Origin of the sequence: Mesorhizobium sp. M0152, assembly GCF_040322415.1 — a bacterium.
Taxonomy (GTDB): Bacteria; Pseudomonadota; Alphaproteobacteria; order Rhizobiales; family Rhizobiaceae; genus Mesorhizobium.
Map to the genome: position 1 here is coordinate 115,344 of NZ_JAMYTH010000012.1, position 52,222 is coordinate 167,565.

Genomic DNA, 52,222 nt, shown 5'->3' on the forward strand with positions numbered 1-52,222 from the left:
GACGCTCCAAGGCCGCGGCGATGGATGCAAATTCGGTGCCGGTGCCGGTGGCTACCGCAAGCACGGTTGCGGTGCCACTGCGGACCGATGTGCCGGTGAAGACCGCGTTGGTGCGCTGTGCGAGGGAAGCCTCTGGCAATGCCCGTCCAGGTGCCTTCACGACGGGAAAGGTTTCGCCTGTCAGCACGGCCTCGCTGACATTGAAATCGCGTGCGTCCAGGATGATGCCGTCCGCAGGAATGAGGTTTCCGGCGGAAAGCCGGATCACATCGCCCGGCACGATATCTTCGGCAGCAACCGAGCACTCGACACCATCGCGCAACACGACAGCCTTGCGCGAAATGCGCCGTTTCAGCGCTTCCGTAGCACGCGACGCGCCGTACTCCTGGGTGAAGCTGAGGATACAGCTTGCCAGCACGATCGCACCGATGATTGCAGCCTCCTGCCCCTCGCCGACGAAAGCCGACACGGTGGCCGCGAAAATAAGGATCAGGACCAGTGGGCTGCGGAATTGCCGGACAAGGACGGTCAACGCCGTCGTGCCGGGCCGTGAGGCCGGAGTGTTTCGGCCGAATTCTGCAAGCCTGGATACGGCCTCGGAAGTGGCAAGTCCCAAGGCAGACGTATCGAGGCGTCGCAGGAGGTCATTGGTCTCGATCGACCAATAGGCACCGCCGTCGGGGACGGATTGCTGGTCAACTTCGCCGGGTACGATACGGGAGATCATCAATACGACATGAAGCGGTTGATGCTGCTCCCGTCGATCAGCGTGCGGGTGACGCCGCCGAATGCCCATTCCCGCAGACGGCTGTGCCCATAAGCGCCTGAGACGATCAGGTCGGCATGGATCGACCGCGCAAATGTCAGCAACCGATCGCCGTCAGCCTCGCCGACGATCAGTTCCGTTCGGGCCTTGATGCCATGGTGTTCAAGAAAGACCGCGACATCGGCGAGGCTGTCACGAACGCTCTCGTCGCGGTCCGTATCGATTGTGGCGACGACAACCTCCTTGGCTGTGGCCAGGAAAGGCAACGCATCTGCTATGGCCCGCCGCGCTTCCCTGGTGTCTTTCCAGGCAACCAGCACGGTTTTCGCCATGACGTGTTCGACATTGCTGGCGGCGATCAGGACCGGACGGCCGGCGCCGAGTGCCAGACTGCCGATATCGACGGTGCGAAACACATTGTCTCCTGCCTCACCGGTAACGATGAGATCGGCCGCTCGGGCCGAAACGCTCAGGAAGCGGGTTGGACTGCAAACAGCTTGCCCCCATTCGCCAGAGATCGAAGCAGGAACCAGCCTCTCGAATTCGGCTCGCAGTTCGGCAAGCCGCTTTTCGATTTCCGTGCGCTGGATCTGCATGATCTCGCCTTCGTAGGCCATGCCGTCGCCAGTCGCGACCAAGGGTGGGACATCCGCTGCCGCCAGACCGATAAGACGGGCGCCAAACCGCTCCGCAAGCTCGATCCCCAATTTCACCATGGCCGTCGGAGGTGCATCCACGGCAAGGTTCACGATGATCGACTTGTAGGACATAGCCGGCGCCTTTCGATGATGCGGTCGAATGGTCGATGAAGTGCACCTGCTGGCGCTCGACGCCTTGATGCCGGTCAAACATGCGCCGATTGCGGGCCGCCTTCGAGAGGGCTCGCATCCTGTTTGCTCTTTGATCGTGATCAAGGATCGCCGTGGCGACGGGAATATCGTTCGACCGCATAGGGGAATTGCGATGCAGTCTATCAACGTCGACGAAGCGCCATGGGCGTCCAGCATGTTGCCTGAGGGCAGCACGTCATGAGCCAGATGTCCCATACCTCCTTTGCCGGCTTCACCCACGCTGCCCAGCAGGCGCAGCAGTGGGTCAACGAGCTTGCCAAGGATCTTTGCTGGAGCGAACCGAGCGCGTGCCGCCTCCTGAGGTCAGTTTTGCATACGGTGCGAGACTGGCTATCGATTGCGGAAACGGCCGATCTCTCGGCGCAACTGCCTGTTTTGATTCGTGGCATCTACTTCGAAGGCTGGAATCCATCAGTGCCTGCGTGCGAGCGCAAGAAAAGTGATTTTGTCCTCAGCGTCAGAACCAGTTTCGGCTACGATGACGACGTCGATTTCGATATCGCGATCAACGCGGTGTTCAAGCTTCTCGACCGTCATATTTCGCATGGCGAAATTGTGCAGGTCAGAAACTCGATGAAGAAGTCGCTTCGAAAATTGTGGCCAGTGGATTGACCCATGTTTCGCGAGCGGGAAGAGGACAACCGCGAGAAATAGGAGGTCACGTCATGCTGATCCGCACGCTTTCTGCCCTGGAGTGCACCAGGATGCTGACAGCCAATCGTGTTGGCCGCCTGGCCTGCGCGAAAGACGGGCATCCCTACGTCGTGCCCTTCTACTACGCCCATGCGGATGCTCATCTTTACGGGTTTTCCATGCCTGGCAAGAAGATCGAATGGATGCGCGCCAATCCACTGGTGTCCGTCCAGGTCGACGAACATGACCAAGGGCGAGGATGGAGAAGCGTCGTCGTCGACGGCCGGTACGAAGAGCTGCCTGATCGGATCGGCCACAAGCTTCAGCGGGATCATGCCTGGTCGGTGTTGAGCAAGCACGCGGACTGGTGGGAACCGGGTGCACTCAAGCCGGCCGTTCCTCCAACGGCCGACAGTGCACCGCATGTCTTCTTCCGGATACTCATCGAGCAGGTGTCCGGACGAGAAGCAAGCGAGTAGGTCGATCGACCAATCGATTGGTGTGAGCAGTGGTCCTGAAAGTCAGGCAACTCCTCATTCGAGTGATGGTTCAGTCGTGATCTCAGTCATTAGCGAGGGCGCCTAGTGCGTTCATTGCGCTTAGTCAAACACCGTGACTGCGACGGCATTTGATCCGCATCAACGTGCGCGCAAGCCAAGGCTGTAGGTTCAGTCGATCAATCGGGAAAACGCAGATGAAAGTCCTGATCGCGGTGGCTCTGGCAGGACTGGCTTTTGACGCGGCCAGCGCCCAGGAACTCAGCGGCGGCAAGGCGGAGTACATGAACTCGTGTGTCGTCTGCCATGGTCCTGAAGGCAAGGGCGATGGACCGTTGGGCGACGAGCTGTTGAAGCGGCCGAGCGACCTGACGCGCCTTTCCAGGCGCAATGGCGGCGAATTCCCCTATTGGCGCGTCTTTGCCGTGATCGACGGCCGCGCCATGGTGCCGGAGCATGGCGATCGCGACATGCCGGTCTGGGGCCGGCAATTCCTTCCCGGTGACGTGAAGAAGTATGGCCCGAACGCCGGGGAAATCGTCACCAAGGAACGGATCCATGATCTGGCTGGTTATGTCGAGACGTTGCAGCAATGAATGCAGATGGCGGAAACACTCTCCGCAAGACACAGGTATCGAGGAGGCCGGCCATGGCTGTTGACGACCAGCAAGCCGTTACCGCGTTCCTGCTTGATCCTGCCTCCTATGGCGCCACCAGACCGGTCGAGGTGATCGAAACCCATATCTCGCGTATCTTTCTGACGGGCGAACGCGCCTACAAGATGAAACGCGCGGTCAAGTTGCCCTATGTCGATTTCTCGGCGCCGGCGCTCAGGCTGGCCGCTTGCGAGAAGGAGGTGGACCTGAATTCGAAAACGGCGCCCGGACTTTATCTGGGGGTGCGCCGCATAACGCGCGAAGCCGACGGCAAGCTGGCTTTCGATGGCATGGGGCAAATGGCCGACGCCGCCATCGAGATGGTCCGCTTCGATCAGTCGAGACTCCTCGACCGGATGGCAACCGCCGGAGAATTGACACCGGCGCTGATAACCGCGGTTGCGCGCATGGTCGTGAGCTATCACCGTGCCGCGCCAACAATTCACAATGGCAGCGGGTCGTCCAATATGGCTGGCGTGCTCGACATCAACGAGGCCGGCTTTGCCACCAGCCATGTTTTCACAAAAGCGGAGGTCACGAGCTTTGCCGAGGCCTTCCGCACCGCTCTCGCCCGGCACTCAGAATTGCTCGACCGCCGGGAAGCCGCCGGCAAGGTCCGCCGCTGCCATGGCGATCTGCACCTGCGCAACATCTGTCTCTTCGACGGCGAACCGCGGCTCTTCGACTGTATCGAATTCAACGACCAGATCGCCAGTATCGACGTTCTGTACGATCTTGCCTTCCTGCTGATGGACCTTTGGCACCGGGGTTTTCCGGAACTCGCCAATCTTGTGATGAACCGCTATCTCGACGAAGCCGACGATGAGGACGGTTTCATCCTGCTGCCCTTCTTCATGGCGGTACGAGCTGCTGTTCGTGCGCATGTCACCGCAACGCAGGTCGCGGAAGGCAGTGCCGATTCCGACAAGTTGATTGCCGAGGCGAGATCCTATTTCGAACTTGCTCGAACATTTCTCCAGGAAACACCGCCCCGGCTCGTCGCCATCGGCGGCCTCAGTGGCTCCGGCAAGACGACCGTTGCAGAGGCGCTGGCCGCCCATGTCGGTGCGCCGCCCGGCGCCCGCATCGTCGAAAGCGACCGCATCCGCAAAGCCATGCATGGAGTGCCAGCAGAGACCAGGCTGCCAGACCGAGCCTACCGGCCGGAGGTCTCTGACCGGGTCTACCACGAAATGGCATGGCGCGCCGGCCTGATCCTTTCCGAGGGCGGCTCGGTCGTCGCCGATGCCGTTTTCGACAGACCGGCCGATCGTGAGCGGATCGAGAAAGCGGCGCGCGGCCGGGCTATCACATTCTCCGGATTTTGGTTGGAAGCGGACCCGCTCGTTCTTTGGCAGCGGGTCAGTGAACGCAAGGGCGGTCCGTCAGACGCCACGATAGATATCCTCTCGCGGCAATTGCAGCGAAATGCCACCCAGTCTAGCTGGCAAAAGATCAACGCCGATCGAAAGCTCGCCGACACTGTCGCGGAATTGAGAAGAAGGTTTTCCGAGGGCGATACTTCCAAGGCCCTGCGCACAGCCTCCTGACCGGCGCGGCAGGGCGATCGGCCTCAACGGAGTTCGAGGGTTGCCTCGACAAGGCCGGTTTCACTTGGAGGACGCCTTATCGAGAAGCCGAGAAAGCCTTGGCACCGACGATGATGGCCGGCGACGGCATCAACGATGCCCCCGGCGCTGGTCGCGGCGGCCATGGGGCAGATTACCCCGTTGCCGGCGCGCTGCTTCAGGAGGGGATCGACGTAGCGGTTATCCTGAACGCGCGCCTTGGCGATCGACATTTCGGGCGCGCATAGTGGATGACAGCAAAATCGGTGAGTGGCCATGGCACAGCAGAATCTGGTGGTTTGCAGCGAATGTGGTGGGGTCAACCGCCTGCCGCCGGCCCGCAATGCCATGGAGGCGAAATGTGGAAAGTGCGGGAACCGGCTGTTTTCGGGGCATCCTGAAGATGTCGACGCCCGGGTTTTCGATTGTCAGATCGCGCGCAGCAGCTTGCCCGTTGTCGTCGATATCTGGGCACCTTGGTGCGGCCCCTGCAAGATGATGGCGCCGGCGTATGAGGCTGCGGCCAACGAGCTGGAGCCGCATGTTCGTCTGATCAAACTCAATTCGGACAATGAGCAGGCAGTCGCGGCAAGGCTCGACATTCGCGGCATCCCGACCATGATCCTCTTTCACGGTGGGCGCGAAATCGCGCGCACATCAGGCGCAATGACGGCAAGTCAGATCGTCAGGTGGGTTCGCGACCGCCTGCCGACGGTCGCCGCCTGAAGTCGCCGCGCCAATGGATCCGCTCATCGCCCGCCTTGGACTGGCGCTCGCAATAGGTCTTCTCGTCGGCTTGGAACGCGGCTGGCAAGAGCGGGATGCACCTGATCGCAGCCGCACGGCCGGCATTCGCACCTTCGGCATATCCGGCCTCCTCGGCGGCATTCTGGCCGCACTCGCCGAAGCGCTCGATGCGGTATCGGTGCTGGTCGGCGGATTCATCGCTTTTGCCGCTGTCTTCGCCTGGTACAAGGCGCGCGAGGCTGCCCATGACGAGGATTTCAGCGTTACAGGCGTGATCGCTGGCCTCGGCGCTTTCGCACTTGGCGCGCTTTCCGTCGCCGGTGATTATCGAGCGGCGGCTGCCGGTGGGGCGGCATTGGCGGCAATCCTGGCCAGCCGCGAGGTCCTGCACGGTCTTCTGAAGCGACTGACCTGGGTCGAACTTCGTTCCGCGCTGATCCTGGCAGTGATGACGGCGATCGTCTTGCCCTTGCTGCCAAACCGGACGATGGACCCGTGGGGCGGTTTCAATCCCTGGGAAGTCTGGTTACTGACGGTGCTGATGGCCTCTATATCGTTCGCCGGCTATGTCGCCGTTCGCGTGCTGGGGACCACGCGTGGTCTGCTGGTCAGTTCGCTCTCCGGTGCGATCGTTTCTTCCACCGCCGTAACCATGGCTCTTGCCCGCAACGCCATGTCGGCAAGCAACCCCCTGCCGCTTGCCGGGGCGGCTTCGCTGGCTGCCATGGTTTCGGTGCTCCGCATCTGCGCCGTGATTCTGATCATCGAGCCAAGCGTATTCGCTTCGGCCGGCATTCCGGCGATTGCCGCGGCGCTCGCCTTCGCTGTCTGCGGAGCATTGCTGCTCGCTCGCGACAGCGGAAATGGTGAAGGTAGCGCTATAGCGCGCAATCCATTCGAATTGGGTCCACTGCTGCTGTTCGCCCTGCTTTTCGCGGTTGTGGCGACCGCGAGCGCTGCACTGGCAGCTCAATTCGGCGGCCGCGGCTTGCTGGCGACCTCGGCGCTGGCGGGCACGTTCGATGTCGACGTCTCGGTGCTCAGTGCCTTGCGGCTGGTCAAGCATTCGGTCCCTGTCGAGACCATCGGTCAGGCGGTGCTGGCGGCGCTTGCGGCAAATGCGATCGGCCGCCTGTCACTGGCGGTATTTGCCGGTCCGATCAGGTTCTGGGCGCCGCTGGCCGGCGCAACCCTGGCCGCTGCGACCGCCGGCTACGGCGCCATGTTGTTGCTTGGTCCGGGATAAAAGCGCGGTTCTTGAGCCACTTTGATGCGGATCAAGGGACAGGCCCAGCTGCGGCTCTATGGACTCCTCAAAAGGAGTTCACGATGACCAATTTGAAGGACCTCACTCCAAAATTCCGCCATGTCCGATTGCTGCTCGCCCGCGAAAAAGGCCATCCGGAAGGTGATCGCGAAGAGGGCTATGACCTGCTGGCTCCATTGACCGGCGAAGCCCGGATCGATGCGGAAGAGTGGAAATCGCACAGGGCCTCTTGCCGTGTTCGCCGCTTTCGCACCGGCGAGGAAGACCTGATCGGCCGGCTGAGGCGCAAGCCAGGCGGACAGTGGTATTTCGACTATGCCGAAGGCGATCGCGACGATGAGATCGGCTTTCATCTTGGCGACGAACGGTTCGTGACCGGCGAATATGTGTCGATCGAGCGCAACGGCGCCATGCACACCTATCAGGTGGCACGGGTCGAACGGCCTTGATGCTTCGAGGCCGGGCTCGGTGGGAGTAGACCATGTCCCGACGCATCCTCATTGTGGTCGGTCATCCCGACCCGTCCCCGGATCGGCTCTGCCGCGGTCTTGCCAACGCCTATGGTGAGGGTGCGGAAAAGGCAGGGCACGCCGTCCGCCGGGTCGATCTGGCAGCACTTGATTTTCCGATGCTGCGCACGATGCGGGAGTTCGAGCATGGTGCGGTTCCCGACGAGCTGAAGGATGCAGCTGAAGCGATCGTCTGGGCTGAGCATATCGTCTTTGTCTTTCCGCTCTGGCTCGGAACCATGCCAGCCATGCTCAAGGCATTTCTGGAACAGGTGATGCGGCCGGGGACGGCTTTCGCCTACCCGGACAAGGGCGGCGGTTTCACCAAGACATTGCTTCGCGGTCGTTCTGCGCGCGTCGTGGTGACGATGGGCATGCCCTCAGTTCTCTACCGCCTATGGTTCCTCGGACACGGCATCGCCGGCATGCGGCGAAACATCCTGCATTTTGTCGGCATCAGTCCGGTGCGCGAGACCTTGTTCGGCATGGTCGCCGGTGCCAGCGATGCGACCCGCAAGAAGTGGATCAGCCGGATGAGCAAACTCGGCCAGCGAGCGCTTTAGGTGAATATTGCCGTTCGGCTCCTCTGCCGGAACGAGCACGTTGCGCCGCTGGCGGTCATCCGCCGATGTGCCAGCCGCCAGATATGAATGCACAACCTTGCCGGCAGATTTGGCGGCCTCGCTCATAGCCCAAAGCTTGTCTTGGCAAGGAGAGCGCTCAGCAGGTGACCAGATCGGTGTGGCCAAATCCCTTGGAATAGTCGAGCACGGAGATGACTGTAGGCATCACGCGGAATATGCGGACCTGCTCCGGAGTCGGCATCGGGCCTGGGAGCAAGACTTGCTCCGAATACTTCAGCGGCAGCATCCGCAGGATCTTTTCCGCTTCGGCCCGGTCTACCACCGGCTGCGTGTGCGCGGCCATGGAAAGTCCGGTGATTTCCATCACCTGAGGCATGTCGTGATCGATGGTCAAGGACACGCGATTATCTCGCGCTAGATTCGCCGCCTTCTGGCTATCCAGACCACAGAGGAAGTAAAGGGTAAGGTCTTCGTTCACGTAGCCGACGGTCGTCGCCTGTGGCCAGCCGTCCTGCCTCAGCGTTGCAATTGTCATGATCCGGTGCTGATCCAACAGCGTCAGGATCTTATTTCTGACCTCTTCGTCCATCGGTTGTCTCCAAACTCATTGCTGACCATGACGATAGTAGGACCTTAGTCGCCTGGCATTGACCCACATCAACGCAAATAGCCGGCAAACGCGTCTCGGCCGCAATGGCTGGTCCGGGCCAGATCGCGTCATCCGACGCGCGCTACCGAACGATCGCAAAGGCTCGAACTCGGTCATTCGGAACAATTGGATTCGGACTCACCATTCGCTGCTCCGTAAATGGATTTGACCCGCATCAAAGCTGCCGGTCCCCTTTTCCTGTTCATTGCTCCCATCAGAGCCTGCAATTCTTGGGAGAGCATCATGACTACGGCTGGTTTCAACATCCCTGTTCCGAAGGTCGCGACCGCGGCGCCAACAAAACTTCGACTGGGTTCCCTGACCGCATTGGTGATCGGTTCGATGGTCGGCTCCGGCGTGTTCAGCCTGCCGCAGAACATGGCGGCAGGTGCTGGTCCCCTCGCAATCCTGATTGGCTGGGCGATCACCGCGGTCGGCATGCTGGCGCTGGTCTTCGTCTACCAATCACTTGCAACCCTCAAACCCGAGCTCGATGCCGGGCCATACGCTTACGCCAAGGCCGGCTTCGGTCCCTTCATCGGCTTCAACAGCGCCTGGGGCTACTGGATCAGTGCCTGGGTTGGCAACGTCTCCTACGCGGTGATCGTATTCAGCGCCCTGTCCTATTTCTTTCCGGCGTTCGGCGACGGAAACACCTGGCAGGCGGTGCTCGGCGCATCGATCCTGCTGTGGCTGATCCACGTCCTGGTTCTCGCCGGCATCCGGCAGGCCGCTGTCGTGAACCTCATCGTCACGGTGGCCAAGATCGCTCCGATTGTCCTGTTCGTCGGGGTTGTTGCCGTCGCCTTCAAACTGCAAGTCTGGTCACTCGATTTCACTGGTCTGGGCAACGCCAGTCTCGGCTCGATCACCGCACAGGTGAAGAGCACGATGTTGGTAACGCTTTGGGTGTTCATCGGCATCGAAGGCGCCAGCGTATTTTCCGGCCGGGCCGAGCGCCGCAAAGACATAGCTACGGCGACCGTGCTCGGCTTCTTCACCTGCCTCGCGCTCTACGCCCTGGTGTCGCTGCTGTCGCTCGGCATTCTCAGCCAGCCTGAGCTCGCCGCGCTGAAGAACCCCTCCATGGCGGGGGTGCTGGAGGCGGTTGTCGGCCCCTGGGGCGCCATCCTGATCAACATCGCGCTTGTCGTGTCCGTGATCGGCGCCTTCCTCAGCTGGACGCTGCTTGCGGCCGAAATTCCACATGTCGCCGCCAAGGACGGCACGATGCCGAAATTCTTCGGCTGGGAAAGCGACCGCGGTGTGCCCTCGATCTCGCTTCTGATCACCAATCTGCTCGTCCAGGCATTCCTGGTGATCACGCTCTTCGCCCAAAGCACCTATCAGGCGCTGTTCTACATCGCGTCGGCCGCGATCCTGGTGCCTTACATCTTTTCCGGAGCCTACGCGGCAAAGCTCGCGCTGACCGGAGAAAGTTATGGCGGCGACGAGCAACGCGCCGGCCCTCTTTTCGCAGGACTGCTGGCGACGGTCTACGGACTGTGGCTCGTCTACGCGGCCGGGCCCGCATACCTGTTCATGTGCGCGATCCTCTATGCGCCCGGCATCTTTTTCTACATCTGGGCCCGCCGTGAAACCAATCAGCGCATTTTCCATCCTGCGGAAGCGGCGCTCGCCGCAGCCCTTGTCGCCGTCGCCATCCTCGCCGTCTACGAGATGTGGACCGGCGCCGTCAGCCCGCTTTGAGGGGATCGAGATGACAAGCCTGGGTGCTCATTCCGAAGTCGGCCGTCTGCGCGAGGTGATGGTCCACCGTCCGGGTCTCAGCCTGCGCAGGCTGACGCCGGAGAATTGCAAGGCGCTGCTTTTCGACGACGTGCTGTGGGTCAAGCGCGCGCGCCAGGAGCACGATGTCTTCGTCGACGCGCTGCGCGAGCGCGGCGTGCTGGTGCATTCCTTCGGCGAACTCCTGGCCGAGACGATGAGCCTGAGCAAGGCCCGCGACTGGCTTCTCGACCGGCGGGTACATCCCGGCGTCGTCGGGCTGGACATGGTCGACGAGATGCGAGGATGGCTCAACGAGATGCCGTCGGAGCCGCTGGCATCTTGCCTTGTCGGCGGCATTGCCCGGGCGGAGCTTCCGTTCGAGCCCAAAGGCCTGACCGGAAGGGCGCTCGCCCCCCAGGATTTCGTGCTGCCGCCGCTGCCGAACCAGCTTTTCACTCGCGACAGTTCCTGCTGGATCTACGGTTCGGTCTCGGTCAATTCCATGTACTGGCCTGCCAGGCGCCCGGAGGCGGCCAATGTCGAAGCCGTCTACCGTTTCCATCCCCGCTTTCGCGACAGCGGTATTCCCTTCGTGTCGCCGGATTTGGGAACAGGCACCAGCCTGGAAGGCGGCGACGTCATGCCGATCGGAGGCGGAACAGTTCTCGTCGGCATGGGGGAGCGCACCACGCCGCAAGCCGTTGGCGGCCTTGCGCGCAGCCTGTTCGCGGCCGGCGAGGCGACGCGGGTGATTGCCGCCCTAATGCCACGGGATCGCAGCTTCATGCATCTCGACACCGTCTTCACCTTCTGCGACCGCGACCTCGTAACCATGTATCCGCCAGTGGTCGACCGGTTGCGCACCTTCTCGCTGCGACCGGGCGATGGCGCGGCGGCGATCGAGGTCACCGATGAGGCAAAGCCGTTCACGGCTGTTGTTGCCGAAGCCCTTGGACTGAAATCGCTGCGGATCATCGCCACCGGTGGCGACCGCTACGAGGCCGAGCGCGAGCAATGGGATGACGGCAACAACGTTGTTGCGGTCGAGCCAGGTGTGGTCATCGGCTACGACCGCAACGTCTATACAAACACCCTCCTGCGCCGTGCAGGAATTGAAGTGATCACGGTCGAAGGCGCCGAGCTTAGCCGCGGGCGCGGCGGCGGGCACTGCATGACCTGTCCAATTGCCCGCGACCCGATTTGATCCGAAAGGAAATCTCTATGTCGATCAATCTTCACGGCCGCTCCGTCCTGACCCTGGACGATCTAACGGCCGGCGAGATCCGCTTTCTTCTCAAACTGGCCGCCGACCTCAAGGCAGCCAAGCTCGCCGGTCACGAGATACCGCGTCTCGTCAGAAAGAACATCGCGCTGATCTTTGAGAAGGATTCGACCCGCACCCGAACCGGGTTCGAGGTGGCGGCCTATGACCAGGGCGCCCACGTCACCTATTTCGGTCCCACCGGCAGCCATATCGGCCACAAGGAATCCATGAAGGATACGGCGCGCGTGCTCGGCCGCATGTACGACGCCATCGAGTATCGCGGCTTTGGCCAGCACCAGGCCGAATTGCTTGCCACGCATGCCGGCGTACCCGTCTACAACGGTCTTACCGACGAGGCGCACCCGACGCAGATCCTTGCCGACCTCATGACTATGCGCGAATTCACGCACAAGCATCTTTCGGACATGACCGTCGCCTTCGTCGGTGAGGGTCGGGACAATGTCGCGCTGTCGCTGGCACTTGGGGCAGCCAAGGTCGGCATCGACATGCGCATCGCCTCGCCGAAGGAACTCTGGCCGGACGAGGAATTCTGCGCCCATGTCAGAGACCTAGCGCAACGCAGCGGTGGCCGTTTCCGGCTCGATGAAGACGTGGCGGGCTGCGTCCAGGGGGCCGACTTTGTCTATACCGACGTGTGGATGTCGATGGGCGAGGACAAATCCGGCTGGGCCGAGCGTATTCGCCTTTTGACGCCCTACCGCGTCACCAGCGAAGTGATGGCTGCTGCAGGCAATCCCCACGTGAAATTCATGCATTGCCTGCCGGCATTCCACAACACGGAAACCGAGATCGGCGCCTTCATTGCGAAGGAATACGGTATCGACTGCATGGAGGTCACCGACGAGGTGTTCGAGTCGGCAGCGTCGATCGTCTTCGACCAGGCCGAGAACCGGATGCACACGATCAAAGCCCTGCTCGTCGCCACGATCGGTAACTGAGATGCTTATCGTCGTCGCGTTGGGCGGAAACGCACTGCTACGCCGTGGCGAACCGATGACGGCGGAGAACCAGCGCGCCAACATCAAACGCGCCGCATCCGTGCTCGCGGAACTCATCGGCGAAGGACACTCGGTTGTAGTTACGCACGGCAACGGCCCGCAAGTGGGCCTGCTCGCGCTCCAGGCCGCTGCCAGCCCGGGCGCCGGGGCGTTTCCACTCGACGTGCTCGGGGCCGAGAGCGCCGGCATGATCGGATATGTGATCGAGCAGGAACTCGGCAACCTCCTCAAGCGGAGGCTGTTCGCAACCCTGCTGACGCAGGTGACGGTGGACCCGCGCGATCCGGCCTTCGCTCACCCGACGAAGCCGATCGGCCCGGTCTACGATGAGGCAACCGCACGCAAGCTTGCCACCGAACGCGGCTGGCAAATCGCGCCCGATGGCGACAAATGGCGACGCGTCGTGCCTTCGCCCAAGCCGCTGGCAATCCTGGAAGCTTCGGTGATCTCGTTCCTGGTCGAGCGCGGCGTAATCGTCATCTGCACCGGCGGCGGTGGGGTTCCGGTGATAGCCCGGGATGACGGCAGTCTTTGCGGCGTGGAAGCCGTCATCGACAAGGACCTGGCAAGCTCGCTTCTCGCTCGCGAGTTGAAGGCGGACATGCTGCTTATGCTGACGGATGTCGACGCCGTCTATGTCGACTACGGAACAGCGGCCGCTCGGGCGCTCCGGCGCGTGAGCCCCAGGGAGCTATCGGGCAGGACTTTTCCGGCCGGCTCCATGGGACCGAAGGTCAGCGCTGCAATCGAATTCATTGAAGCCACTGGCAAGCCTGCTGCAATCGGCAAGCTCGACGATGCCGTCGAAATTGTCGGAGGGGAACTCGGCACCTGGTTCGAAGCCAGCGCCCTGCCCTCGCCCATCGAGCTTGCGAGATCCTAGGTTGCTGCCACGACACCGATGACATAGTTCTTGCCATAGGCTTTCGCGCATTTCGGGCAGGTCGTGTAGAAGAAATACACATCACCCGGCTCTGTGTTTCGATCGCGCGCAATCTGCCGCATTTCACTATCCCAGGTCCTCGCCTGGCTGTACGGCCCCTCGAACAATTTGGTCACATAGTCGCCGCTCAGCGTGGTCATCTCCTCGTTGGCGACAGGTTTCGAGACCGCAAACAGATGTTCGCTGGTCCAGGGCGAGACATCCTTACTGAGAACGATAAACTGATCGAGATCGTCGGAAGCACCGGCGTCTTTCAAGTGCCTGTTAACGCGTGCGAACACGCTGCCCATGTTCATTGGGATATGCATGACGCTGTGGGTTGTGGCTTTGACGAACCGCTTGTCCTTGAAGTGCAGTTCCTGGCTGTCCCAACCCTCGGGATTGAATTTGGGGCAGCAGCCGGTTGTGTTGACACTCGCGTCGTATCGAGGCGTTTCATTCGTCTTCATGGCTGTTCCTTATTTGAGCAGCCATCTGACGGGCAACGAGCCCACCCATCCTTGATCCTTGTCAAGACGCCCCTGAATCCTGATCGAAGCGCATCAAAGCGGCCGCCGCCCTTGTTCCTCGACTGCCTTTAATCGGACCACTGAAACGGAGCAAAGGACTTGTGCCACGACCTTGGTCGAGACACTGCCGAGATGGCGGCGGATTGCCGATGATGCCCGGGCTCCAACGACGATGTGCCCGACGTCATTGTGCTCGGCATAGTTGAGGATGGCATCGGCGGGGCTGACGGCTTGTTGCGCGTGCGGTAATTCGCTCCAGCCCGAGCAGCAGGACCAGCGTCGCCACCACGAGGACCATGGTGAGTGCCGCACCGGCAAAGATATCGCCACGGTCGGTGAGGCTGACGATCGACACCGGCAGCAGCGATGATCGTTCGCGCCTCTGGCGTGATGGAGGACTGCTAGTAGAGCATGCAACCTGCTTGGGCTTGAGCATCCACATCGGTGATCAGCATATGGCCCGGAGACACTGTGATCGAGATCGCGAGTTCGGCGCGCGCAACAGCGTCTTGCGCGGTTAGGCTGCTGGCCCAGAATACGGGGACCTCGTCCTCCACGATTTCCACTGCATCGCCCCAGTCGGGAGCCATCAAGTCGCTTATTCCGATGATCCCGGGTTCTCCGACATGGATGGGAGAGCCGTGGGCATGAGGGAAGCGTGCGGTGAGGGCGCGAACCCTGTCGACATCGCACAATCTGATCGGGCGCATCGAGACGACGATTTCGCCACCGAATGGTCCGACGCGGCAGGTGTCGATTCTGGTCCGGAACTTGGGGAAGGTTTTTCCGAAGCCGACGCGTCGGAGTTTCACGCCCTTTTCGGCAAGTGCTGCCTCGACGGTGAGTGAACTGCCGAGCGCGAAAGCGGCAAAGTCATCTCGCCACAGGTCGATGATGTCGGTCTTCCGACGGATCATCTCGCCAAAGCAATAGATGTTGTACTGGGGTGCATCGGTGCGAATATCGATATCACCCAGGGCTGGGAGCAATGAGCTGCCGGCGCGGCTCACGCCCACCAATGGACAGGGCTTCGGGTTGCGGACGCAGAATTGATGGAAGTCGCCGGCAACGCTGCGGGGCACAATCACAACATTGGCCTGCAGCTTGCCGCGCGCTAGCCCTCCTGTATGCCCTTCATAGGCCCCCCTTCTAACCAGTCTGCGCAATCCGTCTGCATCGACCAGTCGCAAATTGTCATGGAACAATGAAGAGGTCTGGCGGGCCATGGCATCCGAGGCATATGTATGTTTCAGAGACACGTCGAGAGCGCGTAAGATCATCGACGGATCACCCGCTTGTCAAATCACCAGAATCTTTCCTAGTCGATAAATTGTGTTTATTGGTCGGCGAAGGAGACTTCATTTTTATTAGCCACCACTCATAGAGCTTTTGTTGTCATTGACAGCTGCGGCAGCCGATTGCTTCTATCTGTCGGGTTGCTTCGTGCAGGAAGCCGAGATCCCGGTTCATGTAGAAGAGCAGGAAAGCCGCATAGAGGACAAGGACAAGGCTGAACACCAGCGTCTTGACGACCAGCGAGAGGGCAAAGACATTCAGGTGCGGCGAGGCGCGCGCCAGGAAAGCCAGCACAATGTCGGACAAGAGCATGCTGATGACGACCGGGAACACAAGGGTCAGTGCCATCACCAGGATGCGGTTGAGCAGATCGAGAAATATTCTGGCGGCATCCTTGCTGAACACAGGCAGAAGCTGGTCGATTGGCCAGAGGCCGTAGCTGTCGTAGAGGCTGCTCAGGGAAAGCTGCAGGCCGCCGGCCGCCAAATAGATCGTGACCATGATGACGGCAAGCAAAGTGCCGGTGGCACTCGTCTCATGGGTCATCATCGGATCGATCAGGGTCCCCATCGTGGAACCGCGCTGCAGGTCCAGGATGTCACCCGCGGCCTCCGCCGCCCAGAACGGTATGCCCATTGCCAGCCCGAGCGTCACCCCGACAACGACCTCCTTGAGCATGTACAGGACGATCATCGTCGTCGTGATATCGGTGTTCGTCAGTTTGGTCACGATCATCGGAAAGACCGGAACCGCGAGCGCCAGGGCCACGCCGTTGCGCAGAAGCCCGGTTAGCGGCACACGCGAAAAGAGCGGCATCAGGAGCATGAAACCGGTCAGGCGTGCGAGCGCGAAAGCGCCTGCCAGAAGATAGAACTGCAGTTCCTTGACAGATGCGAAGATTGGTTCGACCGGCATCCGCCAGCCTCAGCGCGTGACGACGGGGAATTCGTCCAGCGCCGTCGAGGCCTGCTCCGCGATCTGCTGGCCAAGCAGCGGACCGAAGACCATGATGACCAGCAGGATCACGACGAGCTTGATCGTCTGCGGCAGCGACTGGTCCTGAATCTGCGTCAGCGCCTGGGCAAGGCCGACAAGGATGCCGACGGCAAGCGCCGCGATGATCGCCGGACTGGACGCGAGCAGCACCGTCAGAAGCGCGCTCTGGATCTTCGCCAGGATGAAGTCATTGTTCATGCACAATCCCCCAGCGGCGTCAGCCGTAACTCAGAATGAGGCCATGCATCAGCCGCGACCAGCCATCAATGGCGACGAAAAGGAACAGTTTCAGCGGGATCGAGATGAGAACCGGCGACACCATGATCATGCCGAGCGTCATCAGGACATTCGCAACAACGATATCGATAATGAGGAAAGGGAGATAAAGCAGGAAGCCGATCTCGAAGGCACGGGTAAGCTCGGATGCGACAAAGGCCGGAACAAGGATCGAGAGATCGTCGTCCTTGAGGTTCTGCCGCGCTTGTTCCGGCCACAGGCGAGTGGTGCCGTCGAGAAAGAACTGCCGCTCTTGCGGCTGGGTGAATTTCATAAGATGCCGCTGCAATGGTTCCCTGACCAGTTGCGCCGCCCTGGCGAGGTCGTCCGTCGTCTGGAACTGAACTTGCCCTTCCTGAAGCCGGCCCGACATCTCGCTCAGCATCGGCGTGGTGACGTAGACCGTGAGCACGAGCGCTATGCCGTAAAGCACCAGATTGGGCGGCATCTGTTGGACGCCAAGCGCGTTGCGGATGAGAAACAGCACGACCGAAATTTTCAGGAAGCCCGTCATCGTGACGACTGCCAGCGGCAGCAATCCGACGAAGCCGACAGCGATCAGAATCCCAAGCAGGTTGGGCGAATTCTCAAGCATTGTCGAACATACGGACGATCCGCACGCCCAGGTTTTCCCCAATCCGCACGATCTCGCCACGACCGACACGCTTGCCGTTGGCGATGATGTCGACGGTCTCCTCCGTTACGTCGGTGAGTGCAACGATAGCGCCGGGCGCAAGCTGTCTTACGTCCCCAAGAGGCATTGCCGTGCGGCCGATCTCGAAGGCAAGCGCGACCGGCAACTCGTCCAGAGTCGACTCTTCCAATGTCTGGCCGGCTGGCGGCGGCGTGTTCTGGTTCATGGTCCACTCCCAATTCGATCCGGCGATTGCAGTCGGCGCGGCAAGCAATTGCGGCCCATCGGCAGTCAAGGTCACCGGCGCATAAAGGCGCTCGGCAATGATGAGTGCCGCCATGCGTTCTTCCTCCGCATCCCTGAAGAGCACCACATCGCCAGGCTGCAGGCTTTGAAGCTCGCCAAGGGTGATCGTCAGCGCGCCACGCCGAAGACAGACCGACAGCGGGAATTCGGCCGGAATCGGCAGCCTCGTCTCGCCGATCTCGTCTAGAAGGCGGCCGATCCGAACCGCCAGGCCGGCGTCCGCCGTGTTCAGCACGCAGTCTATCGTGTCGTCGTTGCTGGCCATGGCGAAAGCGAGCGAGATTTGCTCCGAGACCGTATCTCTTCGTTCGACCGAGGTGAGCGCGATCCTCTCACCCAGCTTGCCCTCGATCCTTTCGAGGTCTTTTTCGAATGCGGATTCCAGCAGCAGTGCGGCGTGGGTGGGCGCCAATCGTTTCATGTCGACCAGCTCGTCAGCCTTGGCGAGGGTTTGTTCGACGACAGAAAGCGGCAGGCGCAATTTGGCGACCTTGCCTGCGACGGTGAACGCAATCGTGCACAGCCGCTGGTCCGCGGGGCTCGCCGTCGGCCAGACCGCAGCAATCGTCATTGCCTTCCCCGCGATGGTGATCTGCGCGGGAGCGCGACGGCGGTAGAAGGCGTTCAAGGCCCCGACGTCCACGGCGGCGACGGATTCCAGCGTCAGCCGTTCGCCGACTCCGGGCAGGCCGGCCGTGCGTTTCACCGGTTTTCCGCGCGCTTTCGTCTTTGCCGACGCCAGGGCCTGAGGCATTACACTTCCATATCACGGTCACCGATGGGCTATCGTTCTGCAGGCAAGCGCGGCGAACCGCGTTCCTCTTCCTCGACAAGCTCGGAAAGAGCCAGGCGACGACGCGCGCTGCGTTTGGTCAGATGCTCCAGCAGTCGATCCAGCTTCGCCACCGCCTTCATGCTCGCATGATGATCGTTGCGGGCTGCCGACAACTCCATTTTCCGTCGCTCCTCGGCGACGCCGGCCATCTTCTCGTTTTCACGCAGCTTCTCGGTTTTTCTGGCGGCGATTTCGAATCGTCCCTGGAGCCGATGTAGACTGGCGGCCTTTACCGGTTGTCCGACAAGCGAACCGAACGCCGCATCTTCGGCGTCGACCGTGCGCTGGAGGTGTTGCGTGACGGCGGTGGCCGCCTCTTGAGCTTCCCTGGTGGCCCGGTGCGCGGCGGCGTGCCTTCTGATCACGACTTCCTTCGCGCGTTCTTCCCGGCGGCGTCTGAGGTGGCGCAATCGAGCGATCATGTCACGGTCTTTCATCGACGATTTCCCGCATGACTTGGCGTGTCTTCTCGATACTCTCGTGTGTGGCGGACGCCTGACGCAGAAAGGCATTGATGGCATCGATCTTCGCCACCGCCTCGTCCGCCAAGGCGTCGCTGCCCTTTTCGTATTCACCGACCCGCAGGAGAAGTTCGATATCGGCGTAGCGGGCAAGCAGCTCACGCAGGCGGCTGGCGTCTGACCGATGTACCGGCGACACAACCGCGTCCATAAGGCGGCTTCGGCTGCGCAAGACGTCGATGGCCGGGAAATGGTTCCGCTGAGCGAGTTCGTTCGACAGGAAGACGTGGCCATCGAGCAGCGCCTGGATTTCCTCGGCGACCGGATCCAGCGTGCCGTCTCCTTCCAGGAGAACGCTGTAGAGGCCCGTGATGGAGCCGACGCGGCCGGGGCCCGATCGTTCGAGCAGGCGCGGCAAGACCGCGAACAGCGAAGACGGAAAACCGCGACGCGTCGGTGGCTCGCCCGAGGCCAGGCCAATCTCGCGCTGCGCACGGGCAAACCTCGTTATGTTGTCCATCGCAAGCAGCACATGCTTGCCCTGGTCACGAAAATATTCGGCAATGCTGGTCGCCACATAGGCGGCCTTGACGCGCTCGATGGCGGGCCGGTCCGATGTCGCGACGACGACGATTGCCCGCTGCCGCCCTTCCGGTCCAAGCTGATGTTCGACGAATTCGCGCACCTCGCGGCCGCGCTCGCCGACAAGGGCGACCACGGCAACATCGGCATCGGTGCCGCTGACAATATCGGAAAGCAGGATCGACTTGCCGACGCCAGGTTCACCGAAGATGCCGACGCGCTGCCCACGCGCGCAGGTGAGCAGCCCGTCGAGGGCCCGGATTCCGAGCTGGATCGGCTCGGAAATCAAACTGCGTTCCAGCGGAGATGGCGGATAGGCGTTGACCGGATAGCTGCTGGTAATGCCATCCGGCAAAAGCGGTTTGCCGTCCAAGGGCTCGCCGAGCGCGCTGATCACCCGGCCGAGAAGCCCGGGACCGACGGGTACTCGCTGGTCCTTTCCGGTCGCAACCACCTCGGTCAGGCTTGAAAGACCGTTCAGGTCGCCAAGCGGAACAAGGATCGCCATTTCGTCCATGAGGCCGACGACTTCCGCCCTGGTCGTCTTGCCGGTCCTGGGGTCGACCAGTTCGCATATCTCGCCGATCCGGGCCTCCTCCACGGTCGCATGGATAACCGTGCCGGTGACCCGCTTAACACGCCCCTTACTCGGCCGGCTCGCATCGTCGCGGAGGGCGGAACGCAGGGTCGGAATGATGGACGCCAGACGGCTTTCGATATCAACGGCGCGCGCTGTCATGGAACCTCCGCCTTTGACGCAATCGCGGCAGCTATGGCCTGGAGCTGCGCGTCGATGCTCGCATCGACGACGGCAAAGTCAGAAGAAATGATACAGGCGCCGGCCGCCAGCGCGCTATCCGCGTCGATCTCCACCGTCATGCCCAGATCGCTCTCGCGCAAGACCGCGTCCAACTCATCACGAACCCTGTCGACGGAACCGGGATGAACCCGGACATTCAGATATTTGGCGCGGCGAACTTCAGTCACAGCCTGCCTTGCGGCCTTGGCGACAAGCGTGCTGACGTCGAATTCTCCAAGCATTCGCCGCACGACATCGAGGGCCAGGCTGATGACTTCGGCTTCCAGCCCGCCAAGATAGCGATCCACCTTGACCGCTGTCTCGCTTATCAAGCGCGCGACATCCGCATCGCCGTGCGCCTTGCCGTCTTCGTAACCCTGCGCATATTCAGCCGCATAGGCTCGCCGGGCAGCGTCGCGCAACTGCTGCGCATCGCGCTTTGCTTCATCGAGAAAGGCATGCCCGTCCTGCAGCGCGCGCACCTCGGCGGCGCGCAGGATCCGGGCGAAAGGGCGCCTCGGCACAGCATCGGTCGCTTTGCCCGGTTCGACCATCCGCCTAGCTCATCGCTCGTCGAACAATCGCGGGACCAGCCTCGGCAAAGGGGCCGGTTGCCGTCTGGTCGACAAGCTCGTGCGGCACCAGCTTGAGGCGCACCCGCATGCTCGTATCGGCAGGCATCGCCTGACACCAGGCGCCAAGGCAACCCAGGCCGTCGGCATAGACACGACTGTAAATATCTTCCGGGGGCTCCAATCGCTGCATCGGACCGGCCAGATCGCGATTGGCGACCGCGAAAGCGCAGAGATCCGCGCCAAGCGCCGCTTGCCAAGCTGCCGCTTCGCGTCCAACAATGACAGCGGCCAGACTGCCGGCCCAGTAGATCGCGCCGGCGCGAAGCGCGAGTTCCTCCAACTCCTCGCCGGAAGACAGAGCAATCGCTCGATCGATCTCGTCGGCCGGCTCTTCAACTGCTGAAGACAGCCTGTGACGCTCGACCAGAAACTGCGACAATCGTTGATGCAGGCGTTGCGACTGCAGCATGCGCTCGCAAGCAGCCTCGCCGATCGTGCCGTCAAAGCATTCCGCGAGCCTTGCCGCATCCACATAGGATGCGGGGTTGGACACGAATGCCTGCCACTCCGGGCTGGCGGTTTGCGTCGAGCGGGTCCCCGTCATGTCTTCTTCACAGGCATCGCCGAAGCATCGAGCGCATAGACGCCTGGCTGTCGGTACCACTGCACGTAAGCCAGCCGGGCAGCCAGCGCGAGTATGGCTGCCGCCATGCCGTAAAACAGCCCCATCGCGGCGGCGACGCTGCCGGGATGCAGCCAGAGGCCGAGGAAGCTCGTAAAGCCCGCCTCGCCGGTTCCCTGTTCGGGGGCTGTCGCGGTCACCGGAATGAGGGTGACGGAAACATTGTCATAAGTCAGTCCGGCGACACCCTTGGCCACCAGCATCTTGACCTGCGGGATCAGCTCATTCATCGGAACGGATGCGCGATGCCGGATGAAGACGGAGGCGGACGACGGCACCAGTTGCTGTCTCAGCGGATCGTTTTCGGGCAGGACGAGATGAACGCGCGCGGAAAGCACGCCGTCGATATCCGAGATGGTCTGCGACAGCTCCTGGCTCAGGCCATAGATCATCGTCGCCCGCTCTTCCGCCGGCGAGGATACAATCCCACCTCTCTTGAACACCTCGCCGAGCGTCTGGAATTCCTGTTTGGGCAAGCCACTTTCGTCGAGAATCGCCATGGCTTCGGCAAAGCGGCCCTTCTCTACGGAAACCGTCATCTTGCCGTCTTTGCCGGTCTCGCGTTGCGCCGGAATCCCGTGGCGCACCAGCGTAGCCACGATCTCGTTGGCTTGCCGCTGGCTGAGGTTGGAATAGAGTTCCACAGAGCACGCCTGCAGCACGAGCATACCCATGACAACGAGGGCGACGCGCCACCGGGCGCCGTATCGGTTCAATAGCGTTGACCGCCACGGCAAGGTTAGCGTCGGCACGAAACACTCCGCGGCATTTACTGCTGTTTGATCAGCGTGCTGGTGGACGACGTGACAGCCGTCACGCTGCTCGTCACCACCTCGAGATTGGCGGCTGCCCACATCACCGAAATGGACCGTTCGAGAAGTTGCTCGGCATTCTTTGCCGGGGAATTTTCGGCTTCCTTGCCTGACGTAGCGGTCTTGCCACCGGCATCCTGTACCGTGGCTGCATCGGCGCTCACGGGGGCGTTCGCCTGGCCAAGGGCTTTCTGGACCTGTTGCATGGTTCCTTCCAATGACCGGACGGCGGAACCGAACAGTGCCGACGGATCCGTGAACGCCCCGCCCCCCGCCTTCTCGGCCTCGGCCAGATAGTCGAAGAGTTGGCGTTCGACGATCGGCCCTGTCCTTTCCGGTTTGGAGGGTTGTCCAGCCATTGCCTGATTGGCGCCGGACGATGCCTGTGCCGCCTGCTGACCTGCCCGTGTGGCGACATCACCACGCTCAGGCGTGTTGACTTTCGCGGCGTCGTGCTTCTCCTGCTTGGCACCAACCATTCGATTGCCAGGCTGGGCTGCGAAGCCAGCGGTGATCTGCTGTTGCGAGCTTATACTGGTGGTCAAGTTTGCAAGCGTAGCCTCCAGGGCTCCAATCGGCGCGATCTGCATGAACCAGCCCTCCTGTTCCTTATTCCTCAGTTCTTCCTGGCGGAGGGGACATCCTGCGCCTCCGCCTGCTTTCCGCGGAAAACGCGGACCGAGACAACTTTGCCCGGCTCCTGCTTCGTGCCCGTAGCCGCAGGAACTCCGAGCGTTTTCCTGACCAGTTCGATGTAGGAGGGTGGCCCTGATACCGAGACGACATCATCTTGCTTAGAAAGCTTGATCGGAAACCTCGGATCAATGACGCCCAGCCGTGACAACCGATCTTCCGCGCCGGCAGCCATGTTGGCATCAAGCGGGATCATTTCCGTCTGGATTTCGGCTTCGGTCGCGACGTTCATGACGATGCCGTCGAAATGCCAGACCAGCCCGTATCGATTGCAAATCTCTTCCAGAAACTCGCGGGCCGTTCCCACCGGCATGCCGGCGCTCAGGCGCCCCTTTACAAGCTTGCTGACGCGCATCGGCACCCGCATGTTGCGGCCAAGCTCGATGAGCGCGTCTGTCACGGACTGGTCGACCGTGATGTATTTGTAAGGCCCAGGAGGCCATCGCGGTTCGGCGGCGTATGCGTGCGGCGAGCCAAGGCCGAGCGCCAGGACGGCAAGGCCGCAGGCGACAAAGGCGGCCCTGGCTCCCGACAACCGATCCGCATGGCAAATACCGCGTCCCGTCAACTTTGGTCCTATTGCAAGCGATCCACGAGTGGTGCCCCGCGTCGCTCGCTTCATGGTTTGCCCGCTGGTTTTCACTCTATCGCGCACACGGGAAAAATGGAAGTCCAATTGGACTACGCATTAACTTCCCGTGCCAAATGTTGCGAACGATCCGCAAAGCGATATGGTGCGCGCTGGAATCAATCACCGGTTCGTGATCGCCGGTTCAATGCTTCACAGAAAGGGATCGGTCTCGGTGGCGGCAAACAAGATCTCGCTCGCGAAGCTGGATGGTCCCCCAAGCGTTCCTGGACGCAAGATTCCGATCAGTCCTCGTCCCTTCCAGAGATTGGGTGCGTCGGCTCTGCTCGCCATGTTGACTGCCGCCATGGCGCCGTCGCAGGCCCAATCGAACAGCGGTTATGACCCCAGAAGTTGGGCTTACGATCCGGCAAGAAACGTGTTGGTCTCCCCTTCCGGTCGTGACCGGACTTCGGGCGAAGAAATTCAGCCCGGGTGGTCGGCAATCCCAAGGGAGATCGTGGCTTTCAGCGAAGCTCAACCGAAGGGATCGATCGTGATCAACACCACGGAGCGGCGCCTGTACTACATCCTGGGAGACGGCAAGGCGCTGCGATATGCAGTGGGAGTCGGCAAGGAAGGCCTGGAGTGGTCCGGCCGCGACACGATTTCGAGCAAGAAAGACTGGCCAGATTGGCGGCCGCCGGCCGAAATGCGATCCAGGGAAGCCTCAAAAGGCCGCTTGCTGCCCGCCCACGTCGTGGGAGGGCCGAACAACCCGTTGGGCGCCCGCGCCTTGTATATCGGAAACACGCTTTATCGCGTCCATGGCACCAATCAGCCGTGGACCGTCGGACAGGCGAATTCGTCCGGCTGCATCCGCATGACCAATGAAGACGTTATTGACCTTTATGATCGAGTAAAGATCGGCGCCCAGATTATTGTCCGGCATTGAATCGTGATTCCGTTCAACATCAAGCAGCTTGAAACGTTTCTCCTGGTGGCGACTTTCGGAAGCTTTCGAAAGGCAGCGGAACGCCTGAACACGACGCAGCCGGCCGTGTCCACGCGAATTGCCGGCCTGGAGGAAGCGCTGGGTGCCAAGCTGTTCGAGCGGCAGAGCAGCACCGTCAGGCTGACCGCCGAGGGGCAAAGGCTGCTGCCACCTGCTCAACGGGTCCTGCGCGTAGCAGAGCGGCTGCAACTGGCGGCCAGCTCTCTTTCGGAGACGGCAGGGGTGCTTCGGCTCGGAGTCGCCGAATCCATCGTGCACACATGGCTTCCGGATTTTCTCAGGGAACTGCAGGCAAACTACCCGCTTGTCGACACGGATATTGTCGTCGATGCGACGACCACCCTTCGCAATGAACTCATGTCCCACCGGCTCGACCTTGCGGTGCTGATGGGCCCGATACTGGAATACAGCATCGAGAATATAGAGCTGCCATCCTTTCCACTGATCTGGGTCTGCTCGCCGCAATTGAAGTTGCCCAACCGACGCAAGCTGACGCTGAAAGACCTGATGCAATTTCCAATCATCAGCTATGCGCGCAGCACGAGGCCCTACAGCGAGCTATACCGCAAGCTCACCGGCGAGCTGGAGGAGACGCCGCGCATCTTTCCGGCCAATTCCCTAGCCGCTTCCATCAAGATGACACTCAACGGTATCGGCATAGCCACCCTGCCAGAGGACGTCGTCCAAGAGTATACCGAAAGCGGTAAACTGCGCATCGTCGACTGTGAATGGCACCCGTCCGACCTGCAGTTTACCGCCTCCTACTCTTCCGAACCATCCAATCCGATAGCGGAGCGAGCGGCAAAGCTGGCCGCCTGTGTCGCCCACGCATATGCCGCGAGAACCGGCCAGGCGCAGCATGCCGGCGGGCGCAAAAAACGCGACGCGCTTCAGGATCCCGCCGTTCGTTTCCCAGCCGGCCGATGTTCTCAGCCGACCGATGTGCCAGGCAGATAGATGCGATCGCCGGAGAAGATCATGTCCGGGCTCAGGATGTGATCCATGTTGAGCACCACCGTCTCCGCCACGTCCGCCGAGTGGGTCCTGGCGATCAGGCGAATAGAGTCGCCGTTCTTGACCTCGACCCACTGATAGCCGTCCTTCTCCAGCGTTGGATTCGTCCGGCCCTCGGAATTGCTGCTGCCCTCGGGATGCACCTCTACATAGTCGCCGGAAACCCAGCCGGCATGCATTTCGCCGTCCGGTCCAAAACCTTCGACGGGTATCCAGGCTTCTCCAGACGGATCGGTCGAAGGCTTCGCGGTCTGCTCGACGAACGTGCCGGGTTGCAGAACCGTCGCCACCGTTGAATTCCCGTCAGGCTGGGTCCGCAAATTCAGGCCGTCATCCGATTGCACGACGAGCTGCGGGAAGGTCTCTGGCGGGGTTTGCGGCCCATCTGGAACATCCGAAGGATCATCGGGGCGCTGGGACGAGGCATCGCCATCCGCTTTCTTCGGATCGGGCGTAGAGGTCGGCTTCGCGCCGTCCCAAGGCTCCGCGAGCAGGGAGTCCAGCGAGAAGAGAAGCATTCCAACACCGAAGGTGATGCCCAGGGTCCACCGATCCCATGCAGCCCATTTTTTGTCGGACTTTTGCGCCGCCGCGATATCGGCGTCGGTTCGCGGCACCGAACGGCTATTCATCCGGTCCGTCCTTATGGCCGACGCCCAGAATTCCGCGCAGCCGAACGTGAACATGGTGCCGGCGACTGTTGCGATCGGCGCCGGCCAGGAGTGCAGCGTATAGACGGCGCAGCCAAGCACATAGCCGGGACCAGCCAAATATTCGGCCAGGTTTCGGATCACCGGTCTGCCGCTGAACGACTGCAGCATCGACTTCGTGCCATAGACGATGTTGCCGAGCGTGAACGTGCTGTTGACGACAAGATCCTTACCCTGGATCATCCCGGTCGCGGCACCTGGCGCCGCGGCAATGAATGTGGCTCCGCCGAGTGCGTTGAGGAATCGCCCGAACGGCTTGTGACCTGCGGTTGCGTTGGGGAAGAGCGCTTGCGCGCCGAAAACGAACCCTCGCGCGCCAAATGCCACCGCTCCGGCGGTGGCGGTCCAGGTTGGCGGCAACGAACTCCACAGGATGTAGGAGGTGGTCGACATACCGCCAAAGGTAGCGAGTGCCTGAGCGTTTTCCCGCATCCTGGCATGGCTGAGGGCCAGATCCACGCTGGTGGCCTGATCCGGCGTCATCGCCTTTTTATGGGTCGCCCGATAGGTCGTCAGTTGCAGCACGGAAAGCGCATTCGTCTGATCCGTCGACATCCAGGCAAACTGCGTGGGTGTGAACTTACGCAACTGGCCGGGGCTCAACTCCGCAAGCTGCTTCGGCGTCAGAGCCGCTGTCTGCCGCTTCGTCAGCGCCTCGATCTGATGAATGGTCAGAGTACCCAGCTGCTCACGCGCTAGCGCCGAGATGTGGTCCGGCGACAGCTTTGCCGTTGTCACGGGATCGCGTGTCGCGACAAGGTCGGGATTCAACGCCGCGAACTGCGTCGCGTCGAGATGGCCGAACTGGGCAGGTCTCATGGCGGCGAACTGTTCTGACGTAAAGGCGTTGCGCTGCTCATCGCTGAGTTTGGCGATCTGCTCCGGCGTCAGCTTGCGCACCTGCTCGATGGTCAACGCAGCAAGCTGCTCGGGTGAGAACGCAGCGACCTGATCCGGTCGCAAGCCGCTGATGCGGCCAGGGGCAACGGCCTGCAATCTGCTTGGCCTGATCGCCTGGAGCTGTTCGGGGCTGAGCGCCCGCAACTGCTTCGGCCGAAGCGCCGCAAGTTGATCAAGTGTCAGCTGCCCGACCTGCTCGGGGCTCAGTGCGGCAACCTGCTCTGGCGTCAGCTTGGCGATGTGCTCCGGCTTGATGGCGCGCAACTGCGCGCTGGTCAGCTTCGAAATCTGGTCGGTGGAGAGCGCCCCGACTTCCGGCCCCGGGCTTCCCGGCACGTGGCCGTCGGAAGCACCGCGTATCCACGGCAGCACGACGGCCTCGCCGGTGTCGGGGTCGAACACCAGTATGTGCGTCTTGTCCGCCAGCTCCGGTGCATCGGCTGGCGCGCGAGGGCCGTCGGAAGGCGGCACATAAACCTGTTCCGGCCCCCTCGGCTCGGTGCCCAACATTGCCGCGGTGATCACCTTGCCGCTCTCGTCCTCGAGCCGCAGGGTTCGGCCCGGACTGGTTTTGGTCGTCGTGGATTGGGGTTGTGGTGCTGCCGAGACTGGTTTGTTGTGTCCGAAGATGTTGCCGACAATCCCCGCATCGTCGAGCGCCCGCTGCAAGTCCGCGGAAGGCGGCGCATCGAGGAAAACCCAGCGCGGCTGATAAGCCGGGTTCTCGTTCCGCAGCGCCACATCCTTGTTGATCTGCTCCTGCAGTTTCGGCGTGAGCGGCACTTCGCGCATCTGCGCGACACCGTTGATCGTCGTCCAGCGATGATAGGTCTTGACCTCGATCGCCTCGATCACGTCGTCGCTCTTGAAGACGGGCGAATCCACATATCGCCCACCCACGCCTGAGACAGGGTGAGGCCCACCCGGGCTGGCATCGACCGGGAAATGCGCTTCTCCAAGCGACCCATTGAGTTCGCGCGTATAAATCTCGCCGGCCCGCCATTTCTCGGGCTGGCGCATGTTGCGAACCTGTTGCAGCGAATAGGTCGTTGGAGGCGCCGCCTCGATTGCCTTCCTGGCTGGCGCCGCCGCCGGCGGCACGCTTTCGCCCTCCGGCCGCCCCTGACTGCCCGGCACATGGTCCTCGGAGGCGCCGCGCATCCATGGCAGGACGTATGCTTCGCCGGTCTCGGGATCGCGGAACAGAATATGCGACTTGTGCATCAGCTCCGGCTCGTCGCCGCGTGCTGGCGGTCCGTCGGCGGGCGGCACATAGACATTCTCCGCGCTCTTTGGCAGTGGTCCATAACGGGTGGCCGTCACGGATTGCCCGTGCTCGTCCCTTATCTGGATCGGGCCGTTTCGGCGGCCGCCCACCTGCGAGGAAAGGAAGGTCAGCACACCATCGGCAACGTTCTGGCGCATGAAGCCGCCATCGAGGATCGAAGGGCCGAATTCCGTCCGAAATTGCTCGATCGCGGCGCGCTGGTCAGGTCTTGCGTTCTTTTCCAGTTCGCCGAGGAGCTGCTCCATGGAGGCCTTGCCGCCCTTCGGGATGCTTCTCGCCGCGCCGTTGCGCGAGGTTTCCACGGCGTGGGCGAGCCAGGCGGGAATCGTCAATTCCTCGTTTTGCCCGTCGGCACGATCGAAGGTCAGTGTCGCGGTTTCGTTTTTGGCGATCGAAGGCGCGATGCTGGCCGCCTTGGACTTGTACTGGATTCTCACTTCGGCGCTGAAGGTCAACGCACCTGCGGGCAGCGGATGCGTCGACAGTGAAAGCGTGTAGCGCGTGGCCGGGGTGCCATGCGAACCGTAGAGGTTCTTATAAATGTTGCCCGCGCTCGGCATGTAGCGGGACTGCGGTGGTCCGTCGGGTTGGAAGCCCGCCGGAAGCCATGATTGTACTGTCGATTTCACCTTGTAGGTCGCGGACGTGACCATCCGGTCGGGATTGAAACCCAGTACGCCAGGCAGCCTGTTGTGATCGTTGAAGATGACGTCGACCAGCATCGCCTCGGGGTTTACAATTCGAGCCTTCTCGCCGGTTAGCAAAACGATCTCTGCCGTGGGCGCCTTGCCCGGTACGGCCGAAAGGCGCAACCCGCTCAGCGTCGGTTCGTCAACCAGAGAAACAATGTTCGACGGATCGATTTGGCCGGCCTTGACGAGGTCACGTATCGTGCGGATGCCATCGCCCTGGCCGATGGCTGCGATGAGTTCGGACGCCTTCGCCGGATCCTTGACCGCGAACTGGATCTTCAGGCTTGTCGAGCCGAGAGCGGACTGGATCTGGTCGTATGCCTGGGTCGACACGATGTCGCCCGGCTGGAGCGTGTCTTTGACGGACAGTTCTGGGCGCTTCTCGAAGCCGACGCGCGGCATCTGGTCCACCGCGGCGACATGATTGGCGACGATCGGCAGGCGTATGCCTGCCTTGGTCTCGGTCATGACACGGTCGAACGGAAGCGCGCCTTGCAGCTGGACGTGCCCCAAACTGTTTTCCGCTGGCACGCCAAAGAAGTCATGCTGGCCAGGTGCGAGCGTGACCTCCTCGCCCTTGAGCAAAGGCGTGTAGGTCATCTCGATCACGGTGCCTTCGCCATCCGGTGTCATCCCGACAATGGCAGCGTCCAGCGGCTTGGCGTCGTAGCCGGTCGCATCGCCGAATATCGCCTTGCTCGCCGCCGCCGACAGATCGCTGCTGCGAACCGGGAGGGCCGTCTGGTTGGACACCGGCCAGACACCGGCCTGGAGGCTTGTGATGTTCCTGTATTCGCGTGCCCTGTAGGATACGACGCCCTGGGTGCCGAGCGCGTCCTTGAACGGCGTCAGGCTGCGTTGGCTGACGCTGTCGACGATCGACCACCCGATCATGCCGAAATCGGTCTTGGTTCCGACACCGAAACCAACGGCCGCAATTGTCGGCGAGCCGATTCCGAAGGCGTCGCCGGTGTTCAACCGGACCCGGAAGGTGACGCCGACACGGAAGTCCGGCAATATGTCGCGAAGCGGCGTACGCGGAATCTGGAGACCGTCCGGGCCGTAACGCTCGGCCATTTCGCGGCTGGAATAATAGCCCTTCTCCTGCTCATAGCGGGTCACAAGCTGTTCGACTGTCAAGCCATCGAGATAGGCCGAGGGCGTTTTTGGATCCTTGCCGCTGGTGTAGACATACCCGCTCGTGTCGCGTTCCGGCCTGCCGGCAAAGCTGCGTGTCTCCGGGTCCCAGACGAGGCGCACCGTTCCGTCTTGTCCTGTCGGCTTGCCCGGTACGATGATGGGATCGCCATCGGCGGGATGGGCAGTACCAGGCGGGGTCGACCCCTGAGGATCGTGGCCCGGCTGCATTGTCGAACCATCGCCGCTGCCGTCGTCGGCCTTGATCACTTCTCCGGGTATCACCGGATGGTTGGGGTCTTGGAAGACCTGCTTCCCGGTCGGCCTGTAGACGCCGTCGGCACCGATCTCATAGACGTTCATTGGGCGCCCCGAGGGACCGGGCTCCGGCGCCGGCGGCAATTGCCGCGGTCCGTTGCCCCCAGGCGGCTGTTGGTGCGGTCCGTCGCTGCCCGGTGGCGGACTGGCGTCCGGACCATTGGGGCTCGCCTGCGTGCCCGTTCCCGGCCGCAACGTGCGCAGGCCGTGGATGCCGAGGCCGGTACCGGTGATGCCGGTGCCAAGACCCGTAAGCGCATTGGCAAGCTGGAGACCATTCATCTGGTCTCCGTTGACGGCAAGATCGTAGGCAGAGGTCGCCAGCAAGGGTGCGCCAACAATCACCGAGCCGACATCCATTCCCCACGCCGCCTTGTTCAGGCCGGCGGTCGATTGCATGTAACCGCGGGTTTCGAGCGCCAGGGAAGAGCCGGATCGTGTTGCACCTATGCTGCCGCGGAAGGCCTGGAGCGCGGTCATTTCCTTTCCCGCCATGCCAATGGTGCGCAGGCCGCTGGATGCCATGGGCAGAACCGTGGTCGCCGCGCTGGCGATGTTCATCAGTGACTCGGCATCGTCCCACTCGCCGCCATGTTCCAGATGGTTGACCTGGTTTATGACGGCTCGGGTTCCGAGGTAGGCAGCACCCGTATAGGCCAGCGGGGCCGCGATCGGTGCGGCCGGCGTGAACGACAAGATGGTGGCGATGCCGGTCCCGATGCCAACCAGCGGATCGACGACCTTGTCCCAGACCGAGACGTTGCGCGCCTTCACCACTTCAAGCGCGACCTTGCCGTCGTCTCCCGCCTTCATCTCCAGTCCTTTGGGAACGACGAGCTTGCCGTTCTCACCAAACTGGCTGTTGTTGTCCTGGAAATCGCCGAGGTCGTCGAACTTCTTGCCGGTTGCGTCGACATAGCGAGTGTTGCCGTCTCCGTCGCGCACGGCAAAGAGCGTGACCTGCTGCGTCCCGACCTCGTCGTCGACATAGAAGATCGGTACGCTGCGCACATATGGATCGTCGCCGCCAATATGGCGGATCTCATGCGTCACATTCTCGATCGCCTCGCGGCCATCATCGGTCGAAGAATTCAGGCCGAACGTCCTGGCGACCGTGTGATCGAGGGTCGTACCAGGTTGTTCCCGGAACTGGTTGTCGTAGCCGCTGTCGAGCAGTTGCTGGAACTTCGGCTGATAGATGCCGTCGAGCGTCTGCTGCTGATGTTCGTCCAGATAGGTCTTGTCCACCGTGCTGTTGCGGTCCGCCAACAGCGAGGGATCGCTGAGCCGAAGCTCATGGTAATCGCTGAACCCTTGCACCACTCTGCGCAGATCCTCAGCCTGTGCTATCTGAGCTCTTGTCGCTTCAAGCTTGAGCTTGGAGACCGCCAGCTCGGGGTCGACCCAGCGGCCACCATGATCGTCATCCTGTGTGTCCAGGTCGATCCAGATTGCCTTGCCGCCCTGGGTCAGCGCATCGATCCCTATCTGGTTGTATTTCTGGGCAACCTCCGGCGCCACCTTGATCGTCTGTCCGCCGACATCGATTTTGACCGGCTGCACGCCATCGGGCAGCGTCCCTTGGGGCGCATCGACCGCTCCAGGCCCGTGTTGCGTCAGCGCATTGTTGAAGTTGGTCTGCAGGCTCGTCAGCTTCGTTTTCAGGTCGGTGATGCTGTCGCCGAGCTGCTTGTCCAGGACATCGTTCAGATTCTTTGCCGCTTGCGCCTCGCCGGCCTTCGCGGCTTCCAGGCCGTTGGCGGTGCACACCTTCTCCGTCGAACCGCTCAGAAGCTGTTGCCAGTCCTTGTTGAGCTGGCGGTCCCGGTATTCGTCCCTGACGTTCTTGTCGTTCAGACTGTAGGTGAGCTGCTGCTCCGTCGTCCCTTTGTCGAAATGGTTGACGACCCAGAGCTGGCCATCACGGACTTCGAGCGTCGAGGTCTTGTAGTGACCCAGGTAGTCGCCGCTGTACCGGTTGTATTCCTTGTTTGGGTCGAACTTCCGTTCGCCAAGATACTGGACAAGCAGCTTTTGCTCGAGATCCGTCTGCTGCGCGCCGACCTGTGCGGCAGTGGCATGAGCGTCGAAGTAGTTCTGGTAAGCCTGCGCCAGTTCGAGCTGACTGCCTGCTGTCGTCTGTAGCGCCTTCAGATCCTTGTATTCCTTCGAGTCCGTGGGAACGCCGTCCAGTTCGGCCTTGCCCACCAGGAAATCGATGGTGAGCTTGTCGCCCTTGCTTAGATGCAGGCCGACCTCGGAAAACAGCTTGTCGACGGCCGCATGCTCGGAGACACCCTGAGCGTGTTCCGTATACCGGTTCGGGCTGTTGACAGGGCCGACGGCTGTTGCATTGGGATCACCCAGCGGCGTCAGCTTACTCTGCCCGGCGATGGCATCTTTGAGGACGCGTGCGGCATTCTCATATTCACCACGGGCACCCCGCGCGTTCTGCAGCAAAGTGTTGGCCTTGGTCAGCCGCTCCCGCGCATCTGCAAGCGTGCCCTTCGGTTTTTGCGCGGTCCATTGCAGACCGTGAGGCGCCAGTGCCTTGTTCAAGATCGTCTGCGCGCCATCAACTGCATCTTTGTAGGCGGGATCGAGCATATCGACGTTGAACTGCTCCTGCTGCTGGCCGGCCAGAGCTCGCGTCTCAGTGATCCGCGACAGGGCGATGTTCTCGGAAATGATGGCCTGGGCGACCTGGGGATCGACCCAGGTCCAGACTCCGTCGATCTTCATCGGCGTCCACTTCCCGCCGGAAGGTGCGTTGCCCTGTGGCGGATCGCCGAACGGATCGACAACCCTGTTTTGCCCGTCCAGCTTGGGCTTGGCGGCAGTGCCCAGACCGTATTTGTCGATCAGGGCTTTTTTGTCCTGTCCGGCTTTCTCCGCAGCGTCGATGAGGCCGGGCAAGGTCTCACCGGCCAGCAGCCCTTCGACAAAGGTCTTCACGATCTGGCCTTCCTTTGCTTCCTCGGAATTGCTGCTGTTGGGGTTCACCGCCAATAGCGTCCTTGCCAGCGCGGCCTGCGTGCTTCCTGCCTCGATCTTCAGGTCGGTGCCGGTGGTGCTGTTGTGCAGCGTCATGCTGCCATCGGGCTTGGTGGTCAGCTTATAGCCGTTGAAGGTGACCTCCACGGTCGTGCGCGTCCCGTTTTCGATGGTGACCTTTTCTCCGGGCTTGATGATGTCCGGATCTCGGGGCGAATCGAAAAGCTCAGGATTCGTCCGTCTGAGATCATCGAGCGACACGCCATATTGCTGCGCGATAAGGGTCAGATTGTCGCCGGGCTTGACCTCGTGCTCGACGGGCTTGCCGCCATTGATCTTCTCGGTGATGGTCGTCGTCACCCGGCCGTCCTTGTCGGTGACGATCTTGGTTTCGGTCCCCGTTTTCGGATCGACGATCGTGGTCGTGGTCTCGCCCGTTTTGGTGTTGTGCACACTGTTGCGGGTCTTGCCGTTGCCATCCACGGATTGCGAAGTTTCCTTGCCGTCGGCCGTGGTGACGACGGAGCGTTCGTCGTGCTGATAGTCATGCGAGTAGACGGTCTTGTCGCCGGTGTGCGGATCGACGATTTCGACCGACTGCACGTCGCCATTGCCGCTTTCCGCTGCCTGCGGTTTGACCTGATAGCCGGCGGCCTGCAGTTCGGCCATCACCTGCTCGCTGGTGAGGCCGTTTTCCCGCGCGATCTGCTCGATGCTTTTCCCGTCGGCCAGACCTTGCTTGATGTTCTGCGTGCTTTTCCCGCCCGGATCCTGCGCGGCCGCCAATATGGTTTTGTGGCCGTCCGGACCGGTGACGGTGGTCACGGGAAGGGATGGGCCGGCGCCCGGCGTCACCGTCTCCACCGAAGCACCGTTGGGCAGCGACGTCCGTTCGGTGACGGTGCCGGTACCGAGATCGTCTTCATAGCGCGTCGTGATGGCGGCGGTGTCGGGATTGTAGCTGCTGGTTTCCTTGCGCCCGAGCCCATCCCGGACCGGCGTGGTGGTCGCGGTGCCATTGGGGTGCTCCACGCTCGTATAGTAGCTGTCGTGTTGGTAGTCGTAATATTGCGTGACGGTGCGGCCGCTGGCATCCGTGATTTTCGTTGTCTGCACGTCGCCATTGCCACTCGGGTCGGCGGTCGACACGGTCATCCCGCCAGACCTCAGCGCGGCAATGACCTGGTCGCGTGTCATGCCGCGGGCAGACGCAATCTGGTCGATGCTTTTGCCACCGGTGACGTCGTTGACGATGCTGCGGGCGGTCGTCGCTTCCACGGAGTTGTCGTCGGGCTTGCTTCCGTCAAGTTTCACCGGCATCAGCGTGGGTGCCGCGAGATCAGTCCGCACATGGAGCGCCGGCGTCACCGTCTTGCCGTTGCCGGATGTGCCGGTGCTGGCGTTCGAAGCTGGCGTTGCCGGAGCCGCAAGCGGCGGCGGCCGAAGGGAACTCAGCTGCGTGTTCACCTGCGCCAGTTCCTGGCGGGCCTGCGCCGCCCAATCGCGCTCGCCCATCCTGTTGGCGAGCCTGATCTGCTCCCGGAGTTTCGCCGCCTGCGCCTCCAGCCGCGCTATCTGCTCGGCGTTTGCCGTCGCATTGACCTTTTGCGGCTGGACGGGCGGCTTATTGAGCGTTACCAGGCGAACCATCTGGACGACCTCCGGAATCACTGTTGCCGGCAGCCTGGGCCGCCGGCACGCCCGCCCGATCGCACCTTTCGGATGTTATCGAGGGGGCTTCCAATAAATGCCGAAAGCTGCAAGCTGCTCTTCCGACTGTTTTACCCGTTCCGCGGCATCCGTTTCGGACCGCGCTGCCGTCAGTGCCGCCAGAAGTTCGACGGCGGCGAACGCCGGCGCCATGCTTCGGAAGAACGACTGCGAATTCGATGTGACAATAATTGTCTCCCGCGCGATCCGCGTCAGCGGAGACACGCTGCTGTCGGTGATTGCCACCACGCCGACGCCTTGCCGAGCCGCTTGGCGCGCCACGTCGATGGTCGTGCGTTCATAAGGCGCCATGCCCACAGCCAGAAGCACGTCGCCACGTCCGGCGCGCTGGAGGGCATCCAGGCCCTGTCCGGCCATCTCGCCGACAAGCGTCACCTTGCGGTCACCGCCAGCCAGAAACGACATGACGTGAACGAAGTGGCTGGCGACCGGATAGGCGGAGCGTGAGCCGAGACCGAAAAGATCGCGCGATCCTGCAAGCAGGTCGGCGGCGGCAATGATCTGCATGGCGTTGGTGTATTCACCAAGACTTGAAATCTGCGCTGCAAGTGCGTCGGCAACGACGCCGACGGTCGAATATCCCGGATCGCCACGCTGTTCGATCCCCTGTCGCGCCGGCTCTCCTGCGATCGTCTCGCGCAGCGCGCGCGCATAAAGACCGCGCATATCCTCGTAGCCTTCAAGGCCAAGCCATCGCGCCAGCCTCATCATCGTGCTGTGCGAAACGCCGGCTTGGTACGCCTGCTCGCGCATCGACATCAGCGCGACATCCTTGGGATGATCCAGCACGAAACGCGCGGCGACCCGCAGCTGCGGCGGCATATTGTCAAACCGTTCGACCAACAACTCGGCCAAAGGACCTTTTTCCATCCTGAAGTACCCCATTCACCCGCTTGGCAGATTACTCCTCACATGTAGGCAATGCAACAGTTGGAACTTAAGTGGCTCGTATATTCCAAATGGACTTTCAATTTCGGTCATGCCGCCTTAGAGTGCCTCGGCAACCTGCCGGACCCCAGCGATGTGAGTCCGGAGTTTGTAACTTGAATAGTCCCTCAAGGAGACAATGATGGCTGCTACCCCTCCCATTACCTCCGGCTCTACCGGGTCGCCGGAACAGAACCTGGACAAGATGATCAAGCAACAGGAGCGCATGTTCGGGCTGGAGATCACGAAAGAGATCGCGAAATCCCAACATGACATGCTGATGAGCACCGCAAAGACGCTCGGCCAGTCGGCTGAAAAGGCCTGAGGCAGCGGATACCCGAACCCATGCGCCGCCGCAAGCAACCGGCGGCGTACTGCACGGCAGAAACCTTTCAACGCCGTCGTCTGGCTGCATTTGAAATCGTCATCGGCGGGAGATGAAGTGGCATGACCGCTAGCCCTATCGGTAGATATCTGGAGGCGGCGCCGGCGCGCCGGTTCCGCTCGATTATCGCTCCCTCCCCGGCAGCCGGACATTCGGTAGCGCTCAGCGTAGTTTACGGATTTCATGCCGGCGCCGAAATCAGTCTGGTCGAGCCGGTCTATACGATAGGCTCCAGCACGGAGTCGGACATCGTCCTCAGGGATGCCGGCATCGCGCCGATCCATGCAAGACTGCGGCGCCAGGGCAGCCGGCTTGAAATCGAAGCCGTTGGCGGCGATGTCGTACTTGCCACAGGCGAGACCATCCATGAGGGGCATGGCAGCCGCTGCAGGCTGCCGCTCACCATGAGTGTCGGTGACGCCCGTATCCGGCTGGTCAACCCGGAGCGCTCATCGAATCGGTGGGCTGTTTCCAATCGCCCTCTCCTGGTTGCAGGCAGCGTTCTCCTTGCCGTATTCGTTGTTTCCGTCGCGGCGAACGGGTTCTCTTTCGCCAAGCCCGATATTGGGCAGAAGCTGGCCTCTCAAGACGGCGAACCGGTTAGGGTAGCCTTCGCCGGCGAGGCAGGGCAAGAAGTGCTGGACGATTCTTCGCCGGCGCAAATTCAGAGTGCCTCCGACGCGGAAAGGCAACTCAAGCGGCATCTCGAGCAATCCGGCATAAGCACATTGGCCGTTCAGCGATCATCGGGACGCCTCGTGGTCTCGGGGATGATTCCCGGTGACAAGAGTGGTGTCTGGACGGAAACGCAATCCTGGTTCGACCAGGCGTTCGGCGCGCACATTGCCCTCGTCTCCAATGTCATGATCGGCAACGCGGAGCAGGCTCCGCGCCTGACGTTGCAGGCAATCTGGTATGGCGAGCGGCCTTACGTCATCGCAGCCGACGGCGCACGCTACCACGAAGGCGCATTCACGAATGACGGCTGGACCATAAAGCATATCGGCGAGACGGAACTTCTCCTGACCAAGGGCGGCGCCACGGTCGCGCTGAAATATCCGTGAACCGCCGGCTTGAAGGGCCTCGCTTCGACACGGCAAGGGTTGACACACCCGGCCGCGAGGTTCGGCAGGCTGAAAGCGTACGCGGTCAATCGATCAACCGGCGACGGATGAATGGCGCCGACAAAGCCACAAGCCGTGCTCAGGGAACGAAGTCGGCCGCGGGCACGGAAATGCCAGAAACCGCGGAATTCCAACGCTCGCAGGGTGCCGCCGGGGAATCGCTCGATGAGATACTCGTCAATTTCGTCATGCCCAATATTCCCGAGCCAGCCATCCTGCGGCGCTCCGTGCCAATTCTCCAGCATTTTGTAACGCACTTGGTTCCTGACCTTGAGGGCGGCGAGCAACTCAAGACACTCGCCAGAACGCTGATGGAGGATGAAATCGAGCGTCATCGCGATCTGCTTGGTCGCATGCAGGAAGGGATCGAAACCTGACCGACCCGCATGACACCGTGCACCTGCTGCATGTCCTGGGCTATCTCTACGGGTCTCACGGGCAGGCAAAGCGGGGCGCGGCGTACTTGCTTATCGCTGCACAGCTCTCGCCGGGAAATGCCAGCGTGCTGCGGACATTGGCGCACCTGCTCATACTCGATGGCGAGGCGGAAAAGGCGCTTGCCACGATCGCCAGGCTGGAGACCTTGGACGGAATGGACCACCCGGCGCTTGCATTGCTGAAGAGCCGCGCCTTGCTCGTGGCCGGGCGCAAGACCGAGGCGCGCAGTGCCTTGCTGAGCTTCCTGTCGCAACGAGGTGTTGAATGACCATGTCGGAGCGACTTCTGCGATTTCTGGCCAGGCTTTCACGCCGCAGCGATCTGGTCATTGCCGTCCTGCTGCTCGTAGCAGTGGTGATGATGCTCATCCCGTTGCCGACATTCCTCGTCGACATTCTCATCACCGCCAATATCGCCATCAGCGTGCTTATCCTGCTGGCTTCGTTTTACGTTTCTCATCCGCTCCAGTTCTCGTCGCTGCCGTCGGTCATCCTCATCGCCACCTTGTTCCGGCTGGCCATCACGATCACGACCACGCGACTGATCCTGCTCCAGGCCGACGCCGGCGACATCATTACCGCTTTCGGTGCCTTCGTCGTCGGCGGCAGTATTGCGGTGGGCCTGGTCATCTTCCTGATCATCACCGTCGCGCAGTTCATCGTGGTTGCACGGGGTGCCGAACGCGTCGCCGAGGTGGCCGCGCGCTTCACGCTCGATGCGCTGCCGGGCAAGCAGATGAGTATCGATGCCGAGTTGCGCAACGGCGACATCGACCAGGCGGAGGCACGCCGTCTGCGCCAGCAGCTGGAGCGCGAGAGCCAGCTGTTCGGCGCGATGGACGGTGCCATGAAATTCGTCAAGGGCGACGTCATCGCCGGGATCGTGATCATTCTGGTCAACCTTGTCGGTGGTTTCGCCGTCGGAACGCTGCAGCACGATATGTCCCTGGGGGACGCGGCTGCCACCTACTCGCTGCTCACCGTGGGTGACGGGCTGGTGGCGCAGATACCGGCACTGCTCGTCGCCGTGGCCGCCGGTACGATGGTGACGCGCGTCGGCAGCGCCGACGGAACCGGCGATCTTGGCCAGCAAATAACCAGTCAGCTCCTGAGGGATTCCCGAGCGCTCGCGCTGGCTGCGGTGATCATGGTCGGCCTTGCCCTGGTGCCGGGCTTCCCCTTTGTCGTGTTCCTGATGCTTGGTGCCTGCTTCGGAGCGGGCGCCTATGCAGTCAATCGGCGCACAGCCCAGGAATCCGAGCCCGAGGACATCGGCCAGCTGCCCGAGCAGTCGGGGAATTCCGCCTCGCTTTCAGCAATCCCCACCGGAACACTGCCTCCTTCCTATCGCATCGTGGTCCGCTTCGGAACCGAGCTAGGGCGCTCGATCCCGGAGCCCGAGTTTGCCACGCTCGCCGACGGCGTGCGCCGCGAACTCTTCGGCGATCTTGGTGTCGACGTTCCGGCTATCGGCACGCAGGTCGACGAGATGCTTTCACCACGAAGCATCCGCATCGACCTGGAAGGAGCGCCCATCCTGGACGCCGAAATTCCAGCCGACCGCGTTCTTGTCGAAGCGGACGCGACGCATCTCGATCTGCTCGAAGTAACCTACGAAAAAGGTCCTTCGGTTGCCGGTCAGCGCAGATTCGTGTGGGTCGATGACAGCGACATATCGGTGCTGAAGGAAGCCGGCTTCGCCTTCTCCGCACCAGCCGAAACAGCGGCCAGATGGACCGGAAATTCGCTTCGGCTTTATGCCGGCCATTTCGTCGGGATTCAGGAGACACGCAGACTGCTGTCGGACATGGAGCCGGATTATGCAGACCTGGTCAAGCAGGCACAGGAGATCGTGCCGCTGCAAAAGATCGCGGAAGTGCTTCGCCGGCTCGTCGGTGAAAACGTGCCGATCCGCAATCTGCGCCTGATCCTCGAAGCCCTGATCGAATGGGGCCAGCGCGAACAGGACGTCGTCCTGCTGACGGAATATGTCCGCACATCCCTGAAACGCCAGATCAGCTTCCGCTCCGCCGGCCGCACCAACATCATCGCAGCCTATGTCCTGCAGCGGTCGGCCGAGGATATCCTGCGAAACGCAGTGCAAAGCACTCCGACGGGGACATTCCTGAATCTTTCCGACGATGATGCGCAGGCCCTGGTCACCGAAATCGAGCGGGCGCTAGCGCAGAACTCCACCGATGTCTCGCCGGTGGTCCTCGCCGCGATGGATGTGCGGCGTCATATGCGCAGCCTGCTCATGCACAATGCCATCGAGCTTCCGGTTCTGTCCTTCCAGGAACTCGCGCAAGAATTCAACGTCCAGCCGCTGGCCACGATCGCGGGCCGCTCGGGGAAGGCCGGCGCGCGCAGTGTCTCCCAGTCGTTGCCATCGGCTCAGCCGAAGGCCAGGCAAGAGGCAACCTCATGACGCCAGCCGGACGGACGGGGACATTTGGGGAATCAGGAGAGGAACGGCATGACAATCCACGGTACCGCAGCAGGCGTTCGACCGGCCGCTGTCGCCAGACGGACAGATTTGCGCCAGCTCGCTATCGCGACGGTTGGCTTCCTGCTGGCGTTCCTGATTACATTTGCCGAAGCGTCGGCGCAGAACGTTTCGCCGTTGTCGAGCAAGCCAGCGCTCGACCTGCCGGTCGGGCAAGGGCGCTTGCTGCGGTTCTATGAACCGGTCGAATCCGTGCTCGTCGCGGACACCACGATTGCAGATCTACAAGTCGTGTCGCCGAGCATGGTCTATGTGTTCGGCCTCAAACCCGGCTTGACCAATCTCATTGCGGTCACCGCCGATGAGCGGATCGAGGCAACGGCCCAATTCCGCGTCACGCCCGATGTCACCCCCGCCAATGAAGCGAAGCATGCAATGCAGCCGAACTCGGCGACAAATCTCCATATTTTCGGAACCCGCATTGTCGCGACGGGCGAGGCACGCGGCGTCGATGAGGCAACGGATGTCGACAATGTCGCCCGGACATTCTCGCCGCCGGAACAGCCACCGCTGAACAACATGACCGTAAAGGGCTCGCAGCAGGTCAACATCCGGGTCCGCTTCGCCGAAGTCTCACGCACGGAGCTGCAGTCGTACGGCGTCGACTGGTCCGCCGGGTACAAGAGCGGCGGCTTCGAATTCAACATGTTCCAGGACAATGGCGTGCCATCGGGCAGCGGGAATTTCGGTTTGAACATGGACCAGGCGCACGGCGTCAACTTCGACATTCTGATCGAAGCGCTGCAACGCAACGGCGTCGTCAAGATACTGGCCGAACCGAACCTGACGGCAGTGACCGGTCAGACGGCGAGCTTTCTTGCTGGTGGTGAAATACCGATTCCGATTTCCCAGGGGAATGATGTCGTCACCGTTCAATACAAGCCCTTCGGCGTTTCGCTGGGATTTACCCCAACCCTAATTGGCCGTAACCGTATCGGGCTTCACGTCCAGCCCGAGGTCAGCTCCCTGTCGGAAACAAGCTCCGTGAGCGCCGGCGGCTTCGCCATGCCGAGCTTCATCGTGCGCAAGGCCGACACGACGGTCGAAGTGGCGAGCGGTCAGACGTTTGCGATCGCTGGCCTGTTCCAGCAACGGACCTCGCGCAACCTGGAAAAATTTCCGGTTCTGGGCGATGTGCCCGTGCTTGGCCCGCTCTTTCAATCGCAGCGTTTCCAGCATGAGGAGACCGAACTGGTTATCCTGATTACGCCTTATCTGGTCGAGCCAGTGCGCGACAGCCTCGCCACGCCGCTCGATCGCCCGGCAGCCAAGCGCGCCAGCCGCAAGCACGCCAGCGACGCGTCGGCGACGGGTCTGATCATCAAGTAGCGGGGAAAACGAACATGACATCGCCCATCGCTTTCTGCGCCATTCTTCCAGCGCTGTTTCTGGCCGGCTGCGTGAACAACCCGCAACTGCGGCAGGATTATTCTCCTGGCTACAGCTATGTTTCGACAGATACGGGCGGCTCCCAGAAGGGTGTCACCGGTTCCGTCCTTGCTCCCAATGCATGTCTGGCCGAGCCGGCCGACGACGACAATTCCGCTGCCAGGACCAATCTGACGATCGTCTCCGGCGTGGGCTCCCACCTGCCGTCCGGCTGCGCCAACGCCTACAATCTTCAACGCATGGCCGAAAGCCAGCGCGACCTCGTCGAGGGCAGGCGCATGGGGCCGGCGGCAGCAGCGCCGACCGCGCGGGCGGCCCGTCGCTACCTCGATGGCGAAGAGACTCCGATAGGCGGAGCCAACAGCGGGCCGTCAACGCCGCAGACGACGCTCCCGGTCGAGTGAGCCGATGCGGTTTCGCCCGCACAGCCCCACTCAACGCGTCGGGTCCGATGCACTAAAGCAGTTCATCTCTCCATCAAAACGCAGAACCGCTCTATGTCTTCGTCTTAAGGCTTTTCCTAAAATTGCCCTAGCCGAGGATGGAGCCGAGCGCTTTCGCCCTGGCCTGAGTGCTACCCTTCAACCGGATGGCTCTGGCACGCGCAAGCAAGGTATTCACCTCCTTGGTCGTCAGGCCGATGGGCGGCGAGCCCTTGATCTGATCGGCTTGGCCAAGAAGTCCGTAGACCACCACGACATTGCGCTTGTGGTGCAATTGCGCGTTGGGCGTGGCGGCAATCTTCTGCACCAGCGGCAATGCCATTGCGGAATTGTCTTCAAGTGCCGCCGCCAACGCCATGTTGGTCTCGACGTCGAGATCGCCCGGCGCGAGTTTCAACGCCTGGGCGAAAGTGGTCTGCGCCTCGCCTGTCTGGCCAGCAAATGTCTGCGCCACGCCCAAACGGTTGTAGGCGCTGCTGGTATTGACCACCGGCGCTGCCTGCGCGAGCGCGCGCATGCCGGCATCGACATCGCCCGCCTCTATCATCGCCGAGCCAAGCCCGAGCATCGCCCCTCCGTCATTGGGAGCTTTTGCAAGCGCGGACTGGTAGGCTTTGGCGGCCTCGGCGGGATAGCCCGCCCGCATGTAAGCGTCGCCCGCCTTAACAAACCCACTCGCCTTGGCGTCCGGCATCGCTGCCGCGCGCTGGTAGAGCGCGATTGCGGTATCGCTTTCTCCGCGCGCGTCAATATCGTCGGCAAGCTTGATCAAACGCTCGGATTGCGAGGCCGGCCCTTGGGCCTTCGCCTGCACAGAGCCGGTTTTACTCGTCTGACAACCGCTCAACGCCAGCGTGATGACGATTGGCAAGAATACGACATGCAACCGCATATCCACCTCTCCGTATTCAAGCCCGCCCTACCTTACACAGGCAAGCGGCCCACTGGAACCACGACAGTGCGATAAGATTGCAACATGGCCGAAGAAGCTGAGGAAAAGAAATTACCAGCGTCCGACAAGAAGCTTCGTGACGCCCGCCGCAAAGGCCAGGTTTCGCAAAGCCGCGACCTGGTCTCCGGCTTCACGCTTTTCGCAGCGCTCGCGTATCTCTATTTTGCCTGGCCGATGCTCTTCAGGCTCCTTTCGGAGCTCGTACAAACCGTGACGGTGCCCGGCGGCTCGTTCGGGGAGGTCAGCCTGCGGGCCATTCGCCATTCGTTTTCGTTGCTGATGCTTGCCACATTTCCGCTGGTCGGGATCGTTGTCGTTTTCACCGTGGCCTTCGGCATGCTGGGGACGTTCGGACCGGTCTTCTCGTTTGAGCAGCTCAAGCCGCAGTTCGATAACATAAACCCGGCGAAGGGCCTTCAGAAAATCCTGTCGCTCCGCAACGTCATCGAGTTCACCAAAGGCCTGGTCAAGGTGGTGTTGCTGGCAAGCCTGTTCGTATTCATCTTGGCCGAATGGCTGCAGCCGCTCTTCGACACGCCAGGCTGCGGTCAGTCATGCCTGGAGCCGATTATCAAGGCGGTGCTGACACCCCTTGGAATTGCCGCGGCCCTGGCCTTTGTCGTTATCGGCTTGATCGATGTTCCCATTCAGCGCTGGCTTTTCCTTCGCGACATGCGCATGACGGCAACCGAATACAAGCGCGAACACAAGGATCTCGAAGGAGATCCATTGATCCGCCATGAACAGCAGCGACAGCGGCGTGAAGCGGTGATGCAACCTGCGAAGCTGGGTGTGAAGAATGCGGTCATCGTCTTCGTGTCCGGCGATCGCGCGGTGGCATTGCGCTACGTCAAAGGCGAAACGCCGGTGCCGACGGTGGTTGGCAAAGGTCAGGGCCGCGCCGCCGACGAGATAATGGCTCAGGCGCGCCAGGCAGGTATCCCCATAGTCGAGGATGCGGTAGCCGCCGAAACACTCTTCGAGCAGGCGAACACCGGATCTTATATCGGCCAGCAGATGTTCTCGCCGGTCGTTCGCCATCTCGTCCGGCACGGGCTCACCTGAGGCGACGCAAGTCGGCTGGCTTGGCCAAGATAAACCAGCGTCGGTTCCACTGTAGCAAGCTGTTGAGCGTGATTTGATCCGAGTTATCACGCTGTCGACGGGCCGACTCTCCGATGACGGACAATCCCGTCGTCCTTTGATAAAATCAGCCGAAGGCCTGGGCGGCCGATGCATAGGTGACCGGCAACTTTCCGGATCCTGGCCGCGCCAACGAACTCTTGGCGTTTAAAAGCGACCTATTGGGATTACTTGAATGCCCGAAGGTACATTTAGGGGAAGCACGTCCGTTTCACCGGACGTGCTGACGGGTTCTCGGCTTCCGGTCAGAGCCGCATCAGGCCGCCATCGACCACAAGCGTCTGACCGGTTACGAAACGCGCGTCCTCACTGGTGAGGAAGGCGACCGGGCCAGCGATATTAGCCGGCGTGCCGAGCCGCTTGATCGCCTGCATCATGTAGACCTGCGCCTTCTGCTCGTTAGGCATGCCGCTCGCGCCTTCCGTGTCGGTGATGCCAGGATGAACGGCGTTGACGATGATGTTGTCAGCGGCGAGTTCATTGGCGAGAGCGCGGACGAGACCGACCACGCCCAGCTTCGACGTGATGTAATGGGAGAAGCCCATTCCGGGCGGTGTCACCATCCCCACCGCGTCGGAGCCCACGGCGACGATCGACCCTCCACCGGCCTTACGCATCAGCGGCACGATCGCCCGGGCGCCGATCACATGCGCATCGAGGTTAACGGCCATGACGCGGCGCCACTCTTCCTGCGTCATCTGATCAAGTCCGGTGATGGGGTAGATGCCGGCCGCATGCACGAGGATGTCGGCACGGCCGAATTTCTGCTCCACCTCGGCGGCAACCCGCGCCCAGTCGGCCTCATTCGTCACGTCAGCGGCGAAGGCGATCGCGCCATTGCCGATCTCGGACGCTTCCTTTGCGGCATCCTGGCGATTGACGAGGATGATTTTCGCGCCGCGCTGTGCCAAAAGATTGGCGATGCCGCGCCCGATGCCCTGCTTGCCGCCCGTGATGATCGCGACCTTGTCCTGATGTGTACTCATGGGTGTTTTCCTTCGTTGTTGTTGGCAAAGTTCTGCCGTTGCCGGCTGCCGAGTGGTCGCCGGACGCAGAGTTTCGATGACGGCAAGTGCCGTCAGTTGGGTGACTGAGCGCTCTCGGCCAAAACCCTCAGGCGTGGCTCGCCGATCATGGCGAGCATGTCCGTCCTTTCAGCCGTCCAGCCGAGTTCGTCGCGCGCCCTGGGCGAACGCGACCGGCTTGACGAGGCTTTGATCAGGGCGCCGAACTCGCCCCAAACGTCGTTCGCTTCTTCCGGGGAGACGCCGCGCGCCTCACAGCCGAGGTCCCGTGCCACAGCTTCCGCGATCCATCGGTTGGGGATCTCTCCGCCGGCTCCATGAGTGCACCCCCATCGACCCATCCTATCGTGAACGGGAATATACGGACGGCTCTCCATGTGATAAGCCTATATTACTCGATGTTTGGTATCTGTTTGGACGATACATGCTGGATGGCGTTTCCCTGGATCACCTTCGCACCTTCGTGGCCGCCGCCGACGAGGGCAGCTTTTCTGCCGCAGGACGGAAAGTCGGCCGTGCGCAGTCTGTCGTCAGCCAGACGATCGCAAACCTGGAAGCACAATTGGGATTGACGCTGTTCGAGCAGACCGCCCGCTTTCCCCAGCTCACTGCCGGCGCAAAGAGTCTGCTGCCTTCAGCTCGGCAGATCGTCCGTGACGCGGACAGATTGAAGGCCCAGGCGCGCAGCCTTTCGGCAGGCCTGGAGGCAGTCCTGTCGATCATGGTCGATGTCATGTTCCCGCAGCGATTGCTGACGGAAGCCGTGAGCGCGTTCGCATCGGTCTATCCCAGCACGCCGCTCCGCCTCCACATCGAGGCACTCGGCGCCGTTGCCGAATTGGTCGTGGACGGGCGGTGCAGCGTCGGCATCATGGGAACCTACCCGATGATCCCGCCGTCGCTTTCGTCGGAACGCCTGCTGTCGGTCGAAATGGTCACCGTGGTGGCGCCGAACCATGCTTTGGCCAGATGGCGCGGACCAGTGCCGCTGGATCAGGCGGAAACGGAGACACAGCTCGTTCTTACGGATCGCTCTGCGTTGACAAAGGGCGTCGATCTCGGCGTCCAAAGCAGCAACACATGGCGTCTTTCCGATCTCGGCGCCAAGCACGCCTTTCTGGTCGCTGGCCTTGGCTGGGGACATATGCCGTTGCCGATGGTTGCCGACGATCTAACGGCGGGACAGCTGGTCCAGATCATGCTGGAAGGGCCTGGACCCGGGCTTTTGCCGATGCAGGCCATCTACAAGGCCGACAGTCTTCCTGGTCCGGCCGCTCGGTGGCTGCTTGATCGCATCCGCTCCGCTGCAAATATGCGGTTGCGAGAATGGGACGGCCTGAGAGCGTAGCAGGGCGAACTCGTGATTGCCTGTCGCCAATGTTTGGCTTTCCCCATCGCCAATTTTCCTAGGCTTCATCTTCAAAATTACCCATCCGATTTGCACGCCATGATGCGCAATTCCCGCACGCAGCGATCGGAGGTCTTCCATCTTTCAAGACCTATCGCTTTCTATCTCGGAGACCCCGAAGCAATAGAAAACATAGCATGCAACGACATCTTCCAGCGCCCGTTCAGGCGATAGTCGAGGAGAAATGATATGGCTCCCGAAGGCATTTTTGAATGCTACCTGGTGGTAGGCAGAAACGTCTCGGTTAAAAAAGACCGTCACCGCTGATACGACCAGTTTTTTGGTCCAATCGCGCCGATATGGCACGTCGGATCGGCGAGCGCCGTGAAGGGTCAGTCCAGACCCACGTCGAAACTAAAGAGTCGATGCGTCGCATCGATCGCCGACATCGAAGCCCGCTGTAGCTCAGGTCATCCAGAATCTGCAGACCGACGTCCGTGATGTTTCCCTTGCAGGAACCCAGGTGGCGGCACTGGCATTTATAGCATGGCCGGCTCGTGACCCTGGCGAACGACCTCAGCGCGGTGTGGTTTCAGGATCATCGACCAACTCGCCGAGCCGTCGCCTCACTCCAAGGCGCATGGATTGCAGTCTCGCACCCTTGGAGGCTCGGCAACTGAACTTGCGAGGGACCATGGAGGTATCGAATACACTCGCACATCAAGGACATCGTCTGCTGCAGATAGGCGTTGGCTTGTTCCTGTTTACGTCTTTCGAAGGCTTCGCGATTCCGTTCCTTGCAGCTCCATTGCTTGGACGGTCCGCCCACTCGTTAAGCGCCCTCCTTGGGGTCATCCTGATTTCGCTTGGGTTGGTGTGGCCGAGGCTGAATCTCGGCGCGATCGCGGCCCGGATCGCGTTCTGGTTCCTTATCTATTCGGGCGTCGCTATCACGGCCGCATTCATCATTGCGGCCCTCTGGGGCGCCGGCAAATCGACGATGCCACTAGCGGGTGCCCCTGCGGGAACTCCCCTCCAAGAGCTGTTGATTACAATTGTCGGGTACTCGTCGGCGCCGACCGGCATCATTGCATTCGCGCTCATTTTTTGGGGTCTTCGCCTTCGAACGCCGGGAGCCAACTCTTTGGACACCCAATCCGATGATGGTCCGCCACATCGACATAACAGAGTCACATGAGCCGACAACTACCAAGCATGTGACTGCGCCAATCTCGATGATCGGCCGCCGAAGGTGCCGCTTGGCAAGTCCGAGAAATCCCTGCAATAGATGGATAAAGCCAACACCGACGTCGGGAACTCAACTAACCGGTCAGCATTTAGTCCGCGCCGCCATCGCCCCCTATTCCCACTCGATTGTTCAAATAGCCAATAACCCATTGAAATTGCTGTCAAATCTTTTTTACAACCCTGAAAAGACCGACACCAAAACCGTCAAAAAATTACGCTCCTGATTTTAAATGGAAATTCACCGCAAAAAATATTTTGAGGTGTCACTAACTATCGGGACCAATCGGACAATCTTTTGCATTTTGTGCGTTCGACGGCGCGCCTTAGCCGTGTCGAAAAGTACCGTCACTGCTTCAAATAGGTGCATTTTTCGTGCGAAATCAATGGTCATAGTGGGCCCGGGAGGATGTGCTAAGAATATTGACTTCATTGGCCTTTTCGCGGGCACTAAGTCAGAAAGTTTCTCGTACCGTTCCGTATTGTCTCGCGATTGACTGGCTTGCGCGAAACGTTTTCCGGTCTGTCTCAACGTCTACGGCATTAACCGGCACATCGTTCCCCTCTCAAGCCATGCCATCGGTCTACCCCGCCGCCAAAGCCGTCACTTCACGGCGGAACGGCAGCGCATCACCGATATTCTGTTCGTCCAGCTCACGAGCGAAGCGATGGCCGGCATAGGTCGCCCAGGCGATCGGGCCTGGCGCCTCGGCGTCGCCGATGATCTTGATCGAGCGAATGCCATTGTCGGCCCATTCGCCCCCTCGTCCCTTAAGTGCGCGCCAGACCTCGTCGTCTTGTTGGCGCGAGGTTACCAGCACCACCGCGTCCGCGGCGATGTCACGTTGGGCGCCGGTATAGGCGCAGGCTGTGGCAACGCCTCTTGGCATGACGCGCGTCACGGTCCGGTTGAGCACGATCTCGACGCCGAGCCCGGCCAGCCGGCGATGGATAGCGCCCTGCTCCAGCGTGTTGCGGGTCCAGTCCGACACATATGCGGACGGCGTCACCAACGTCACCCTGGCACCGTTGCGCGCCATCAGCTCAGCCAGGACACCACCCATGTAGTAGTGGTCGTCGTCAAACAGCACGACATTGCCGGTGGGCATGCTGCCAGCCATCAAGTCGTCCGGTGTGTAGACCGGCATGGCAGGATTTATAGGCATCGGCACGACATGGGCGCGCGCTACACCGTCGCGGCGCCATGTCGAGCCGGTGGCGAGGGCGATGTTCTGAAAGCCGAAGCCGAGTACGTCCTCGGCCGACAACCGGCTTTCGAAATAGATGTCGACATTGGACATCTGGCTGAGCTGGTACTGGCGATAGTCGCGCACGCGGCCCCAGGCCGACAACCCAGGCAGGCGGCACTCGCGCGCCACGCGGCCGCCGAGTTCGGTACCGGCCTCGGCAATGGCCACCCGATAGCCGCGCAGGCCGAGCGCGCGGGCGGCCTCCAGCCCGGCTGGGCCGGCGCCGACGATCAGCACGCTGTCGCTGTCGCCCTTGGCCTGGATGCGTTCAGGATGCCAGCCCTTGCGCCACTCCTCCATGAAGGTCGGGTTCTGCGTACAGCGCGAGATCGACATGGTCATGTCGCCGGTGATGCAGATGTTGCAGCCGATGCACTCGCGGATGTCCTCGATCCGCCCCTCTTCCACCTTCTTCGGCAGGAAGGGATCGGCAATCGACGGACGGGCGCAACCGATGAAATCAAGCGTACCGGACTTGATCATCCTGACCATCACATCCGGCGATGTGAAGCGACCGACGCCGACGACAGGCTTTGAGGTCAGAGTCTTGATGCCGGACACAAGGCTTTCCTGCGCGGCTTCTTCCTTGAACCGCGACGGCCCCGAACAATCCTCCCAGGCGCCATGGGCCAGATCCCAGAGGTCGGGCAGGTCGGCATGCATCTCGATCAGATCGCGCACTTCGGAATTGGCGAAGCCAAGCTCGCCGATCATCTCGTCCAGCGACAGCCGCAGCGTCAGGCCGCAGGTGTCGCCGATGGCATCCCTGCCCTCTTCGATCAGCTCGCAGGCGTTGACCCGGCGAGAGCGGCTGAGCCCCCACGCCGCTCACCAGGGCGGCCGTTGCGCCGAGTGATGGCACGAGCACGAAAAGAACAGCGCCCGTGAGCACCAGGACGATGGTGAGTTTGATCGTCGTGCTTGGAATAGCGGGCCTTCACATAGGCTTCGTTCAGCGTGTTGAACCAGGCTCGATGACGTTGCTGGTCGCGGCCAAGCTTCGGACAATCGTCGGTCCTGGCCCTGCCTACCGGGCGCTGAAGAATGGCCACGTCAGTACCGACGCAGCGTTAAAAAGCCGAAGGATCGGGGCGACAGCCACGCTCCACTTGCAAAGAACCGAGCCCGAGCTTGCGGGGGGAACATTGGTTCTGGGCTTACGTTTTAGTTCATGAGACGGAATGGGCGCGGTGATGAACGCGTTGGTGAAAGAAATCCTGAGTGGCGTGGCTGAAATGCTCCCGGCTCTGGTCCAAAGGGAAAGAGGCCCGCGTGAGCAACTGCCCGTCGACGCGCCAAACTTTCCCAAAGATCTGGAGCCGGTAATCCGGGCCGAGCCGCCGGCCACATCCCACCCTCAAGACCGCGACAACCAGCGGGACCAGCAGAAACCTGAAGCCTTTGCGGCGGGGCCCTGAGCCGTAGGCCGCTTGGCAATTCGGCGTTCCTCACTTCTCCTGGAATGGGACCGGCGATTGCCGCTCGACCGCTAAGGTCCGTCCCGCAAAAAGCTGGTGCGCGCTCGCAGATGGAAACCATACTGCGATTGCTCGATTATTTTCGCTGCGGCTGAAACGCAGCTTGGCGAAAGCTTGGTTGCCTGGCGACAGGACCTGGCCCCCCCGCTCCCTCCAGAGCGTGGACCTGCCACGCGCCCACCTTTCTGGCAGCGCCCACCAATCAACAGCACCTTCCCTGATTTTGTCGCAGTCATGTTGGCACCCTGAAGACGCCGAGGCGCCGAGTGAATATTCGGCGAAGTTTGCTTGATGGATGCCGCGCTAGGACGTCGATCCGGAGTCCTGTCCTGATGTGGGCAGCCGATCCCGAATGGCTTGCTCCGCCTCGATGGCTGTCGATCTCGCCACCTTTTCCGCCTTGCCAGCCAACGTTTGTGAACCCGTGTCGGAACTCTGCCGGTCGGCCTCTTCCTTCCCTGCCACGTAAGCCTCGGACGCAACCCCCTTGGCCGTTTCGAGCCCCTGCTCGAAAACCTGTCTGGCGCTGTCACGAAGTTCTTTGTTGTACGCGCCGACCTGCTCATCTTCCGTCTGCGTATGCGGCAGCATCGCCCCGATGACAGTTCCCAAGACGAGACCAACAGCGGCCACCGCCAGCGGTTCACTTTGCAGAAGGTCCTGGGCCGACCGGCTTGCCTGCGCTGCGCCTGAACCCAGCAGCCCAGCGGTGCCAGTCAGCGTGCTCTTGGCGCTGCTTGCGGCACTTGCCGCCGTGTCAGTGACACCAGCGACGGCCGAGGCCATCGAATCCGCGGCATCGGAAAGCTTGTCACCCAGCCTGGAGCTTGCCTCGCCAAGACCGGAGCCACCACTTTGCGACTGGTTGTAGTCGGAGAAATCAGTCACACCTCCGTCCCCAACGTCGTCAGTCCTGGTGAAACTGCTGAGGCCTTCGGCCGACGTGCCCTTGCCAAGCATTAGCCAAGCTAGCCCCGCGCCGACCATGGTCAATGGCAGCGGGTTGTCACGCACCTGCGTCCTTAAATTGTTCATCATCGACGAAAGATCGCCGCCGGCGAAC

General features: G+C 61.6%; 51 protein-coding genes and 2 pseudogenes (1 of these 53 running past the window's edge). 26 read left to right on the forward strand and 27 right to left on the reverse strand.

Translation table 11 applies throughout. The features are described 5' to 3' along the window. Positions 1–727, reverse strand: the start of a protein-coding gene (gene mgtA / locus NKJ26_RS14995) for a magnesium-translocating P-type ATPase (protein WP_352695989.1). 1,928 nt of this gene lie to the left of the window's left edge; the window shows 727 of its 2,655 coding nt (coding positions 1–727); its start codon is at positions 725–727; its stop codon lies off the left edge, out of view. Next, complete coding sequence (locus NKJ26_RS15000) at positions 727–1,536, reverse strand: universal stress protein (protein ID WP_352695990.1); 810 nt, start codon at positions 1,534–1,536, stop codon at positions 727–729. The genes mgtA and NKJ26_RS15000 overlap by 1 nt, the downstream gene beginning before the upstream one ends. Before the next feature lie 28 nt (positions 1,537–1,564). Here NKJ26_RS15000 and NKJ26_RS15005 point away from each other — a divergent pair, with 28 nt between their 5' ends. The 5 genes from NKJ26_RS15005 to NKJ26_RS15025 all read left to right on the forward strand — a co-directional run bounded on the left by NKJ26_RS15005 (position 1,565) and on the right by NKJ26_RS15025 (position 4,953). After that, positions 1,565–1,798, forward strand: coding sequence for a hypothetical protein (locus tag NKJ26_RS15005; protein ID WP_352695991.1), 234 nt, complete (start codon positions 1,565–1,567; stop codon positions 1,796–1,798). Next, positions 1,795–2,229, forward strand: a complete 435-nt coding sequence (locus NKJ26_RS15010; protein WP_352695992.1) for a DUF2267 domain-containing protein — start codon at positions 1,795–1,797, stop codon at positions 2,227–2,229. The genes NKJ26_RS15005 and NKJ26_RS15010 overlap by 4 nt, the downstream gene beginning before the upstream one ends. A 53-nt stretch (positions 2,230–2,282) precedes the next feature. Beyond that, entirely contained in the window at positions 2,283–2,729 is a 447-nt protein-coding gene (locus NKJ26_RS15015; RefSeq protein ID WP_352695993.1) for a pyridoxamine 5'-phosphate oxidase family protein, read from the forward strand. A gap of 215 nt (positions 2,730–2,944) precedes the next feature. Next, positions 2,945–3,343 carry a c-type cytochrome gene (locus NKJ26_RS15020; protein ID WP_352695994.1) on the forward strand — a complete coding sequence of 133 codons (399 nt, stop codon included), beginning with the start codon at positions 2,945–2,947 and terminating at the stop codon, positions 3,341–3,343. Between the two features lie 53 nt (positions 3,344–3,396). Next, positions 3,397–4,953, forward strand: coding sequence for a bifunctional aminoglycoside phosphotransferase/ATP-binding protein (locus NKJ26_RS15025; protein ID WP_352695995.1), 1,557 nt, complete (start codon positions 3,397–3,399; stop codon positions 4,951–4,953). Between the two features lie 23 nt (positions 4,954–4,976). Here the strand turns inward: NKJ26_RS15025 and NKJ26_RS15030 are convergent, their stop codons facing one another. Then, a complete protein-coding gene (locus NKJ26_RS15030; RefSeq protein ID WP_352695996.1) occupies positions 4,977–5,204 on the reverse strand; it encodes a hypothetical protein in 228 nt (75 codons plus the stop codon). A gap of 43 nt (positions 5,205–5,247) precedes the next feature. Between NKJ26_RS15030 and trxC the strand changes: the two genes are divergently transcribed. From trxC to NKJ26_RS15050, 4 genes are all read left to right on the forward strand, one after another. Next, the gene (gene trxC, locus NKJ26_RS15035; protein ID WP_352695997.1) at positions 5,248–5,697 is read left to right on the forward strand and encodes a thioredoxin TrxC; all 450 of its coding nucleotides are present in this window, start codon (positions 5,248–5,250) and stop codon (positions 5,695–5,697) included. Between the two features lie 13 nt (positions 5,698–5,710). Next, positions 5,711–6,964 carry an MgtC/SapB family protein gene (locus NKJ26_RS15040; RefSeq protein WP_352695998.1) on the forward strand — a complete coding sequence of 418 codons (1,254 nt, stop codon included), beginning with the start codon at positions 5,711–5,713 and terminating at the stop codon, positions 6,962–6,964. Positions 6,965–7,047: 83 nt separating this feature from the next. Continuing rightward, positions 7,048–7,434, forward strand: a complete 387-nt coding sequence (locus NKJ26_RS15045; protein ID WP_352598156.1) for a hypothetical protein — start codon at positions 7,048–7,050, stop codon at positions 7,432–7,434. A gap of 32 nt (positions 7,435–7,466) precedes the next feature. Then, positions 7,467–8,057: an NAD(P)H-dependent oxidoreductase gene (locus NKJ26_RS15050; RefSeq protein WP_352695999.1), complete on the forward strand. Its 591-nt coding sequence runs from the start codon at positions 7,467–7,469 to the stop codon at positions 8,055–8,057. A gap of 157 nt (positions 8,058–8,214) precedes the next feature. On the opposite strand, the gene NKJ26_RS15055 is transcribed toward NKJ26_RS15050, so the two are convergent. After that, the gene (locus tag NKJ26_RS15055) at positions 8,215–8,667 is read right to left on the reverse strand and encodes a pyridoxamine 5'-phosphate oxidase family protein (RefSeq protein ID WP_352696000.1); all 453 of its coding nucleotides are present in this window, start codon (positions 8,665–8,667) and stop codon (positions 8,215–8,217) included. Between the two features lie 303 nt (positions 8,668–8,970). On the opposite strand from NKJ26_RS15055, the gene arcD reads away from it, so the two are divergent. From arcD to arcC, 4 genes are read left to right on the forward strand one after another with little or no spacing between them, the layout of a single operon-like run. Further along, positions 8,971–10,437 carry an arginine-ornithine antiporter gene (gene arcD / locus NKJ26_RS15060; RefSeq protein ID WP_352696001.1) on the forward strand — a complete coding sequence of 489 codons (1,467 nt, stop codon included), beginning with the start codon at positions 8,971–8,973 and terminating at the stop codon, positions 10,435–10,437. Between the two features lie 10 nt (positions 10,438–10,447). Then, the gene (locus NKJ26_RS15065) at positions 10,448–11,662 is read left to right on the forward strand and encodes an arginine deiminase (RefSeq protein ID WP_352696002.1); all 1,215 of its coding nucleotides are present in this window, start codon (positions 10,448–10,450) and stop codon (positions 11,660–11,662) included. A gap of 17 nt (positions 11,663–11,679) precedes the next feature. Beyond that, on the forward strand, positions 11,680–12,681 hold the full coding sequence (argF, locus tag NKJ26_RS15070) for an ornithine carbamoyltransferase (RefSeq protein WP_352696003.1): 1,002 nt from the start codon (positions 11,680–11,682) through the stop codon (positions 12,679–12,681). Position 12,682: 1 nt separating this feature from the next. After that, positions 12,683–13,624 (forward strand): carbamate kinase, encoded by a 942-nt coding sequence (gene arcC, locus NKJ26_RS15075; protein ID WP_352598162.1) that lies wholly within the window; start codon positions 12,683–12,685, stop codon positions 13,622–13,624. Here arcC and NKJ26_RS15080 read toward each other — a convergent pair. From NKJ26_RS15080 to NKJ26_RS15145, 14 genes are all read right to left on the reverse strand, one after another. After that, complete coding sequence (locus NKJ26_RS15080; RefSeq protein ID WP_352598163.1) at positions 13,621–14,133, reverse strand: hydrolase; 513 nt, start codon at positions 14,131–14,133, stop codon at positions 13,621–13,623. The genes arcC and NKJ26_RS15080 overlap by 4 nt on opposite strands. A 93-nt stretch (positions 14,134–14,226) precedes the next feature. Continuing rightward, complete coding sequence (locus tag NKJ26_RS15085) at positions 14,227–14,523, reverse strand: universal stress protein (RefSeq protein ID WP_352696004.1); 297 nt, start codon at positions 14,521–14,523, stop codon at positions 14,227–14,229. Between the two features lie 71 nt (positions 14,524–14,594). Further along, a complete protein-coding gene (locus tag NKJ26_RS15090) occupies positions 14,595–15,473 on the reverse strand; it encodes a D-glutamate cyclase family protein (protein ID WP_352696005.1) in 879 nt (292 codons plus the stop codon). A gap of 115 nt (positions 15,474–15,588) precedes the next feature. Next, a complete protein-coding gene (sctT, locus tag NKJ26_RS15095) occupies positions 15,589–16,404 on the reverse strand; it encodes a type III secretion system export apparatus subunit SctT (RefSeq protein WP_352696006.1) in 816 nt (271 codons plus the stop codon). Between the two features lie 9 nt (positions 16,405–16,413). Beyond that, on the reverse strand, positions 16,414–16,683 hold the full coding sequence (locus NKJ26_RS15100) for an EscS/YscS/HrcS family type III secretion system export apparatus protein (RefSeq protein WP_352598167.1): 270 nt from the start codon (positions 16,681–16,683) through the stop codon (positions 16,414–16,416). A 19-nt stretch (positions 16,684–16,702) separates the two neighbouring features. Then, entirely contained in the window at positions 16,703–17,356 is a 654-nt protein-coding gene (gene sctR, locus NKJ26_RS15105; protein ID WP_292180090.1) for a type III secretion system export apparatus subunit SctR, read from the reverse strand. Next, a complete protein-coding gene (gene sctQ / locus NKJ26_RS15110) occupies positions 17,349–18,407 on the reverse strand; it encodes a type III secretion system cytoplasmic ring protein SctQ (RefSeq protein WP_352696007.1) in 1,059 nt (352 codons plus the stop codon). Before sctQ ends, sctR begins: the two co-directional genes overlap by 8 nt. Positions 18,408–18,484: 77 nt before the next feature. Next, entirely contained in the window at positions 18,485–18,973 is a 489-nt protein-coding gene (locus NKJ26_RS15115; RefSeq protein WP_352696008.1) for a hypothetical protein, read from the reverse strand. Further along, entirely contained in the window at positions 18,960–20,318 is a 1,359-nt protein-coding gene (locus tag NKJ26_RS15120; RefSeq protein WP_352696009.1) for a FliI/YscN family ATPase, read from the reverse strand. Before NKJ26_RS15120 ends, NKJ26_RS15115 begins: the two co-directional genes overlap by 14 nt. Further along, complete coding sequence (sctL, locus tag NKJ26_RS15125; protein ID WP_352696010.1) at positions 20,315–20,932, reverse strand: type III secretion system stator protein SctL; 618 nt, start codon at positions 20,930–20,932, stop codon at positions 20,315–20,317. Before sctL ends, NKJ26_RS15120 begins: the two co-directional genes overlap by 4 nt. A 4-nt stretch (positions 20,933–20,936) precedes the next feature. Then, a complete protein-coding gene (locus tag NKJ26_RS15130) occupies positions 20,937–21,557 on the reverse strand; it encodes a SctK family type III secretion system sorting platform protein (protein ID WP_352696011.1) in 621 nt (206 codons plus the stop codon). Then, positions 21,554–22,489, reverse strand: a complete 936-nt coding sequence (gene sctJ, locus NKJ26_RS15135; protein ID WP_352696012.1) for a type III secretion system inner membrane ring lipoprotein SctJ — start codon at positions 22,487–22,489, stop codon at positions 21,554–21,556. Before sctJ ends, NKJ26_RS15130 begins: the two co-directional genes overlap by 4 nt. Continuing rightward, a complete protein-coding gene (locus NKJ26_RS15140; RefSeq protein WP_352696013.1) occupies positions 22,405–23,037 on the reverse strand; it encodes a hypothetical protein in 633 nt (210 codons plus the stop codon). Before NKJ26_RS15140 ends, sctJ begins: the two co-directional genes overlap by 85 nt. A 26-nt stretch (positions 23,038–23,063) precedes the next feature. After that, positions 23,064–23,495, reverse strand: a complete 432-nt coding sequence (locus tag NKJ26_RS15145; RefSeq protein ID WP_352598176.1) for a type III secretion protein — start codon at positions 23,493–23,495, stop codon at positions 23,064–23,066. Between the two features lie 376 nt (positions 23,496–23,871). Here NKJ26_RS15145 and NKJ26_RS15150 point away from each other — a divergent pair, with 376 nt between their 5' ends. Together NKJ26_RS15150 and NKJ26_RS15155 are read left to right on the forward strand one after the other, a co-directional pair. Then, entirely contained in the window at positions 23,872–24,663 is a 792-nt protein-coding gene (locus NKJ26_RS15150) for a L,D-transpeptidase (protein ID WP_352696014.1), read from the forward strand. A 3-nt stretch (positions 24,664–24,666) separates the two neighbouring features. Then, on the forward strand, positions 24,667–25,680 hold the full coding sequence (locus tag NKJ26_RS15155; RefSeq protein WP_352696015.1) for a LysR family transcriptional regulator: 1,014 nt from the start codon (positions 24,667–24,669) through the stop codon (positions 25,678–25,680). On the opposite strand, the gene NKJ26_RS15160 is transcribed toward NKJ26_RS15155, so the two are convergent. Then, positions 25,653–35,426: a LysM peptidoglycan-binding domain-containing protein gene (locus NKJ26_RS15160; protein WP_352696016.1), complete on the reverse strand. Its 9,774-nt coding sequence runs from the start codon at positions 35,424–35,426 to the stop codon at positions 25,653–25,655. The genes NKJ26_RS15155 and NKJ26_RS15160 overlap by 28 nt on opposite strands. A gap of 75 nt (positions 35,427–35,501) precedes the next feature. Next, positions 35,502–36,362, reverse strand: a complete 861-nt coding sequence (locus tag NKJ26_RS15165; RefSeq protein WP_352598180.1) for a MurR/RpiR family transcriptional regulator — start codon at positions 36,360–36,362, stop codon at positions 35,502–35,504. A gap of 214 nt (positions 36,363–36,576) precedes the next feature. On the opposite strand from NKJ26_RS15165, the gene NKJ26_RS15170 reads away from it, so the two are divergent. From NKJ26_RS15170 to NKJ26_RS15200, 7 genes are all read left to right on the forward strand, one after another. Continuing rightward, a complete protein-coding gene (locus NKJ26_RS15170) occupies positions 36,577–36,759 on the forward strand; it encodes a hypothetical protein (protein WP_031260038.1) in 183 nt (60 codons plus the stop codon). A gap of 122 nt (positions 36,760–36,881) precedes the next feature. Beyond that, entirely contained in the window at positions 36,882–37,883 is a 1,002-nt protein-coding gene (locus NKJ26_RS15175) for a SctD/MshK family protein (protein ID WP_352696017.1), read from the forward strand. Next, positions 37,880–38,320, forward strand: a complete 441-nt coding sequence (locus NKJ26_RS15180; RefSeq protein ID WP_352598182.1) for a hypothetical protein — start codon at positions 37,880–37,882, stop codon at positions 38,318–38,320. The genes NKJ26_RS15175 and NKJ26_RS15180 overlap by 4 nt, the downstream gene beginning before the upstream one ends. 86 nt (positions 38,321–38,406) lie before the next feature. Further along, a complete protein-coding gene (locus NKJ26_RS15185) occupies positions 38,407–38,649 on the forward strand; it encodes a hypothetical protein (RefSeq protein ID WP_352696018.1) in 243 nt (80 codons plus the stop codon). Further along, the gene (gene sctV / locus NKJ26_RS15190; RefSeq protein ID WP_352696019.1) at positions 38,646–40,808 is read left to right on the forward strand and encodes a type III secretion system export apparatus subunit SctV; all 2,163 of its coding nucleotides are present in this window, start codon (positions 38,646–38,648) and stop codon (positions 40,806–40,808) included. The genes NKJ26_RS15185 and sctV overlap by 4 nt, the downstream gene beginning before the upstream one ends. Positions 40,809–40,856: 48 nt before the next feature. Beyond that, positions 40,857–42,215 (forward strand): type II and III secretion system protein family protein, encoded by a 1,359-nt coding sequence (locus NKJ26_RS15195; protein WP_352696020.1) that lies wholly within the window; start codon positions 40,857–40,859, stop codon positions 42,213–42,215. A 14-nt stretch (positions 42,216–42,229) separates the two neighbouring features. Then, positions 42,230–42,679, forward strand: coding sequence for a hypothetical protein (locus NKJ26_RS15200; RefSeq protein WP_352696021.1), 450 nt, complete (start codon positions 42,230–42,232; stop codon positions 42,677–42,679). A gap of 127 nt (positions 42,680–42,806) precedes the next feature. Here NKJ26_RS15200 and NKJ26_RS15205 read toward each other — a convergent pair whose 3' ends face one another. Then, positions 42,807–43,610 carry a tetratricopeptide repeat protein gene (locus tag NKJ26_RS15205; protein WP_352598188.1) on the reverse strand — a complete coding sequence of 268 codons (804 nt, stop codon included), beginning with the start codon at positions 43,608–43,610 and terminating at the stop codon, positions 42,807–42,809. A gap of 84 nt (positions 43,611–43,694) precedes the next feature. Here NKJ26_RS15205 and NKJ26_RS15210 point away from each other — a divergent pair, with 84 nt between their 5' ends. Continuing rightward, the gene (locus NKJ26_RS15210; RefSeq protein WP_352696022.1) at positions 43,695–44,735 is read left to right on the forward strand and encodes an EscU/YscU/HrcU family type III secretion system export apparatus switch protein; all 1,041 of its coding nucleotides are present in this window, start codon (positions 43,695–43,697) and stop codon (positions 44,733–44,735) included. A 323-nt stretch (positions 44,736–45,058) separates the two neighbouring features. On the opposite strand, the gene NKJ26_RS15215 is transcribed toward NKJ26_RS15210, so the two are convergent. Further along, positions 45,059–45,799, reverse strand: a complete 741-nt coding sequence (locus NKJ26_RS15215) for an SDR family NAD(P)-dependent oxidoreductase (RefSeq protein WP_352696023.1) — start codon at positions 45,797–45,799, stop codon at positions 45,059–45,061. Positions 45,800–45,891: 92 nt separating this feature from the next. Next, entirely contained in the window at positions 45,892–46,113 is a 222-nt protein-coding gene (locus NKJ26_RS15220; RefSeq protein ID WP_352696024.1) for a hypothetical protein, read from the reverse strand. A gap of 149 nt (positions 46,114–46,262) precedes the next feature. On the opposite strand from NKJ26_RS15220, the gene NKJ26_RS15225 reads away from it, so the two are divergent. Together NKJ26_RS15225 and NKJ26_RS33555 are read left to right on the forward strand one after the other, a co-directional pair. Beyond that, positions 46,263–47,186, forward strand: coding sequence for a LysR family transcriptional regulator (locus tag NKJ26_RS15225; RefSeq protein ID WP_352696025.1), 924 nt, complete (start codon positions 46,263–46,265; stop codon positions 47,184–47,186). A gap of 694 nt (positions 47,187–47,880) precedes the next feature. Then, positions 47,881–48,384 carry a styrene oxide isomerase gene (locus NKJ26_RS33555; RefSeq protein WP_502899441.1) on the forward strand — a complete coding sequence of 168 codons (504 nt, stop codon included), beginning with the start codon at positions 47,881–47,883 and terminating at the stop codon, positions 48,382–48,384. Between the two features lie 631 nt (positions 48,385–49,015). On the opposite strand, the gene NKJ26_RS15230 is transcribed toward NKJ26_RS33555, so the two are convergent. The 3 genes and pseudogenes from NKJ26_RS15230 to NKJ26_RS15240 all read right to left on the reverse strand — a co-directional run. Continuing rightward, complete coding sequence (locus tag NKJ26_RS15230) at positions 49,016–50,023, reverse strand: NAD(P)-binding protein (RefSeq protein WP_352696031.1); 1,008 nt, start codon at positions 50,021–50,023, stop codon at positions 49,016–49,018. 60 nt (positions 50,024–50,083) lie between these two features. Continuing rightward, a pseudogene (locus tag NKJ26_RS15235) lies at positions 50,084–50,470 on the reverse strand (oxidoreductase); the annotation flags it as partial. Positions 50,471–50,598: 128 nt separating this feature from the next. Beyond that, a pseudogene (locus tag NKJ26_RS15240) lies at positions 50,599–50,701 on the reverse strand (nucleotidyltransferase); the annotation flags it as partial. Positions 50,702–50,862: 161 nt separating this feature from the next. Between NKJ26_RS15240 and NKJ26_RS15245 the strand changes: the two are divergent. After that, positions 50,863–51,099, forward strand: coding sequence for a hypothetical protein (locus NKJ26_RS15245; protein ID WP_352696026.1), 237 nt, complete (start codon positions 50,863–50,865; stop codon positions 51,097–51,099). Positions 51,100–51,462: 363 nt separating this feature from the next. On the opposite strand, the gene NKJ26_RS15250 is transcribed toward NKJ26_RS15245, so the two are convergent. After that, positions 51,463–52,222 (reverse strand): hypothetical protein (locus NKJ26_RS15250; RefSeq protein ID WP_352696027.1); only part of this gene is annotated, 760 nt, incomplete at its 5' end.

Excerpts from the sequence above, each read along its gene's own strand:
- NKJ26_RS15195 (WP_352696020.1), top strand. The coding sequence starts at position 40,857 with ATGACAATCCACGGTACCGCAGCAGGCGTTCGACCGGCCGCTGTCGCC.
- NKJ26_RS15230 (WP_352696031.1), bottom strand. The coding sequence starts at position 50,023 with ATGACCATGTCGATCTCGCGCTGTACGCAGAACCCGACCTTCATGGAG.
- NKJ26_RS15145 (WP_352598176.1), bottom strand. The coding sequence starts at position 23,495 with ATGCGCGTCAGCAAGCTTGTAAAGGGGCGCCTGAGCGCCGGCATGCCG.
- NKJ26_RS15175 (WP_352696017.1), top strand. The coding sequence starts at position 36,882 with ATGACCGCTAGCCCTATCGGTAGATATCTGGAGGCGGCGCCGGCGCGC.
- NKJ26_RS15000 (WP_352695990.1), bottom strand. The coding sequence starts at position 1,536 with ATGTCCTACAAGTCGATCATCGTGAACCTTGCCGTGGATGCACCTCCG.
- NKJ26_RS15020 (WP_352695994.1), top strand. The coding sequence starts at position 2,945 with ATGAAAGTCCTGATCGCGGTGGCTCTGGCAGGACTGGCTTTTGACGCG.
- NKJ26_RS15065 (WP_352696002.1), top strand. The coding sequence starts at position 10,448 with ATGACAAGCCTGGGTGCTCATTCCGAAGTCGGCCGTCTGCGCGAGGTG.
- sctL (WP_352696010.1), bottom strand. The coding sequence starts at position 20,932 with ATGGTCGAACCGGGCAAAGCGACCGATGCTGTGCCGAGGCGCCCTTTC.
- argF (WP_352696003.1), top strand. The coding sequence starts at position 11,680 with ATGTCGATCAATCTTCACGGCCGCTCCGTCCTGACCCTGGACGATCTA.
- NKJ26_RS15160 (WP_352696016.1), bottom strand. The coding sequence starts at position 35,426 with ATGGTTCGCCTGGTAACGCTCAATAAGCCGCCCGTCCAGCCGCAAAAG.
- arcD (WP_352696001.1), top strand. The coding sequence starts at position 8,971 with ATGACTACGGCTGGTTTCAACATCCCTGTTCCGAAGGTCGCGACCGCG.
- sctT (WP_352696006.1), bottom strand. The coding sequence starts at position 16,404 with ATGCCGGTCGAACCAATCTTCGCATCTGTCAAGGAACTGCAGTTCTAT.
- NKJ26_RS15045 (WP_352598156.1), top strand. The coding sequence starts at position 7,048 with ATGACCAATTTGAAGGACCTCACTCCAAAATTCCGCCATGTCCGATTG.
- NKJ26_RS15005 (WP_352695991.1), top strand. The coding sequence starts at position 1,565 with ATGGTCGATGAAGTGCACCTGCTGGCGCTCGACGCCTTGATGCCGGTC.
- NKJ26_RS15210 (WP_352696022.1), top strand. The coding sequence starts at position 43,695 with ATGGCCGAAGAAGCTGAGGAAAAGAAATTACCAGCGTCCGACAAGAAG.
- NKJ26_RS15130 (WP_352696011.1), bottom strand. The coding sequence starts at position 21,557 with ATGACGGGGACCCGCTCGACGCAAACCGCCAGCCCGGAGTGGCAGGCA.
- NKJ26_RS15140 (WP_352696013.1), bottom strand. The coding sequence starts at position 23,037 with ATGCAGATCGCGCCGATTGGAGCCCTGGAGGCTACGCTTGCAAACTTG.
- NKJ26_RS15150 (WP_352696014.1), top strand. The coding sequence starts at position 23,872 with ATGGTGCGCGCTGGAATCAATCACCGGTTCGTGATCGCCGGTTCAATG.
- trxC (WP_352695997.1), top strand. The coding sequence starts at position 5,248 with ATGGCACAGCAGAATCTGGTGGTTTGCAGCGAATGTGGTGGGGTCAAC.
- NKJ26_RS15030 (WP_352695996.1), bottom strand. The coding sequence starts at position 5,204 with ATGTCGATCGCCAAGGCGCGCGTTCAGGATAACCGCTACGTCGATCCC.
- NKJ26_RS15115 (WP_352696008.1), bottom strand. The coding sequence starts at position 18,973 with ATGAAAGACCGTGACATGATCGCTCGATTGCGCCACCTCAGACGCCGC.
- sctR (WP_292180090.1), bottom strand. The coding sequence starts at position 17,356 with ATGCTTGAGAATTCGCCCAACCTGCTTGGGATTCTGATCGCTGTCGGC.
- NKJ26_RS15200 (WP_352696021.1), top strand. The coding sequence starts at position 42,230 with ATGACATCGCCCATCGCTTTCTGCGCCATTCTTCCAGCGCTGTTTCTG.
- NKJ26_RS15040 (WP_352695998.1), top strand. The coding sequence starts at position 5,711 with ATGGATCCGCTCATCGCCCGCCTTGGACTGGCGCTCGCAATAGGTCTT.
- sctV (WP_352696019.1), top strand. The coding sequence starts at position 38,646 with ATGACCATGTCGGAGCGACTTCTGCGATTTCTGGCCAGGCTTTCACGC.
- NKJ26_RS15055 (WP_352696000.1), bottom strand. The coding sequence starts at position 8,667 with ATGGACGAAGAGGTCAGAAATAAGATCCTGACGCTGTTGGATCAGCAC.
- NKJ26_RS15100 (WP_352598167.1), bottom strand. The coding sequence starts at position 16,683 with ATGAACAATGACTTCATCCTGGCGAAGATCCAGAGCGCGCTTCTGACG.
- NKJ26_RS15205 (WP_352598188.1), bottom strand. The coding sequence starts at position 43,610 with ATGCGGTTGCATGTCGTATTCTTGCCAATCGTCATCACGCTGGCGTTG.
- NKJ26_RS33555 (WP_502899441.1), top strand. The coding sequence starts at position 47,881 with ATGGAGGTATCGAATACACTCGCACATCAAGGACATCGTCTGCTGCAG.
- NKJ26_RS15090 (WP_352696005.1), bottom strand. The coding sequence starts at position 15,473 with ATGATCTTACGCGCTCTCGACGTGTCTCTGAAACATACATATGCCTCG.
- NKJ26_RS15050 (WP_352695999.1), top strand. The coding sequence starts at position 7,467 with ATGTCCCGACGCATCCTCATTGTGGTCGGTCATCCCGACCCGTCCCCG.
- NKJ26_RS15170 (WP_031260038.1), top strand. The coding sequence starts at position 36,577 with ATGGCTGCTACCCCTCCCATTACCTCCGGCTCTACCGGGTCGCCGGAA.
- NKJ26_RS15245 (WP_352696026.1), top strand. The coding sequence starts at position 50,863 with ATGGGCGCGGTGATGAACGCGTTGGTGAAAGAAATCCTGAGTGGCGTG.
- NKJ26_RS15025 (WP_352695995.1), top strand. The coding sequence starts at position 3,397 with ATGGCTGTTGACGACCAGCAAGCCGTTACCGCGTTCCTGCTTGATCCT.
- NKJ26_RS15010 (WP_352695992.1), top strand. The coding sequence starts at position 1,795 with ATGAGCCAGATGTCCCATACCTCCTTTGCCGGCTTCACCCACGCTGCC.
- NKJ26_RS15015 (WP_352695993.1), top strand. The coding sequence starts at position 2,283 with ATGCTGATCCGCACGCTTTCTGCCCTGGAGTGCACCAGGATGCTGACA.
- NKJ26_RS15215 (WP_352696023.1), bottom strand. The coding sequence starts at position 45,799 with ATGAGTACACATCAGGACAAGGTCGCGATCATCACGGGCGGCAAGCAG.
- arcC (WP_352598162.1), top strand. The coding sequence starts at position 12,683 with ATGCTTATCGTCGTCGCGTTGGGCGGAAACGCACTGCTACGCCGTGGC.
- NKJ26_RS15120 (WP_352696009.1), bottom strand. The coding sequence starts at position 20,318 with ATGACAGCGCGCGCCGTTGATATCGAAAGCCGTCTGGCGTCCATCATT.
- NKJ26_RS15225 (WP_352696025.1), top strand. The coding sequence starts at position 46,263 with ATGCTGGATGGCGTTTCCCTGGATCACCTTCGCACCTTCGTGGCCGCC.
- NKJ26_RS15080 (WP_352598163.1), bottom strand. The coding sequence starts at position 14,133 with ATGAAGACGAATGAAACGCCTCGATACGACGCGAGTGTCAACACAACC.